Consider the following 57,671-nt stretch of genomic DNA (forward strand, 5'->3'; position numbering starts at 1 on the left):
GTGATTTTCGTAAAATAAGTACTAACAAAAGCTTAAACCCGGACCATTTTTTCGCTGCACCTTTTTTGTTTCGTTTCACTCTAACAAAAAAGGTGCAGCGAAAAAATGCCCGGTTAAGCAGTCGTTATGATACGGATTCAAGACAATGAAGTTGGAATATAGAAAACCCTACTGTGAAGATTTTTTGTGTGAGTATTTCAGGATACATGAGTTATCGAATATTGATGAATTGATATCTGAGGTAAAGAAAAGAACTGAGGAAAGTCCTGATTATAAATATTTAGTCACGCTAGATGATATTGGACAAGCATCATATACGTCTATGCATTCTAAAATGTACAACGCACTTGATGGGGGAGACTGGATAGCGAAAGAGAAAATTGATGGCTCTTGGATGGATGGAGACTACCTTCGAGATGATCTTGGATTTGAGCAAAAATTTTTGATCCGGAGGTTTGGTTTCAAGCACGGGTTAGAGGGGGTTGGTTTTGATGACATATACGAAAAACTTCTATATTTGGATGGAGAGTCAAGGGAAGAGCTAATTGAGGCGAATCAAAACCTGGTTACCTTAATGGATAAAGAAGCATATCTACTTAAGGTACCAGTAAGATATAGCTACGAATCTATCTATGCATTCCCAAATGGGTATTTTTCATGTGACCTTTCTCCTTTCGAGAACTATCATCTAGCCAAGCACTTAGAGGTAAACTATGACTACCATTTGTTTGGTATCGGAGCTAGTTATATAGCGTTCCGGAAAGGCGTGGGTTTTAAAAAGGAAGATTTAAGTGGTTTGATAGACCTCCTATCCAAGATCTATGTGAAAGATAAGGATGAAGAGTTAATAGAGTTTCTACAAGAAACTATTATGAATAAACAAATACTTACCTTGAGATACTCTGAGTAAATGAAACATAACAAGGACATTTTTACTTTTGGTTCTTTTATGTTTCCATTGCATTACAACATAAAAGAGCCAACACCAAAAATGCCTGTTATGTAGTGCGTTAGCCAGTAAGGATTATGAAATGAGTCAATTAGCAACATTTTACACATTACCTAAAAATCAGTCAGATGCTCTTGTGTCTCATCAGCAGTTCCAGGAACTAAGTTAGTCGAACGGAAAGGGCTGATTTTCAAGAAAAAGCAAGTAGAAAAAATCGATCACTTCTGGAATTTTCTTAATGAACATGCCACTGAACAACAAAAATATCAGTACTCTGGATCTGGATTCTGTGATCTTGATTTGATACTCGAAGAGAAAGGATTCATGCTATTTGATTCTGGCATTATCGATCTAACCCAAAAAATATCTGAGGCCAGGGCAACATCCATTGCAGTATTCGACTATAGCACGGCCACTACGGCGTTAGAAAAATTGAAAGAAGTAAAACTTACTGAATCCGAAACTAGAAGATATATTCGTGATAATTATTCACCGGAAGATGAAGGATTAGGAATAAATGCGATATTTGCTGCCCTTGAAGTACTAAATAATTGGCTGAAGACAGTCAGTAGTAGCGAAGTTGGTTTATTTATCGTCGGCTAACAACACAATCGTGTGTGACTGCCAACCCGCCGCTTCGCTCTGGGTTGTCAGCCACACAGTGCAGCGTTAGCCACAGAAATTGAGTGACCAGTGACCAAAGTGAATAAAAGCGATTTGGGATTTCTGCCGGAAAAACACACAGACTTTGTATTTGCTGTTATTGAATATGACTTCATTAATACAGTATTACTAATTATTTTAGTTTTTATTTTGATCTGGTATTTAATTAAAAAGCGATAGTAGATAGCACTGTCAATAAGCAAGATGGAAAAACCCAAACTAAACTATATACCCATAGCAAAGTCACTAATTTATATTGTCGGCTTTTTGCTAAGCCTTTATGCTTGGTACACACGTTATTATTTGTGGATTGATTGTTTCAACGAATTAGGTCGCTGCTATAACCCTGATGGTTCTAATCAAGTATATACAGATAGTGGTATAATATGGATATTTCCTGCAACCGTTTTCTTGCTATTGACTATAAAAAATATACGCAAAGCACTCAAACATAATCGCTAACCATCAATTCAACCTGACCACCATGAGCTACGGCCTAAAAAGCAGGCCTCCGCTCACGGTGCCAGGCTATTAAATCGTTGGGATAATACACATATGGAATCATTCTTCCATGCACTGAAAACCGAGATGATCTATTTCCAGCATTTTGCTACTCTTGAAGAAGCAATGGCGTATATTATTGACTATATTTATTTTTACAATAACCAACGAATCCACTCCGCACTGGGTTACCTGACACCAGTGGAGTGCGAACTAATGAAGGCGTAAAATGGGTGTCAATTATATCGGGGTAAGGTCAGACGGCTTGCTTCCCTGCGCCACCCCACCGCTTTAACGTTAAATTTGTTCGAAGATATGAAAACACTTTCAAATGCCGAAATAGATAATGTTGAATCTAAGCAGCGTGTTACGCTTCCGAGGTTTTATCGAAAACTTCTCCTTGAAGAAGGATACGGTCAAACCGAAGATCAAAAAGAGATTTATCATCCGTCTGAAATAAATGAATTGTATGAATTGAAATTTGATGATGAATCACTTTTATATAATAAATACTTCCCAATCGGGTGTAACAATAGAACTCAAGAGTTATGGATTATTGATGTTACAAACGACAAGATTGCCTCAATATGGCATGAAACTCATGAAGATGATTGGCCAAACGAAAATTGGTCAGAGTATGAAGTGTGGATAGAAAATAATTTTGAATAAAAAACGAAATATAACCAAGCATTTCGCTCAGACTCGTCGCCGCAATGCGGCTCCTCGCTGGCGAGTGCAACGTTTTGGGGAATAGTAATGAAGTATTGGAGGATATAAATGCATACACCTATAGATTTTTTACATTGCTACCGTGTTCCCAGGCGCGATGAGGAGTAGCAAAGTAAAACCTGGCCGAGGTTTGTTTTTCTATATGCGGGCACTGATGAAGCTCAGTATCATTATCGGCCGTAATAGTTTTAAGAGTTTCGGGGAACCGGTTTATGAGAGAAATAGTTCGTTTATTGTTTATTGAGAGAGGCCGCGGTTCGATCTTTAAGCCTACCGATGATGACAAAACCAGTCTTTATCTCGTTCAGGGAAACGATGCAGTCATTCGTACCACGCCCCATGACTGTGTCTATTTCCCAATGACCGATTGTTCGGCGAGACTCTACGGCTTTTTTGGGCCGTTCTGAAATATGGCGCTTATCGGCCAGGCGGCCTCGACTATCATAGGCCCGATAACGCTTGCGGCGCTGCCTAGGGGATTGGCAATGATGCTGCCACAAGTTGCCCCCGTTGGCTTTATCACGCCAAATGTACTGGCAGATAGTGTCATGGCTCGTTCGTCGTTGCATGAGCCCAAAACTTCGGATATGGTCAACGATCTGCTCGGGTGACCACTTTTTTCGCAAGTAGTGGCGTACGATGTAAAAGTCAGCATCGCAAGAGTGGCGATTTCGACGAGACCGACTGCGTCGAGCCCGTGTTCTGCGTTCGGCCTTGCTGGGACGATAGGCACCGTCTATATGGTGGCAGCCGATTCGTTGCAGATCCCGATATATGGTACTGCGATGAAACCCAAATGATCGGTTATCATCTGAACAGAAAGGCCTTGTTTTTTGAGAGCACTCAAACTATACCTGTCATGTGAGGTGAGGTGAACTGTTGATACTTCATATTGTAAATTCACTTCTTGGCGGGAGAGAAGATACCTTGGTATCATAGTTCACCTCATTTTTAAAATGAAATGTCGCACTTAGTATATGAATTCGCCTGCGCTAACAAGCCATTTCTGACACCAAAAATCGGCGCTGCTTAAGGGTGGCGGTAGGCTAAAAAATGGAAATCTTCTATGTTTGAATGGCTAACAAGTCCAGAGGCATGGATTGCTTTGGGTACGCTAATAGCCCTCGAAGTTGTACTGGGTATAGATAACATTATTTTTATATCGATCTTGGTTGGCAGGCTACCAGAACACCAGAGGAATATGGCGCGGCAATTGGGTTTAAGCTTAGCAATGCTTACCCGCCTCGGACTGCTATTTAGTCTTGTCTGGGTAATGGGGTTAGTAGAGCCATGGTTCTCTGTATTTGAAATCGAAATATCTGGAAGAGACATAATATTGATAGTGGGCGGTCTATTTCTACTGGCTAAATCTACTCATGAAATACATAGCAGCCTAGAAATAGTGCAAGAGACAGAATCGGAAGTCAGATCTGTGGGGTTCTATTCAGTTCTAGTACAAATTACCATTCTGGATATTGTGTTCTCTCTTGATTCTGTTATTACCGCAGTTGGTCTAGTTGAGCATCTGTCGATTATGGTCATTGCCATAATCACTGCCGTAGTCGTTATGCTTTTTTCTGCAAAACCGATTGGAGAATTTGTTGATAGAAATCCAACAATAAAGATGCTTGCCTTATCCTTTTTGATATTAATTGGATTCACATTGATTGCAGAAGGCTTCGACGTCCATATACCTAAAGGATACATCTATTTTGCAATGGCGTTCTCAGTTGCTGTTGAAATTCTAAATATTAAAGTTAGAAAGAAAAGAGAAGCCGCGCCAATCCAGTTGGCAAAAATATTAAAAGATGAAAACCTTGGCTAACAATTCGCTCGTTTGGATGCAAATTACGCTGCACGCCATTTGCTCCGCACAGCTTGGTCGTTATTCCAGTAGGATCACCAATGAAGAAACAGAAGGTTCCGGTGAATAATCGTCGGTTAAGCACTATTAGGATGAGACTATGAGCAAACTTCTGATCGGGTTGCTAATATCAGCCGCTGCGTTGTTAGCCTTTTTCTTGATGCACCAGTCTGGCGTAACAAACTCCTCTGATTCGTCACGGTCTGAGTTAACTGCCAAGCGTACCATCCAAACAGCCGCCCCCCTCTCCGTTCCCAAGGTTCCCGACCAGCCGCCCAAAAACACTGCATATCTGCCGAATAATATATACGAAGTTGTTTGCAAGCTGGGTCATCCGTTCATGGTAAAGAGCTGGGACCTTGATCCAGACACACGTTTTGTATACTTCGTCGGTCCTTTCACCTCCAAACCTGACGAATCGAATCCTACCGTCTACAACTACATGTATATATCCATCCCAGGCATCAATCGTACGCGCTCGCAAACTACGCTGTTCATGGAATCGGTTGATGCAGAGCCTACGGAGGTTCAACACGAAGAACTGTCCCGTTTTCTTATCCCACGCATTCAGGGCATCCCCGACCGCCTGGCCGAAGTTAAAAAAACACTCGGTGAAGCTGCCGCAGAGCGGGAGCTTTCGTCCGGTCGAACCCGAATGGTGTTTGACGGACACATGTGTGTCGGTGAGCAATACCTTGCAGGCATGTACATAGATGTAGAAAACGGACAAATTGTAAAAGCAAAAGGCGTAGAACACCCGGAAAAGCTAAAGTGGGTTTTAAGCGGCGGACGGTCTCCGTTGCCTGATACCGAACCTACTTATTACACGGACATGTATATGCGCACGCCGGATGCTCAAAGTAGGCTACTTATATTTTTAGAGTTAAGAGAGAAAGGTGACAAGGAGGGCGCCTCTGAGCATCTGGCGTTAGGATACTTTCCCTTTCCCAATCTGGTAGATGAAATCACTGTCGATCCACATCCGCAAGGTAAGCTGGAGTTCGATACCGCGACATATCAGACACTACGCTATTCTCTGGAAGAGATGGAAATTAGAACTACCTACCAACTCGATACGGGCGTTCATGTGAAGGCCATCTATAAAATGAGGCTACAGGATGAGAGATGGGGAGTGAGCCAGCTTGTTTCGGAAGAGACCACCATTCCTTAGTCGATTAAAGGCTGAAATAAGTTGAAACCTTGTCAGTAAGTGAACGCCATACAAACGGAATAACAATTCATTCTGTAGACCGCCCATATTTAGTACCAACCCTAATCAGAGACTTCTGGGTGACGAAGAAGCAAATACTCTTTAGGGTTACATAACCATTTATAGTACAATTGGATTAACCTAAGGCTAAAGAAAGCAATGTGGCTCTTTCTAATAAAAACGAGAACGATTAAGGCTACTTCTGTCGAAACAATAGATGGAACATTAGAGCCAAAATAATTGAGGATATAGCCAAGGAACCTCTGATTAACTCCGTGTATGGCATATATGAGGCCTAAATTGTCAATTGCTTCGTTGAAAAACTTGAAATTATTCCCGATATTCCCTGCGTTTTTCGCCTCGCACTTATCAGAAATTAATCAGAGGTACCCTAAATTCATCGGATAAAGGAAGTCTTATGAATAAAGATAAATATTTGTCTGTACAATGGAATAATTTCCTGATGCTTGGATTAGGCATCCCAGCGTTATCATATGCCTCTGTTGTCTTTTTTACATCTTCCATATCAGAAAAATCCGGTTTTTTCGGTATGGTTGCTGCTGGGATCGTATATTGTCTGATTGTTGAACCGCATTCATCGATGTTGCTCAAATGGCGAAATAAGAATAATAGCGAATATGTTCCAGAAAAATATAGTTACTTAGAAAGGTTTGTAGTCGTGATATACAATCTAATATGGTGGACACCTATAGTATTCCCGTTTGCAGGCATAGTTGGCTATAAATCTGGTTCGATAATATTCTTTCTTATAACATTTGTGAGGGCGATGCTCAATCTATACCGCATCAATATTCTTAGACCAGAGGTGGCTTTTCATTTCCCTTTACGGGGACCTAATTAATGGGGTTGAGCTATGTGCTTTTGGGTATCATGTCTAAATTGCTGCGGAATAATGTGCATTTACACCTGTCACTAATCGCTTTCATTCACCAGAACGCTCGCTCTACTTATGGACTTGAGCTTGGCTTTAGTAATACTATAATAAATGAGTATATTGAAATTTTTTAGCGGTGCCGCATTAGCTATGCCAGGTTCCGGCAATACGTTATTTTACTATGTATGAATGAGTTAGAAGACAAATTAAACCCATTTTTTTGAAAAGCACCAGTGCAGTTGCCTTCGCAAGAGCTTGCAGGTTACCCTTGGTATTAAATGTTATCTGAATGTACAAATCTATTCTCAGTAATTCCAGAGTGGGCAGTTTCAACAATTGAATATTGAATTGATAATTGTGGGCAGTGGGTTTTTGGGGATGGGAATATCAATGGGGTTTAAAACCGTTATATTTTTTTCAAAATCCAAAAAGACAACAGGAAAGATCGTCAGGCTTAATTCAAACAGTAGTACTACGTCTAACTATTATACTTTTGCGCCAGTTGTAGAATATTCAGTAAATGGTAAGGACTATTTGCATGAGTCTGCGCAATACTCCCGCCGCTATCGAAACAAACAAAGTTTTGATATTGTGGTTCACTACGATCCCAAGAACCCTTCATATTGCATTGTCGGAACAGTATTCGACTTTATGGTAATTGAACTTATCGCCGTATTCATTGGGTCTATTGCTTTGGTATCCGGCTTACTCGGATTCAAAGCATGAAATAGATAACCCACACCAACTTGAATACACGCTATCCATCAGCCACATTTGAACAGGGGGACGTATTCGGACAAAGAGCTGTGTGAACCAGTTTGCATGTAGCCATAATCTTTTATTTATTCATGTTTGGCTATTGGCGAACCAGACGGCGATGATTTCGGGCCAGCGCTAATTAGGAACAATGCCATGTGGATTAAATACGTATATAAATGCAGGAAGATATTTGTGTTGTCCTTTATCATACTTACACCTATGTCCAGTATAGCCGACCCGGTCAAGGTGAAGCCAGGCTCTACTCTGGTGGGGCTCAGTAAAGGCGATTTTGCTAACCCTAGAATCTCTCCTGATGGTAAATATCTGGTTTATAACGAAGTATACCGAGATGGTATTGGTTTTCATCTAATGGACCTGCAAAGCACACAAAGTCGCCGACTGTTATCCATCAGTGAATCAAAGAGACGGGGCATCTATCACGGTCAAGTGACCACCTTACGTTGGCAGGATGAACGCAAACTTCTTGCTGAAATTCACGACGGCGATGTGGGTGTAACCACTGTGGTGGTTGACGCTTTACAAGGAAAAATCATTACCTCGGAATTCTCGGTCGGAGCCATTCCCCCGCCCACGGTCGAGGATATTGATGCCCGGGAAAAACTGAAAACGCTATACCCCAAGCTGCATCCCGAAATACCTCCCCACGTGTTTGAAGAAGTTATCGACAGTAAACGATATTACCTGGATGATAAGCAGGTTATTTTTCAGAAAAGATATGCCGATGAAGACCGCAACATCTGGCTTTCCACGCTGGACAATCCTGAGCTCACATCCCTGGTGTTCTTACCGGGAAGCCATAATGCCTTCGGCGGTGGCGTCAGTGTAGCCGATAAAGTCATTTTCAGTGTCAAGGATCAGCACAGAGCCCACATATATGAACTGGAAGGTTATATTGCAAAGAAAATTGCCACCATCCCCCAGTCAAGACAAATTCCGATTCTGGCGGTGCGTGAGCAGACAAAAGATATTGTTTGGTTTTTAATTCAGTCGGTACAGACTTACGAAATCGGCAATAATCCCGCCTATATGTACGACGGTAATCAGTTGGTGGCACTTGGCGATTTTGAATACCTAAATGACATGGACGTCTCCATAAAAGCAAACCTCGCGGTTTTTAGCTTCTGGCAAAACAACCAACGCCACCTTCTGGTGCGTAAACTAAACACCTGTAAACACAACGGCTTGCCCCGTTGCTAAGAATCGAGAGGTAACCGCACACGATCCAGTTCAGTCCGTAAGCTCTTACAATCACTTTTCCGGTGAATTTCTTTTTGCAATTGTTGATTACAAATATCTCTAGTTGGTGTGACGAGCAGTAGATAGGATTGTGACTCATCTCTTTCATATTTCCAGGTTCAAGCTATAATCTCTTTGATAATATTGGACACTAAGTGATCTTGCGCGGTAGGCGCTGTGAATAGCAATGTGTACAGGAGAAGTATATGCTCAAAGGTTATTGGATCGTTCATGTAGATGTTACAGAGCAAGATCAATTCAAAAAATACGCAGAAGCCAACGCTGATGCACTCAATAAATATGGCGCAAAATTCCTTGCCAGGGCCGGCCAATATACCGTCCCGGAGGGTAGCACCAGAACACGAAACACCATTGTAGAGTTTCCTTCTTATCAGGCTGCTGTAGACTGCTGGAATTCTCCTGAATATCAGGCTGCGCTTAAACATCGATTGTCGGCTTCAGAGATCGATCTTGTTATTGTTGAGGGCTATGATGGCCCACAACCCTCCCAACCTTGACCTCAAGCTTCAGCTTATGCAAGCGCCCGGTACAACGTTCGCAAAATACCGCCCGTTGCCAGTGCCCGCCCCCACTGAGCCACTTGCTCGCAAGAAATAGTTATGAAAGATATAGTCGCAATATTTTTATTACTGTTGTCTGAAGACTTTAAAGTGCGATCTACCCCTGGTTCGCCAACTTCGCAGAGGGACTTCGACTGCGGAAAAATATTCCCCCTGTCCGAGGCCGCGCGCCGGAACTACACAAGGCACTCCGGGATGATCGAAAGCATGTTACCTGAGTACAATCAGAATTAAAGGTTAGATTATGGGATTCTCAGTGGAAGCTATCTGCAGGTTTAATAGCTGTGAAAATCGGGACAATTTTTTTAGTACATTCAATGGAGTGTCATGCGAAGAAAGTGGCAGTAAAGATTGGATCAGAATGCATTTCAAAGAGCCTCCGGCTCAAATCGATACGATAGATGCTTTCTACTATGGCTATGATGATTTTTATGAGTTTTCCCAGCTGGATAGACTGGAAAATAATTCCTTGTTCATAGAAATGCATGGCAGAACCCCTTGCGGATATTATGAGTTTTTTGGAGAGATTTTAAGTAATTTCGGTGCTACTGAATACTTTTCAGTTACCAATGACGACACCGCCGGATATACAGAGATAAACGTCCTTAAAAAGGGTAAAATCACGACTCTGCTTGAATTGGATGACTGTAATATCGATAAACAACGTATATTTGAACTGTTTAACTATTATGAATCCGGGAAGGACTTAAACGAGATTCTTCTAGAGGAACTCGATCAGGATGAAGATATCTCCCTGGAAAATACCCATGACAAGATCAATGAGCTATCATCACTTTTAAAAACCACTAAACATGAAGACGTAAAAGAAGCCATTATAAAAATAATGTCCGACATAGGAACGGAGCAATCTGCAATAGCACTAGTGAACGCACTTACCGACGAAAAAATTCAGAGAAAGGCGCATGAAGCTTTGTGTGGGACTTATTCACCCCGGATCGTAGAGCCGTTATTGAATATTGCAAAAACAAGTGATCATAAATGGACTCGGCATTATGCTATAGCGTGCCTTCAAAACTATCCACTGGACAGAGTGATTACTGAATTATGGAATCTTTTTGATGATGAAAATGCTTTAGACATATCCGATGACATTATCGATGCACTGGTAAAAATTGGTGCAAGTGGTTTATCTGAAAAATTACTGGAAAAGCTCGACATCCCCGGACTACGGGAGTCTACCATTCAGTCGATCTGCTTGGGACTGGAAAAATCACCTAATTCAAATGCTGACAGCACCCTTAAAAAGATTGCTGAAAGCGAACATTATAGCATGTGGACACGTCGAAGTGCTCTAATTGCACTTGCAACAAGCAATGGCGAAGAGTATTTTGACTACATACTCAAATACATTGCTCATGAAAACATGGCTTCCGCCTCCTGTGAAGCGCTGCTACGAACAGGAGACCAAAGGGCGATAGAACACGTCATCAAGCTATATAGCACTGAATCAGACCTTTGGCGCATTTATGACTGCGTAGCAAAATATGGTGAAACTGTAATTCCACAACTTGTCAACAGCATATCGACTGAATCTGCGTTGTTACCCATAAATATACTTCGGACTCTAAACAGAATAGGTACAAGCTCTGCTTATAGAGCGATACATGAATTATACCCAGCATTCAAAGATATGGGCATGCTACGTGAAATTGCAAATACCGTTGTTGAGGCGGAGAACACAGAGTGCTTCCACATGCTGATGGAACTTATGCATGAACAAGAGTATGTCGATTGTCACAGATTTACTCATGCATTGAAGAAATATGGTGAAATCGCAGTCAAATCGTTACTTGAGTTTATTGACGATAGAAATCACCCGAATTATCCCTGCGCACTTGAAATCCTTGGTCAATTTGGCGACAAAAGAGTCTTACCGATTATCCTGCAGTACTGGGAGTCAGCTGATTCCAGAGAGCGCCAAAAGCTCGTGGAGGCCTGCGAAACGACCGCGGACGAACGTGTCTTTGATCTCATGGTAGAATGCTTGGACAGCCCATACTATTACCATAGTGCTGTACATGCACTTCAAATTATCGGCACAGCTGATGCCCTTGATGTTTTGCTCAAGAGACTGGAAAAGTCGCCTGATCACACAATTATCCATTCGATCGCACGCATTGCCGATCCGCGATCGGTACCTATCTTGAGCAATGTTTTGAGAAAGAAATCGGTTGATAACAATATACGTTGTGCAGTATTGAGTGCTTTACGCTACTTCTCCAGAGACGATGTATTTGAGATTGTTAGTGAAATGGCAAAAAAGGATAAAAACTCGAAAGTAAAGAAGGAAGCCAAAACTATACTCCGCGAATGGGAAATACAAGATATGCTATCGAAATGGATGTGATCAAAATAAATAGTCCGGCCACGCGTTTACGCAGTCACTATAGAATAGAGAAAATCGAATTAAAACGCTCCGTTTTTGGCGTGAGCGGATTTCCCAGGAAAAGTAGATGCGTATTTTTTGATTGGAAAATTGTGCACTTCTTAAACCAATAGCGGCTAAAGTGCAGCATGCAGAATCGATAGTGCACACACCCAACCAGGAGCAAACCATGACTAAACTGACCTTTGTTTTGTTAACCGTTGCCATCACAATGCTAAGCGGTGTGTCGTATGCTGATTCAGCATAGTCAGAAGCCGAACGTACGGCTTTCGTGTCCGGCTGCGCACTTGGCATCATCACCCCCGCAAAGCGTGATTATGCCACGGCCGCAGAAAGAGCAGGCAACGCGAAGCCAAAACCATTCCCGGAGGATCAATTGCGCGCATCTGTAGAACCAATGTGTCGCCGCTTAGCGGATCGAATGGCAGAAGAAGGAGTGTATTATCTTGACGCCATTAATAACTCAAATGCAGTCACGCCAATGATTAAAGAAGCAATGAGTGGAGGCCGGTGCAAGCCGGGAGGACTGCTGGGGCAAATACTAAACGAAAAACGCCTCAGGTCCGGAACCAAATAAGCGCATAACCAACACAAGCGCCGGCGGACCCTAAGGGGTATTGTTAAGTACAATTGGGAGCACAGGGATATAGAGATGTCTGTAGAAGATTATAAAGCGTATAAAAAGATAATTGTTGATTCCTACGACGAGCGAAGCAAGCAATACGCGCAAAGTAACTGGCATAGATTACTAGCTGAACAATTAGTAGACTATGCCCCTCCTAAGGAGGGTAATTCAGTTTTGGATATAGGAACAGGAACCGGAGCGGCTGCGCTTTATTGTACCGGCTTGGTAGGGGCGACAGGCCGAGTCTTAGGAATCGATATTTCCAAAGGCATGATTGCAGAAGCAGAAAAAACTAGAACCGAACGGAAGTGTGGTAATTTGGTTTTTAAGGTGGAGGACGGCGAACGCCTGGAGTACCCGGACCGTAGTTTTGATCGGATATATTGCGCATCGGCGTTTTTTTGGATAGCAGATAAACCCAAGACACTCTCTAATTGGCAGCGACTATTGAAGCCCGGCGGCGTTCTTGGGTTTCACGCCTGGCCGGAGACCTCATACGTGTATGGCCACATCGCAAGGCTGGTACTTAAAAAGTATGGAGTGACGTACTTGGGGCACTCTCCTACCGGCTCACAGCAAATATGTCGGTCGCTGCTCGAAAAGGCGGGCTATTCCAACATCGAAATCATAGAAACCAACGAAGGCCATTTTATTAGCCTGGAGGACGCCAAGGCAGCCTGGATATCAGAAGACCATTATCCTATAGGCCAGTACCCCCATCCCGCCACATCAGCGCCGCCGGAAATACTGGAAAAGGCTAAATTGGAATATGACATGGAAATGGAAAGGCTGGCTACCGATGAGGGTGTTTGGAATGATACGTCTATGTACTACGTCTACGCAGTTAAATAGTAAATGGACCGACAATTTGACGGAAAGGACTGCAAGATCAATTTAATTGCGCACCGAAAATAGTTCGATAAGCCTCTGTTACAAATTTCTGTGATTGACGACAGCGCATACAGGTTGGTTCATCCACATTGTCACAATACTCCCTACCGCAACAATCGCATACTCTACAGCGATGTTGACTGAGCCGTTTACCAGCCTGTGACACAACACCGATACCGGCGGCAAAGAATTTGAAGGCCCGCTCAGGACAAATATGTTCGCATTGGCCACAGGCAATGCATGCAACAGGATCTAAATCTACACCTACCACGCCTTCTAATTCATAGGTTCGCAATGCTTTAGTCGGACACAGCGCAACGCAATGTCTATGGTTTCGGCAACTCTGAGCGTCAATCTCGGCGTGTGGAAAAAATCGCGCCGGTATGCTCTGTCCACGCTGCGTAGCAATAGTGTTCAACAGGTTGTACAAGCGCTCCCGTTCCGTGGCGCGTAGCGAATGGCGGCGACTATCTGCTTTGGAAACTTCCTGGAATTCTTGCGTACTCAATTGTTCAACAGCAAACTGCACAGCCATTATCGCTTCCCCGGCAAGTTGATCGAAAAACGCTCGCCGGCTCATACCCGCTTCATTGCGGGCTTTGGGTATGTGGTTGCGGCGCCGGTGACGGGGTAACGGTTTGAGTACGAGTAACGGCTGCTCATCTTGCGGAACGAAAAGATCAGAAAGCCAAGCTTTGGCCTCAAGCAAAACCGAATGCACCGGATTGTTTCCGTCTTTACTGGCAGGACAATCTGAACACCAGTTTCGGTCCAATATTAAAAGCGGTCGTCCCTCCGCCTGAATGCTGAGATAGAGCAAATCACTCAGAGAAATCGAGCCCAAACAAGGTACGCGCAAGCTACCCGGTGGTGACAATTCGGGCGGTACCTTGCAACAATCAATACAGACGTATTGATTATCACTACGAATCTGTAGGTTGTTTAGAGATGGCCCATCCATAGTAAGTGCTCCAGTAGGACAAACCGAGGCGCAACGGCCGCACCCCAAACATCCCTCATTTAGCTCCAACATTTCGGTGTTCAGCATCAAAACATGAGCAGGGCAGTTTGCCATACAACTATCGCAGATCTCGCAAGACGATTGTAGGGCCAGGCAGCTTTTTACGTCGAATCGAAGCGGAACTGACGTGCCCAACCTCGGCCGATCATCCTTAGATGGTATGTTCATCGGCTAAAACCTCGGAGAATCCAATATCTGCTGCACGACAGCGCGGACAAATGTCGAGATAGTCTGTGGCTAACCCTTGCGCGTTGAGTTGACGCCGCATCTTATACACATCATGCCACACCGCAAAGGATTCAGCGCATACCGCACAACAGACTGTATGCGGCACTGTACCCCGACGTTCGTTATCCGGTAGGTGTGACGACTTTTTCAAATCGACACGTCGAACGGATTCCGTTGTCAATCCTAGTCTGTGTATATCGTGGCGAGCAACAATTTGCAAAAAATCGACCAATTCAGCATATAAACTGTTCGGCCCTATTTCCTTAACGTACGCCAAGTCATTTATAAGACCGGGCAACCAGCTCGCCACGTAGTACCGTAGAAACGTTCCGGCTTGGAGCTGGTAATCACGCGACGCATCGGTATCACCTTTTGCCTCCTTATTGTGAGCAACCGCAAAGAGATACGCGACGAACTCCAGTAGTGAAGTGATATGGTCGGGGGTATCACAGAAATTGGGCGATTTTTCCAAGCCATGCTGGTGATAGGCGAGGTCAATTTCAGAAACACTCGCACCCATCAAGACCCCGTCAATATATATACCCGCGTTCAGGTGCGCCGGAATTGGAGGGACAAGAAACAGGCGACTATACAATTGCAAACAAGCGTCGTGACCTTCCATCCCTTGTAATTGGTCCCGTAAGGCATGCACATTCGCTTCGAGCGAGTAGCCCAATTCCGTACTCAGATCTGCAAGATCATCGGCCAAATACTCGCGCATGGCGCGGTACTGATTTACCTCCATCGGCGGTAGAAAAGCACGAGCGACGCATAGATAGAGTTCTGCGCGCTCAGTTAACTTTTGAGCCGGCACTAGTGTTAACCTCTTATCGATTTGGCAAATCGTCAAGACGAAACAATTTGTCACCTAGCGAATAGATGGCAAACACCAAAGCAAAGCCCACACCCGTAATTAGCCACTCTGTGACTGAGGGCACATAGTTAATCAGCCCTGAAATCCAACTGCCCTTAAACAGCGGTACGAGCTGCCCCGAAATGACATACTCGTAACGACCAATGAACAATGCCAAAATAACCAGAACCGCCGAAACAATTTGCCACTTGGCTTGGATACGTAGAGCAGGCGAAATCATCAATACGAAGGGGAGCACCAGTCCTACCCATAGCTCAAAGTGAAACCAAGGAGAACGCACCAACTCTTGATAGACTTGCATGCCATCTAAGTTAGTCCACAACCCGGTGATCACGCGGGATACTAAAATAAGGATTGTGATACCAATGGTAGCCGCAAATACCTTTGGTAGAGTGCTGCTCGATGTTAGGGCTCGCGCCCTGTCGGGCATTGTATCTTGGCGAAATCCGTAAGCCAGATAGGTAAAGAACACTGCAAAAGCGACTCCGGAAAGCGCCGCCGAAACCAAGAAATATATTGGCATGATGCTACCATACCACATTGGACGCATTGCCATCATACCAAACACGAGCCCCAGCGTGCTGTGAGCAATGACCACCGAGACAAACGACGCGATGCCAAGCGTGCGGCTTAGAGCACTGCTCCAGTCACCTTTATTGATACACCAAAACTTAGCAAGCAGAAATATCAGGTAAATACTGTAGAATACACCCATCCAAAACATAGGCGACCGGAATTGCAGACCCGTAGGAATTGTCCATAGCATACGGAACGGGTGCCCGAGCTCCATTGCAAGCGCGGTAAAACCGGCTATCAGTGTCGCTATAGCCAGCCACACACAGCGCTTTGCCACCGGGTAGAATGCCTCAACACCAAAGACCGTTGCAAGTGATGCTAGAAACGTAAGCCCCGTTGAGGTTAGCACGAGAAAAACATAGGTGATGATCGGCAGGCCCCATGCAACGCCGGAACTGCTTGTGTTAAACGCGGCGTGACCTTGCGAATAGAGTATGTAGAACGTGACTCCAAGCAACAAGAGCAGAACACCAGCTGAAACAACCATAACGCGGCCGGCGATAGGTCTGTCACCTTGATCGTAGAATTCGGTATGTGCTGTTTTCATCATGGTACTACCCCTTCATAGAATTAAGTGGCACGCGAACTCGAAATGGCGACCGCCTCTCCTGCAAGATAGTAGACCTGCGGTTTGTTACCGAGATGGTCGAGCAAACGCACACCGCGTTTTTGGGCGATAAGTCGACTTACCTTGCTGTGCGGGTTGTCGAGGTCACCGAAATAACGCGCCCCAGGCGAACAGGTGACGACACAGGCAGGCGTGAACTCACGTAATTTTGGATCATTTGGATCCAAGTCCGGTGTTCCGGGCGGCGCTTTTGATACCCGGTGATAACAGAATGTACACTTAGATACCACTCCTGGAGGCTGGATACCGACTCCGTGACGCCGATCTTCCTGTGAGTCCGGCATCTTCCACGGCGGATTCCATGTTCGATTTCCGTCACCCGGAAATATGGAACGGATATTGGGCTCTAACAACGGTTTCTCGTCGGAGTAAAAACGCACGCCGTATGGACAAGCTATAATACAGAATTTGCACCCAATGCAACGGTCCCAATCAATCAAAACCAAACCGTCATCAGTCTTGTAAGTTGCACGCACCGGACACACATGCACGCAGGACGGATTCTCGCAATGCATGCATGGACGTGGAAACCATTTTAGCTGAGCGCTGGGATAGGTGCCTTCGGTGTAATATATCACATCCTACCAATGCTCATCCGGCAGTCGGTTATTCTCCATCGCACAAGCGACCGAGCAAGCCTGACAACCGGTACATTTCTCAAGGTCAATGACCATTCCCCACTTTGCCATGATGCACCTCTTTATATTCTCTGTACGGTTACCTTACCGGTGTAATACCCGGCCAAACCGGAGATCGGGTCAGATACATTTTCGGTTACTTCACCGGAATGTCCGGGCATCCTATTTTTGGCCCACCGACCCATTGCCCAGTGGCCATGCTCCATCGGCAATACCACGGTATCGGGGCGTGTACCCTCAAAATATCGAGCGTAGGCGTCGATCGTGCCCACAGATGATTTGATTCGAACTTTGTCATGGTTACGGATACCACGACTGCGGGCCGTTTTGGGGTGAATCTCAAGGAACACGGTTTTATTACCACCGAGAGATGGCTGCAACAGGTTAATCGCGTGTGGTAAATTGGAGCCACGACCCTCCGCATGCATAGCAACCTTGGGTGTAATCAGATGTAAATCGCCCCCGCCGGTGTGGCGTGGCTCTATCCATTGAGGGAAACCCACCCGATCTTCCTGGATACCTAGTTTGCGATTGATGAATTCAGCGTGTTTCTCAAGATAGGCAGACTTAAACTCGAACTTACCCGATGGGGTTTTAATCAATTTTTGCTTAACCTGCTCGGCGGTCATGAGTCGATTGTAACCGCCTCCGTCCCATTCATAGAATTTGCCACGCTGCTGCCGCCACAGATAGGGTTTTTTGTACCACACCCCTTTCTCCTTCCAAGACTCGAAACCATTAACACCATTGTCACCTGGATCCTGCTCAAAGCCTTTGGCGATGTGGCGTAACACGTTTTCTGTATTCTTAGTCTTCTCGTAGTATTCTGCGATACCGCCCTTTAAGCGCTTGCCGACTTCCATCAGGACGTCACTGTACAACATCGTGTTATACAAAGGCTTTACCGCCGGCACTCGCAGATTGGCGAGTGGATACCCCTGATAGGGGTAAGTTGGTGTATCTTGGAGTCTCTCGAGGTAAGTGTGATCCGGCAAAATGAGATCCGCCATCATGGCTGTCTCGCTTGGAAATGGGGAAGTATCGATGACAAAAATTTCTTTTAGCGCCTCCTCCCAGACTCTCGGATCGGGTGACGTAAAAGTTGGATTTGTTAGATAGAAAATCGCAGTATCCAGTTTGTATGGATTACCTGCCAGGTGGTTTTTGGCGACTTCCTGCATCATGTTCTTGGCCATAGGCCACTCGTCCGTACCAACCTTGTCAATACGAGGATGCTGCTTGCGATCCTCCGAGGCTGCATAGTCATCCTGATAGTCCTTGTAGTCCGCAGGCGGCTTGCCGTAGGATGGCCCAATCTGGTAGAACAATCCGCCTTTGGCAAAAAGCGAACCCGTTAGCGCATTTAAAGCATGGATCGCCATACCATTGTAGGTACCGTTACTATGTGATGTAGGTCCACGTTCGAACAGTGCCATAGCCGGACGCGTAGTGCCAAATTCCCGGGCTACGGTTGTAATATCATTTTCGGGGACCGAGGTTATTTTTTCGGCCCAGGCAGGCGTGCGATCTTTGACCTCTTGGTTCCACCACTCAACCAGCCCCTTAACCCAGACTGACTCAAAAGTCGAGGGATCTACTGGAACCCCGCCCGGACGAAAACGATTTACCTTGTCTTTAAAGTCTCCAACAAATTCTTTATCCCATAACCCTTCAGCTAAAATCACATGGGCAATGGCGAGCGCGAGGGCCCCATCAGTTCCGGGTTTGACAAGCAACAACTGGTCGGCAGCGGCTCCGGTGGCATTCAAATGCACCTCAACTACTGTGACGCGAGTTTTCGGGCTTTTGCTGCGCATCTTACCCCAGGCCTGCATGTTACCGTTGTACGGTCGAAAAGCATCCAGAAACCCTGCGCCAAAATTGAGCAGGTAGTTCGTGTTTGCATAATCGTAGGCGCTGTAGGAGTAGTTACCATCCGTTGCCAATTTCACCTTCTTACCCGCATCTGCACACATAGAGGAATGCCCGATAATATTGGGCGTCCCATAGAGCTTAGCGAAAGGCTTCTGCATACCGGCATCCGACTCACCCCAGCCGCGACCGTAGAAAATAGAGAAACGATGTGATTCACCCCTATCCCGCAAAGCTTGTAACCGAGCGGCGAATATATCCAGAGCTTCGTCCCAACTAATGGGCACAAAACGGGGATCCTCATTGCGCCCTTTCTTTGGATTTGAACGTTTCATCGGACCCTTGAAGCGATCGGGATCGTATAGGATGTAGGCACCCAAGTGCCCCTTGGGACAAAGCTTACCGTTAGAGATCGGGTGATCAAGCGCACCGTATATAGCATGCACACGCCCATTGGTTGTATAAACATCGATGCCACATCGAGCGGGGCATTGATGACAAACGTTTTTGGTAACAACGGTGTCACCTTGCCGATTCGACTTTGGTGCTGCAACCTCAGCATGACTTAACGCAGAGAAACCGGGTAGGGTCCCAAGCCCCATGGCGCTTGCACCTGTTAACCCAACCGTACCGCTTACCTGGAGAAACCGCCGCCGTGTCAACCGGAACTGTTCGAGCGTGTTCATAACCGTCTCCCGATTTCAATAACTTCTATTCCACCACCAAATTGTCTTATCTGAAATGATATTTGAATGGCTCAGCTTCGTTCGAAACCACTCGCCGTTAAGTCGGGGAAAGTTACTGCCAGTTGAATGAAGCTTGCGACCGCAATGGTTAACGTCAGCAAAACCTTTCAAAGGAATCCACTAAGAAACATTTCCCTTTCTAGTAAAATAATAATAGAGGATCTGTTCTACAGTGATGATCTGCGTCAAACATATCGAGCGCACCTGTTCGCCACAGCAGCTACAAGTGAGAAAAACCAATAAAAATAAAGCCTAGTCACTCAAGAGTGGCTAGGCTTTGGTACCGCTAATTCTATCTATTATCTACATTCACCAAGGTATACCCCATCACGCCATTATTACCGCTGTGAGATAAGGCCCCCAGATGCCATTGCCCCGCAGCGGCGTTGGTCCAACTAAATACCAACGCCGCATCCTCACCAAGCATGGCGGCATTGGGTGCGGAATTGATAACCAAATTACCGCCGGGAGTGGCGGGAATTAGCCAACTGTACATTTGGTAGTCGGAGGAACCGCCAATGGTTTGCCAACCGTGGACATAAACGGTCCAGGTACCGTTTATGGGCTGTTTTATGTCGATAAGCTCGTCGGTACCGGCTTTGAAGCTCGCGGCTACAAAATTACCGTTCGGGTCAAAGACAAAAATATCCAAATCCGTATCGGGTGAAGCGACGGAATCCGGTGGCATGGCTATTCTCAGCAAGGCGGCATTGGAGACGTCAAACTGATGTTCATTACTAAAACCGTCAGTCGGGTCAAAATCTTGATCCGGATCTTGTAGAACATTATCAGAGGTAACTACTGCCGGTTCTAAGCCATGGGCTGCAGCAAGATAATTGCCGGTATAACCAAAGCGAACCGTAAAATCTCCAGAGCCGTCGACACCACTTAGGTCAACCTGGCTCGGCGAGCTGAATAAAGTGGCCCGCACCGCAATGGGACTGCGAACTTCATAGTGACGGTAGCTTTCACGCCGGTTTCTATTGCCGGCCACCGCGGGATTACATTGAGGGGCATTTGCATCATCTTCGTCCAATTCATGATCTTCCCAGGTTAATGACCCAAAACGCCATTCGCCAATGGGTGCGTTCTTGTTGGAAATGATGACCTGATAAGTGACAGCCTCGCCTTGTTGTAACGTGAATTTTTTCGGGGTGACGGTAATATCAAATCCCGGCGGCTCATCCACATCCACTTCATAGGTTCTACAACCTGACTCATTGGCCACACTGGTCACCGTGCGCATGACAACCTGCTTTCCGGCCAATTCGGCAACACCGATGGAAGGCAAGTTAAGGTTATACGCTTCGGTCTGAATACCTAAAGCCGCAAACAAACCACAAGTCCCCGCCGGGTCCGAGAAGACAGAGGGACTGGCATCGCACATAAATCCCAGATAGTCGTACAAACCGGCGTCGTAGGCCAAGCCCGGCTCAAACATAGAATCCTTATTGGCTTTAGCGCTGGTATTCACATGTCCGGCACCAAAATCGAAGGGATCCGCCGCAGTGGTGTAGTCACGCTTAACCACCTTTTGATGCGCGGTCGTCATCAGGGCTGACTTGGCTACGGCAGGACTCCAGTCCGGACGCGCCTGCTTGATCAATGCAAAAAGTCCCGCCACGTAGGGGCTGGACATGGACGTTCCCATAATCGCCTGGAACGACTCCCCCTGCGCTGCCGAGCCATTGTGCACCGGGCTGGCGCCAGCCAATATATTGATACCCGGCGCAGTCACATCGGGCTTAATAATATCCAAAGCGACAGAGTCCGGGCCTTGAGAGCTGAACGAGGCCATATAGGTTTTTACCCGTGAATCTTCGCGAGCGTTGCGCGTTTCACCTTGCGTAAAACTGATTTGCACTTGGCCTGTATGAGACATCAAGTAATCTTTTAGGGGCTGCCCCACGTCTTTAAGCATATGCACTGTGGGTAAGGGATGGTTATCCGTAGGCGTCATATTGGGGTGGGCGGCCGACACGTTGTGCAACAACACAGCACCTGCGCCACCTTCGGCCACGTTGCTTGCACGGCGGGTTCGGGCCACACCAAAATCATACCGGTTACATAAAACGGCGTCATTCGCCTTGAACGTTCCGGGAGGAAAAGGCAACAAACATTCACCGTTGCTACCGTCCCCTACGGTGTCAGCATCTACCAGGTTGTAGTTTTCAATACCATTGGTTACAGAGCCACCCCACAGTTTTTCAGGCGCTTTTCCCGGGCCGCTAAGGGATATCTCACTGATAAATGCCTGATCACCGGAGCTGGCTCCTACGCTGGTCAACCAGGGTACGGATGCCGGGCCGCCAATGGTACCCGGGTCTGGACCGTCGTTACCGGCAGAGGTGGCCACAAAAACACCCGCGTCTGCGGCAAACAGAAAGGCGATGTCATCCGGACCTTCCAAGCTGGGCCCACCTCCCACAGAGTAGTTAATAACGTCGACGCCATCTGCCACCGCTTGATCGATGGCTGCCGCCAGATCCGAACCAAAACCACCAAATAAACCCAAACCTTTATAAGCAATAATACGAGCCCGTGGAGCAACTCCGGAAACCGTACCTCTGGGGATACCAAAAATACTGGCTGCAACTCCGGCATTACCGGCGGCGGTTGAACCGGTATGGGTACCGTGACCGTCATCGTCACGGGCAGAATCAAATTCAGAGGCTTCGATACCGACAAATTCTCGGTAGGTATCTAACATTTGGCGGGCACCTAACAGCTTATTGTTGCACTGAAACACCGCGTCTTTTTCATTGTGTGCAGCGTTACCAAAATGACAACTGGGACGTGTTTCATCCAGCACTCCAACCGGAGACGGACCGTAACTGCCGTCGTCGGCAAAGCTGGGGTGTTCGGGCCATATCCCGGTATCGATTATACCCACTACCACGTCTTCACCCGTCGCCCCTCTTATCCAGGAACCCGCGGCATCGCTGAATCCCAGAGACACGGATCTGTTTTCGGAAGTTTTGTAACGAATAATATCTGGGCGCACTTTAACCACACCCGGCTGCTTAGCCAACTTGGTTGCCTGATCTTTGCTCAGTTTTGCAGTGAATCCATTGAGGGCGACACTAAAGTCGTGAATTTTTTTATCAGCCCTAACACCGGCCCCCTGGAGTGCACCATCGTGCTTGGATTTGAGATGTTTGCGATATTTCTTAACATCTTCATTTTTCGAATCAAAGCGCTTACCCTGCTTGGGTTTTGTGGCTTTAAACCCGGAGAGATGACCTTCGTACAAAACAGCTGGATCCAAGTCCATTTGAACGAAATAAACCCATGATTCGCTTTTGTTCTCCAGCGCTTTTTTCAGCTTTGGATGTAATTTGTTTTCGTCGGGATGTTTTGCGTGAGTGAATGTAGACACCGATAGAAAAAGACTACATGTGACCAGAGTGGCGATAGCGACGCCGTTGATTTTGGTTCTTGCCAATTTACACCTCCTTGTTTACTTCTTATTAGTAGTGGATTGCAATTCATAACTCTGTGACCGCCTTTCAGTCATAAGGGACATACTCAAAAACCGAGGAGTATCATTTTTAATCAGTTGCTGATGAAGCCTGAAGGACGAATATACTGCAGGAACTACTGCCTTAGCAACAATGCATTATTTCGCCGGTTTGGCATGAAATTGAGTTTATTAATCGTACAACATTCGTCGTATTCGATTATAAACTGTAGGAGATATACCACACACAGATAGTATTATTGTGCATCGTAATGTTTGCAGCACCCTACTGCCGAATTGTCAGTACCGAATTCATACAAGAGATTCATGCAAGACGGACAAAGAACTCCAGGGGCTTGAATAATGAGCAACGCGTATAAGCAGCGACAGTTACGCAAACAATAACCATATCGCAGGTACTACAAACGCAGCATAGGTCATAAACATACCTATGGCCTTTGGCGCGGGATTGCTGGTATACAAAACACTCAATGCATGAATACACCGACCTGCTATCAACAAACTACCCACCGCCCACGTAAGAGAAATCGAAGCATTGTGATATTCCATTAATGCCAGCATAACAACGCACATGGGCACATATTCAACAAAATTTCCAAAGGCCACTCTGCGGCGCTTTAAAATCTCATCATTCCCATCGCCAAAAGCCACACCACCAATGTCACCCATAGCCTTACCCAGTTCGATTCGTCGCAAGGTAACCTGCATGGTTAAGGGCAGCATAATAATTGCCAGAAAGGACGCCACTGTCGATGTCACCGTTAAGCTATTCAATTTGGTTCTCCTTTGTATTCAGTCATTTCCAAATATTTTTCCAGTCTGTGTAATGTTCCCAGCCATCCTTCAGCGTGACGGGAGCGCATACCGGAATCTTTTAATTTAATCTGAGAAACAATAATTTCCGTGGTTTCGCCATTGCTTACAAAATCTATGCTCACTACCGTTTCAATATCAGCGTGCGGGTCCGGTTTTTCCCAACAGAACGAAAAAACCAGATGTGTCGGCTCTGTTATTGTTTGGAAAGAGCCAAGCAATGAGGTGACAATCCCCTCAGACAGGGTGAATTCCATGCGATAAGCACCACCCTCACAAAAATCGTATTGGGTCACGTGAGTGCGGATACTATCATCCGGAGCGAACCATTGTTTAACGGCGTCGGCCGTTGAAAACGCGTTAAACACCCGGTGTATATTGTGGTGATAGACTCGACGTATTACTAAGGGCCCCGCGTCAGTATTCATCATGCACCTGTTTCATTGTCCAAATATTTCTCCAGTTTCTGTAAACTACTTTCCCAAAAAGCGAGGTGGCGTTGCAACCACGCGTCAGCCTCTTTAAGAGGGGCAGCGTTTATACTGAAAAAGTGCTGCCTGCCATGTACTTCCCTTACCAGCAGCCCGGCGTTTTCCATGACCTTTAAATGTTTTGAGACGGTGGGTTGCGACGAACTGAACAAGTCCACTAACTCACCCGCAGAACATTGGCCTCGATGACTGATTGTTGCCAAAACCTTACGCCGTGACTCATCACCTAAAGCGTGAAATATACGATCCAGACTTTTTGAAGCATGTATAGCCATATGGCTATACTTTATCAGCGCCGGCCGTTTCAGTCAAACTCTCTGATTTGCGAAATAACAACAAGAAAACGCAGCAAGTGAAAATCCATAATCCAAACAAAGGCCGGTGCAGGACCGGCCCGGTTTCCACAACCCCGCGGCACATCAAGCCGTCTTTTGCGCCTCGACCAGCACCCGTTCCGGCTGACCTTGTGCATGCACTCGAAATACCAGTAAGGTGGCACTTTCATTCTGAGTTTCTATGGTATGAACCTTTTTAAACGGAACTACACCAACGTCACCTTTGGTGAAACTCACATCATCCTCGCCTTCTTGATGTAAGATTAAGGAACCATCCAGTACGTATGCAAACTCTTCACCCGGGTGCCAATGCATAGGCAAACGGGTGTAAGGCGGAATACTCACATGGCTTACCACGACTTCTGTATTTTGGACTCCAACAAGTGGAGCAATAAGCAAGTTATCGAATTTCATTTTCTGTCTCCAATACGTTTCAGATTTGCTGGTTTTGCTTTAGCCTCTATTTAGTGACTCTCTGATTAATGCTTATCCACAAAGTGAATTTCCCAGGGACCAATGCCGGTTATTTGCATCACCGCCCCTTTAACCATCCATACTTTATGAACACTGCCGCGTTTGTTGATGTAATAGTCACCGGGACCAAACTCTTTGGCATCTTGCCGGGTAGCCTTTTCTCCAAACGCCACAGCCGCTTCGCCCTCCAGCAAGGTGACACGCTCGTCTTTCGGGTGAGTGTGTGGCGGCATATAGAAATCCCCCGTAGCACGAAAACGTACGGTGAACATATCGGGTTTTTGCGGATGCCCCGACAGCACGATCATTTCGCAGTTTTTGGGGACATTGGGCGGACACGGTTTCCACTGAATTTGTTTCGCGTAGACAGTATGCTGCACTTGTCCTTCGGCGAAACGGGCAACGCCAATTTCCTGGGAATAGGCAACCGTGGTGCTTGCAACCAATAAACATGTGATTCCGAAGACATTTTTCATTTTGATACCCTCTATATGTTTGTATTTACAGTTACTACCTGACCATGGAAAATAGAATAGCGATATCGAGGGATAAGAAATTGACCATAGGGGCCACGCTTTTGACCGCGAGAGACAAAATGCGAAAACGTAGAGAAATTGGATGGTAGAACACCGAAATACTACTGCCACCGTACGCATGGTACTCAAAGCCTGCGAGTCGGCCGGCGTGGATACAGACGAGCTGTTGCAACTGGCGGCAATCGAACGACAAACCGCACTACACCCTGACGGTGAAGTGACGTTTGTGCAAATGCGCGATTTTTGGCAAAACGCATTCCGCCTATCCGGGGACCCGTTCTTGGGCATGCGTGCCGCACAACATGTGGAAATGGGCGACTTTAAATGCCTGGATTATCTCAGCGCCAATGCGGCCACACTGGGTCAGTGCCTTGAGAGTTTTTGCCGCTACATGCCATTGCTAAACACGTGGATCGCCTGGGAAATTGCAAAAGACGACCATCAGGTTACCTATCGAATGCTGTCTCATGCAGGCGTTATTCCACCTCACTCCTACGAATTTGTATTTAGCGTCTACGTTAAAAGAGCCCGTGAAGTTAGCCACACAGATTGGGCACCTGCACTGATTCGATTTCCCTTCCCAAAACCTGCAGACCAGCAGCAACATCTAAGCTTTTTCCGCTCACCCATAGAATACGATTGCCCTGCCGGCGAACTTGTTCTTTCCAAGGAGCATTGGAAGCTACCCTTACCCTACAGCGACGAACATCTCATGCGCGTACTGGACGAACACGCGCGTCTACTACTGGCACAACGGCCGATACCGGAAGACTTTGTAGGGCGGGTGCGCCGGGAAATCGTGCGTGAACTTCACGGTGGCGAGGCGCTGCGTGACACCATCGCTAAAAAATTGCATATGAGCCCGCGCACCCTGCAACGACGCCTGGACGAAAACGGTATTGCTTATGCGGATCTTTTAGATGAAGTCCGCGCAGATCTGGCCAAGAATAAACTCCAAGCTTGTGAGCTTTCGCTCACAGAAATCGGTTTTCTGCTGGGGTTCTCTGAACAAAGTGCTTTTACTCGCGCTTTTAAACGCTGGACAGGAAAAACTCCGCTGGAGTACCGGCGCTTGAACAGCACAATATAACTCAACACCCTGCCAGCCGGGGAATTCTTTTCGCCGCACCATGAGCTCAAACCACCGAGGTTTATTTGTGTGAATATTACCATTTACTCGAAAAGGAGAGCGAAAGTGCGCCTATAAGCAGTTCGGTATTTTTGTTAACATAATGAAATCATTAAATAAATCAAAGATTATTTCTGGGTGCGCACGCCAGTTCAGGGTTTGCCCCAGAATTGCTCCCTTTAATTTACGTTGGTAGAGTAGAAAAACTATGGGCATGATTCTCGTATTTACATTCATTCTTGCTGTTGGCGGCCTTTTTGGCGTAGCAATCAGTGTCTCACATATATTCCCCTTTTCTACGGGATCAATAGGATGGGCTCTGCTTACTGTGATATCGATTGTGCCTATTGTCATTTTTATAAACGTATATATGGGGACCTTCCACTCAGAAAAATTAGCCCATATGAAAAAAGAAAATAAAACCGAACCAATGACGATTCATCCGGACGTTGGATCCATGTTGGAACCGGCTTCCCAGTTTCCCGGGAAAAACGATCTTCGTAACACGGCAGATTTCCAAACTGCCGTGTTGCGCTTGGAAAACACAGATTACGAGTCCGAAAAGTGGACCAGCGCGTATGCGGTTCGGCCCAAAGGAAAAGAGCCTTTTTTGCTGGTTAACTACTCGAAGGAACGCATCGTAAAACAATGGTCCGCGACGGAATCACAGTTACAATCCACATCGCAGAAAGAATACACCATTAACGATTATACGCCCGAGAAAATTGAACCTCTTTCAGGTCTACGCTCCGAGCACTGGCGGCGGTTTCGAATAGTGGACGCCATGGTTTTAACCGAAACCCAAATTTTGTTTGTTTTCGAAATCTGGAAAACCAACCCGTCTTATGTTAGCTATTTATACAATTCCACATCCCGTGAATTTCATCCTATTTCCCCTGAAGACATTGCACCAATATCCGTGATCGATGGCGTTTATGTACGAACCCATCACCTGTCTGCTGATACCGTGTTGGTACAACACGAATCAAACCGAGTCCGATTAGCGGCAGAGTCCTACAGAAATTATTCCAGTCACCTCGTCCTGGTGTCTCCCTATTATCCACAAGGCATAGAATTTTTACAGCTAGGCATAGACCTGGGAACCATTCAACGCTTAAGTCTGTCCGGCAATGAACTTTACCTGGAACTCCTTGGAAAGACACCGCCGTCCAGCATAAGCCATCTGAACATTACGAAGCTACTAAAAAAATAGGCAAAACCACTAAATCAGCGAGAGAATTATCATGCCAAAAGGAAATACGCTTACACCACTTGAAGCGGCACAGATTGCGACCAACGTCTACTTTACTCTGGACAGCTGGATTCACTTTACGCCTCGGGCAAATACCGAATCCATGAAGAACATACAAAACCGGGTTTTAGGTAATGCCAGTGTCGGCAGCCCTCAACCGGGGTCCGGGCGAACTCACGTTAACAGCTCCCTAAAGGGTGGTGGCCTGGGTTCAGCACAAATTGCCAATGTTCATTCCGCAACCACCGGGGTTTTGTTAACCCAAACCTCGGGGTTTGGATATACGCTGAGTTTCCAGGGCGACGGAAGCAAGCATGTAGTCATAGCCACCCGTGGAACCCGGCCGGAAATGAACGCCATGCCGGACTTAGTGACTGATTTGCGAGCAACCATGCGCAATTACGGCGACTACGGCCCGGTACACACCGGCTTCTTAAAAACCTATGAAAGCATTGCGGCGAATTTAGACCGGGACAAAGCCTTAATCGAAAGTGCCGATGTGATTCACTGTGTGGGTCATAGTTTAGGGGGAGCCATTGCGACCTTAATCGCCGGCCGCTACGCGGGGAGTGGTAAGAAAGTAAAACTGTATACCTTTGGCTGCCCACGGGTAGGTGCAGGCAATACTTATCTGAATTTTGAACGTAGAATAGGCGTGGAAAACATACATCGAGTCAGCCACGACCTCGACCCGGTCACATTGATTGGCCCTTATCCCTTCATCCACATACAGCCCAGGTTTGACGATCGAAGCAACCTGATTCTGCCATCACGCAGCGGGAGCTTCTTAACCGCTGCCAATCACGATATGGATTTGTACATACAGTCCGCCGCCGGCAAGCAATGGTCGGATTTACGACTGGAGAAAGCCGAAATTAAACACAAAGACGATATCCTGGCCAGCTGGCTGTTGCGTGACGACAATACCGGATGGGTCCGCTATGCATGTGTTAAAACACTATCCTATCTGTTCAGGCTGTTTCGTAGCGCCTTACGCGTGTTGAGTACCGCAGTCGTGCTGGGATTGTCCATGATTGATGTCGTAGCCGAAATATTGATACGAGGACTTCATCTGGTTGGCCAGTTCAGCAAACAACTATTGCAACTACTGGAACACACAGCCTATTGGGCCACCGGAATCCGTATCAAAGGAAAAGAAAACTTTACCTCCGAGTTAATTCGCGAGTTATTGGAGAAAATGTTTCAAGTTGTTAAAACCACCAGCATTGAAGCCATTGGAAAAGTGCAAAGAAACATTAAACCTGTCGCACTATCGGTCGGCACCACCTGGGCGTTGTCCAGCTTCAATGTCATATAGCTTTGTATGGATATGAATTTAACAAAATACTGCTATTTGTTGGTCAACACCAACAACCTGAGTGATTTCCTGTTTCAACAGGAACTGTTGAGCTTTGCTGCCAACCTCCCTGTAGAGCAGGAGCCCGTTGACGCAGCCGAACAAGAAGCAATACTGGAGGCCAGTCTGGCGGATCTGGACTTTAGCCATCTTAGCGAAATTGACTATGGACAACCCTCGCTTCCATACCCAGGTTCGGCGAATATGGAAAATCCGGTTATGGACACCGAAGTCACAGGAGACACGCACACCAACAGCCCTGTCAGTGTAAATGGCGAAAGCTACGAAAAAACACTATTGGAATCCTACGCCACCATGGAATCCATGCAGGCAGTTTTCAGCGCTCTTTATGCAAAATCCGATCTCGACTATCTTAATTCATTACAAGCTGCACTACCCCGGCACTTAACATCCCTTGAGCAAGCGTTAACTGCACAAGACATTGAAGCCTGGCTGCCCATGTTAAAAGATAATGATGCTTTTATCGCCTTGGCCAATTGTGTACGCCAACTAATGCCTAACGAGGACGATTTTAATCAAGCAATTTTGCTTGGTGACCTTGAAACGGTAAAAAACAACTTGGATCTCTTTGCGATCGGAGAGCCGCAATTGGAAGCCACGGCAAGAGCGAAAAACGTTGAGATGTTTCAGCTATTGCTCAGCAAATGTAAGCCCACGCCCTATGGCATCAAATCCATTATGCAGGAAGTCATAGACGACCCGATTTATTTTGATATTTTTGTAAACATTTTAAAACCGGATGAGCCGTTGTTGGCAGATTTACTGGTTCCGGCATTGTATAACGGTTGCGAGGAAGTGGTACGGTTTCTTGTAGCCAAAACGGATTTAAACAACTCCCATCTTTTCCCGGACAATCTGCCTTTGGTCTATGCTATTCGGGGCCAAAACCTTGAACTGGCGCAATTGATGCTGGACAACGGCGCTGATCCGTTGGCACAAAGCAAGGAAGGAACACCGATGGAAATCGCCCAATCCTGGTTACCCCAGGGGCACGAGTTAATTGATTTGCTCAAAACTGCGCAGTAGCATTCTCTTCCCGGCAGATTGTCCCATCTGCCGATTCGCGATTACCGCAATCCTGCTGTTAACAAAATAGTGACCGCACACCAAGTTCAAGGCATAATCTACGGACGATCCGGATTATAAGTCTATTCGCATGTATAATTTGAAAAACAAACTGGAACACTTTGGCAATTTACTGGTAGACAGTTTCCATCTAATTGCTTTATTTGTCATTGGTTTTACGGTCATCTGGTCCGCAGCCCACGAATATATTTCCATTATGAGCAAGGGCGCTGCCGACCTCAAGGATATCCTGTTGTTGTTTATATACCTGGAAATTGGCGCTATGCTGGGCATTTATTTCAAAACCAAGAAACTGCCTGTCGTTTTCTTAATTTACATCGCCATTACAGCACTGACCCGAGTGCTGGCTGTGGACATAAAGAACATGGATGGCTTGAAAACCCTCAGTGTAACCGGCGCTATCCTGATTCTAGCGGTGTCCGGCTATGTTTTATCTCAATCCAAACATAACCGACTGGATCAAAAACCCGGCGACACGGATTAGCACCAATTCACGCGATTTATTTCATACTGTCCATCAAATCCGGTAACCAGGATGTGACTTGAGGGTAAAACATGACCACAAGTAATGCCAACACTTGAATAATGATAAATGGAATGACGCCGCGATAGATTTGTTGGATTCTTACAGAGTCCGGGGCAGCCGCTTTCAAATAAAACAGAGAAAATCCAAAAGGCGGAGTGAGAAACGAAGTCTGCAGATTCAAAGCGATTAATACGGCAAACCACATAAGGTCCAACCCAAAAAAAGCCGCAATGGGCGCCAAAATGGGCACCACGATAAAACAAATCTCGATAAAGTCCAGAAAGAACCCCAGCACAAATATAATTACCATGCTGACCAGGAGAAAACCCCAGGCACCGCCGGGAAGGTTGGTCATAATTTCTTTGACCAAGTCATCCCCACCCATACCGCGGAACACCAAACCAAAGGCTGTCGCTCCCAATAAAATAATAAACACCATGCTGGTCATTTGTGTGGTGCTAAGCATGGACTCGCGCAGCTTATTCCAATCCAATTTGCGGTGAGACAGAGCCAACAACAGAGCACCCATCGCACCCACCGCTGCCGATTCCGTCGGCGAAGCCACACCAAAGAAAATGGACCCTAGAACAGCAAACACCAGGAACAGTGGCGGCAAAAGGCTTTTCACGACTCGCCGCCCCAACCCTGCGGCTAGTGATTCCCCCCGGGAAACAAGGGGCGGTGCCAAGTGCGGTTTCATCCGTGCCAACACCAGGATATATACAATAAATAAAACCACCAACAATAATCCGGGAACGACAGCCCCCATGAATAAATGCCCCACGGGCACCCCGATCACATCCCCCAGCAAAACAAGAATAATACTCGGCGGAATGATTTGTCCTAAAGTACCGGAAGCGGAGATCGTGCCGGTGGCCAATTCTTTTTGATAACCGTGCTTTAACATGACAGGCAGGGCAATCACTGTCATGGTAACAACTGTTGCGCCGACCACTCCTGTAGTGGCCGCCAGCAGGGTCCCCACCAGCACTATGGACACCCCCATACCGCCCGGTATTTTACCGAACAGCTGCCCCATGGTTTCCAAAAGCTCTTCTGCCAAACCGGACTTCTCCAGGATGACGCCCATAAAGACAAACAGGGGTACGGCCAACAGGGTGAAGTTAACCATCACGCCCCAAATACGCAGTGGCAACAACTCAAAAAAATCAAAGCCCAGGAATATGGTACCAAACAACACCGATACTGCACCCAGGGTAAAGGCTACCGGATAGCCCAGCATGAGCAAGGCCACCGCCACCAACAACATGATCAAGGCCCATACTTCCACTATTTCACCTCACCGGAACCGTCGGATTCAACGTTGGTTTCCGGAAAAAACAGCTGCAACACACGGCGTAAAAAATGCGCAAATCCTTGCAAGAGTAGCAAGCTGAACCCCAAGGGAATGGCCGATTTGAGTATGAACCGCATGGGCAGGCCACCCGGGTCCGGTGAGCCCTCCATGATATAGAATGCCGCACTGACAAACGGCATGGAACTAATGATGACCACGACACAGAAGGGTAGCAGGAAGAATAGAAACCCCAATAAGTCCACCCAGGCCTGATGACGCGGCGAAAATCGGCCACGGTAGAATATATCCACCCGTACATGCCCTTCGTGCTTAAAGGTATAGGCAGCACCAATCAAGAAAAGCAAAGCAAATAAGTGCCACTCCAGCTCCTGCAAGGTCACAGAGCCTATTTTAAAGAAAAATCTCATAAAAACGTCATATACGACGATGAGCACCAACAACAACACTGTCCAGGACATGAGACGGCCGCTGATTTCGCTGATGTTCTCGATGGCTTCTATGAATTTTGAAATGCGCGCTTTCATGCAGTTATTATGATTTTTTGGAGGCTGCAAACCCCGCTGGTTTACTTACCCGACCGGCGCTATTCTACCCTATTTGCGCTGCCAAAAATACGCCACCCGGTAGAGCCTGAGCGCTTAAAAGCCGGCAGATCGTCGGGTTTTAAGCCGCTCGCTGCGCCAGCTGTAAAGCTAAGTGTGCTTGCGCTACCAACTGCACAAAACTTTGATGTTCCTCCAGCGAAATCGGTTTGCTGCTTTTAGCCTTATCGGCATAGAAAACACCAATGGGCTTGCCGTTAACCACCAAACCGGCCAAGCTGAAACCCGTCACACCGGAATCCAACAGAAACTTAGGCAACCGGCCTGCCTGTGCCTCCGCATCAATCACCAATACATCCCTACCATCATGAATTCGCTGAGAAAACAAATCATCCCCCACACTCACACGGTTAAACGCATTCTTGAGCTTATCCACACCCTTGCCCTCTACCATACGTCCCGTGTATGAACGGTGATCGGTGCTCAACAAGCATAACATTACGCGGTCGTAGCCCAACGCTGTGTGTACTGCATCCAGAACCGCCTTAAATACAGTATTTACGGGTGTTTTGGCCGCGATCAGTGTCGTTAGCTTTTGAATAGCATCCAATAGCAACGACGGATTGACTTGTGAGGCAGCGGCACCGGATACAGAAACCTCGCGGGGTGCCGCGTTGTAGCCATCATCTTCAGTGTCATCCTGCGTCACTTGCATCGCCTTAGAGCCTGTAAAATCACTCAGTTGCTGATATATTTCCTGAAAACTTTCATCCTGCCCCGGCTGCGTTCCGGGCATGAGCAATGATTTGCTCAACCCAAACTCCACCGCCATATCACAGGAGTTTTTGAAGGAACTCTTTAAACTGCTCAGCGCAGCGTCCTCCTTTATACCGGCTGCTTTAGCAATGGATTTGAGTACTTTACTAAAATCGCGCTTCGGAACAGATGTTTTCGAATACATCATCGCCATCAACTCGTGGGTCAACCCCGCAATGGTACGGTTAAACAACACTTCGTCTTTTTTCACACAACCGCTGGTGCTGACCGGTGCTAAGGTTTTCACCACATTCTCCGGAAATTCCCAACGCTCCACCACGGCGCGCCCCACATCCAGCAAAGACATACCAAGAACCTTTTTTTGCGATTGTAACGCCGACAGCTGCTCACTGTGTTCCTGCATTTCCAAATAAGCTTCCGGCAAACAATATGCAACGATGATTTCGCCAAGGTTGTAAAGCAAACCACAGATATAGCTGCGCTCCACCTGCTTTTGGCCGCACTCTGTCGCCAGATCCCGAACGAAACCTGCAGCCATGTATGAACTCACTAACATCGCGCTTAAATCAACCTCCGGGTTTTGTTCCTGAAAACTGTCAATGATTTTGAGCGTTAGCACACAACTTTTAATTGCATCAAAACCCAACAACACTATGGCTCGGGATAAAGTGGAGAATCGGTTGCCGCCGCGATTATAGAAAGGAGAGTTAGCCAGCTTGAGCACTTTTGCTGACAAATCCACATCCTTGAGCATTTCCATCGCCAAGGCCACCGCATCCGAATCGGGGTCGGAACTGATCATCTGGACCTTATTGACACTGGCACTAAAAATGGGTAAATCGCCCCGCTGATCCATGCGGCGTAAGATGGTGTCTATTAAGCTTTGCTGCTCCATAGCGACGTGTCCTCTCCCTGTCGGAATTCCGTGGAATAAAAACACTAGCGGATTAGAGGGAGAAACCTTGAGCGTCTATAATGAGACAGAATTGCTAAAGAAGACCCGGCAGCACGCCGATGATTGATAAGATACGCTAGGTGAATTTTGTGCATTTAACAATAGTTTTACAAACGTTTCGCCGATTTACCCCACAATTGAGGGTTAACGACAGGATTTTATTAAGGCTCTGGCCTAAACCACGGAGACCAATATGAAAGTTTTTAAAAAAACACTGATCACGACAGCAATTCTGGCACTGGGTAGCGGATCCGGCTGGGCGGGGCCTATTAATCACCCCAGTGGCTCCAATTTGACATACGGTTATAGTAGCAATGGCCAGTCTATTATGTCGGATATTAACAACCCTGCTGCCGGTGCCGCCATTCTGGAAAAGGACGGTGAAGGTCAGTTTCGATTTGGGCTCATCAGCTCTATTGGTTTTGGTGCAGAAATTGGTGACGTAGCCGAACTCTACAATGAAGTTGACGCTGTTTCTCAGTCGTTTCAGGGAGATTTTGCCAATTTGCTGGGCCCGGTACCGGATGTGGGCACTGCATTAAGTACCATGAGCACCGAATTCAACCGCGTGAATAATTTTCTGGGTCTGGTAGAAGAACAAGGTTATGCCAAAGCCTTTGTATCCGGACACGTACCTCTAATGCCATTAGTGATCACCTCCAAAGGCCTGGGCGGCAGCTTGGTTTTGGATGCCAATTTTACCGCAGGGGCGCAAATGAACTTTTTGGGGCAGGACATTGCTTTCGACCCTACTGAGGCAACGGCTAACCAGCTTTTCGCGGACTTCATTGCTGCTATCAGCGGTTCGCCGACTACCGACAATCAGTACATCAACGGCGACTTTTTGGTAAATTATACCGGCGCAACTGGTCAGTATAGCTATGCCATGGCAGCCAATGACAGCAGCATTGTGATCAAAGCCGGTGGCATCGCTGAAGTCGCTCTGGGATACAGCACACTTATGATGGGTGGCGGCGACAACAGCCTGTTTTTTGGGCTGCGCGGCAAGTACTACCAAACGGAGCTGTACCGCTATGTGCAGGCTTTTGATCTGAATACCGCCGGCTCCCAAACCACTTTTGACAACGCCGACACCACCAATGCAACCAGCACCACCGGGTTTGGCGTGGATGTGGGCTTGTTGTGGGCCATGCGTAATATGCGTCTGGGCGCCACTCTAACCAATATTAACGAACCCAGCTTTGACTACAACACAACTGACACGGGCGGATACACCTATACCGACCCCCGCATCAGCGCCGAGATAGCCAAAGGTGCCACCTATACCATGGAATCCCAATTAAAATTTGAGGCGGCCATTTACAGTGACAGCCGCAATTGGGTGTTGGGCGCCACTTTTGATGCCAACCCGATAGAGGATGCTTTTGGCGCGGAATATCAGTGGGCCACCGCCAGTGTCGCCTATGCCAGTGATACTTTTATCATTCCCGGACTACGCGCCGGAGTACGTAAAAACTTGGCCGGCAGCGAATTGACCTACGCCAATGTGGGTATGACCTGGCTATTTATCAATTTGGACGCAGGCATGGCCATGGACAAAATTGTCATTGATGATCAAGAAACCAGCCGTGCGGCGATGGTTAATCTTGGGGTGCAATTTACATTCTAATAATATTTGGTCCGCCGATACGGGTGGATGACCACCCGTATCGGCTCCATCACATCACTAGAGGCTTTGAATACCTACAAATACCGATCATCATAGCTGCAGACTGAACTGGGCAAACAAGCTTTCCTCGTCCTCGTTCACCATACCGGCCACATCGACAATATAACCAAAAACTTCCATGCCAATACCATAAGAAATGGTGGGTAAAACTTCTCCGACCAAACTTTGCCGATATCCGGCACGTACAGACAGGCCTTTAACCAGCTTATGCTCCAAACCCGCGGAAAGATACTGTGTCTCCCCATCGTGACCCACATGCGCTGAGCGCCTTAAATCCAAATCCACTTCGTAAATAGTACGTCGACTGCGATAAGCGAAGCCGGCCCGAATCTGCGGCTCAACCTTGATACTATCCCCCAGCCCCAAATCGTGCGCGCGAGAAAACAGGTTTTTAATCACCAAAGCGGTTTTCCACACCCCCACCTCGCGGGCAATGCCAAAATCCAGGTTCAAACCGGAGCTCTGCACCGATTCGTTGCTGCGAACATGGTCAACGGTAGCGGTAGAGGCCGCTTGATCATCGGCGTAGCCCTCCACCAGTAACAATTTCAGACCGGCACCCACTTTGATCTTACCGATCCCCCTAAACTCAATGTCCAGGGGAACACCCAAGTTAAACCCCAACTCGCGCATGTCTGCTGAGCGGTGTTTTACAACAGGCACGCTCACATCAGTGGAAATGGTGTGATAGCTTAGAGAATTGTAAAAGACGGAACCGGACACAATGACGCTGGGTACACCGAAAGCAAAGGCCGTATTATCACGTTCTCGCAAGGTTAAACCGGACATGGCCTGTAGATTTGCGGGAGTGGTGTTGGCTGTATAGGCCTTAATTTTCGAATCCAGCCCCCCCGGCGCAGCATAAGATTCACTGTAAGCGGGCGCAATGGCGTACCAATCGTAGGATTCATCATTGGTGGCCAATAAAGCCGGATTGTAAAAGGAAGCATTGCGGGTTTCAGTCGCAACCCCCACCCCTCCCATTGCCGCCGACCGAGCTTCGAAGGTCAAAAAGGAAAATGCCTGGGTATTGCCTGCAAAAACCAGCCAGCCCATTAACACCGCCCCCACCACTGTCATTTTTTTTGTTTGCATAACAACTCTCATGTCGTTCTCGTTTGAGCCCCTATGACTTCGAGGCCTGAATCAAATGCAGAATGGCGTCTAAGCCGTGATAATTTAACACAACATTCGCCTGTTGCTGCACTGTTGGCTTGGCATGATAAGCAACGCCCAATGCGGCTTCCTGCATCATTTTCAAATCATTGGCACCGTCTCCCACGGCAATGGCTTGTTGGGTGGATATCCGCTCCTCAATGCAAATTTGCTTTAAGAACCGCGCTTTTACCTCGGCGTTGACAATTTCCCCGCTGACCTGACCGCTGAGCTTACCGTCGGAAATATCCAATTCATTGGCCAAAACATAATCCAGATCCAATTCTTCGCGAATGCGAGCAGTAAAAAACGTAAATCCTCCGGAAACCAGCGCCACTTTCGCCCGGTTGGCTTTCATTCCCGCCACCAACTCTCGCGCCCCGGGATTCAAGCGCAACCGCCGCTCATACACTTGCTGCAGCACGTCCACCGATAAGTCTTTTAAGGCAGCCACCCGCTGTTGTAAGGAAGCATTAAAGTCCAGCTCTCCCCGCATGGCGGCCTCGGTCACGGCCGCCACTTGGGCTTTTTTCCCGGCAAAATCGGCAATCTCATCAACACATTCTATGCTGATCAGGGTGGAATCCATATCGCTGATGAGCAAACGTATATCCAGTGTTTCAGGGATATCGTTGATATCCACCCCGAGCTCGGAGCGGAATTTCTGCAATACAGTTTGGTCCAGGGATTGTGGAATCTGAGCCCGGTAATACAGACCGCGATCTTCCAGGGCGACACCCAGAACGGATTCAATAGATTGCAAAGCCGAAGGGTTGGGACTATGCGCCGGATCCAGCGCTTGGTTATGTACAACAACTATGGACATAAATAACTCTGACGGTTGGTTTTATTGTTACTGTGCGGTTAAGCTAACTCGCTCAACAATTGCTCAATCATTCTTTGCGCCTGCCCTAAATAGGCACCGCCAAATAGATTTAAATGATTCAGTATGTGATACAGATTGTACAATGTTTTCCGAGTTTTATAACCACTATCCAAAGGCAGAATTTCGTTGTAAACGCGGTAGAAATCTGCTGAAAATCCGCCAAACAACTCGGTCATGGCCAAATCGGTTTCCCGGTCACCATAATAGACGGCGGGGTCAAAAATCAGGGCATTACCTTGGGAATCGTATGCATAATTACCTGACCACAAATCGCCGTGCAACAAAGAAGCCTGAGGTGTATAAGTACTGAAAAACCCCGCCAACTGATCCAGCAGCCGCTCGCCCTTGGACTGCAAAGCGCCGCTGTAACCCTTTTTAGCCGCCAGCTGCAATTGAAACGCCAAACGCTTGTCCCGCCAAAAATCCACCCAGCGATTTTCGTATGCGTTAATTTGGGGTGTGGCACCAATAGTATTGTCTCGAAACCACCCAAATTGGGACTGATGAATCTGGTGCATTGCCGCCAGATCGGTTGCCAACTGTTCACTATTAGTGGAACCCTTGGTCAGAGGCACATATTCCATCACTAAATAAGCCTGCCCATCACCCACACCGCAACACAGAGGCTCAGGAACGCGAATGGTGCCACTTTGAGCGATTTCGTTCAGCCCATCCATCTCTGCTTCAAACATGGACAGGGTACCCGGCCCATTGGTTTTCACAAACAACTGAGTCTCAGCATCAGCCAACATCAATGCATTATTGATACATCCGCCACTGACTCCCTGCTGTCGCGACGGGGTGAACTCCCGCCCTAATACTTCACTGATGTGTTTTAGTAAAAGATCCATATTCAATCCCAGCTTATCCACATGAATCTGTGGATAAGTCTGTTAATAAAGTCAATGTACGTAGTGATTTAGTTGTACTGTTATCCTTAGCAACTTGGAACATAATGCTGCAAACAAACATTTATTTATAAAAAACAGTGAGATACAGACTTTCCTTTGCGCCAACAGTAAACCTTGGCGGCTTATCCCCTGATATCACATCATGTGCATAAATAAATAACAGGGCATAAAAAAAGCCAGCATTAAGCTGGCTTTTTTGATCAGACGGATCGACTACAAAGCAAGTACGAAATCAACCAGTTTTTCAATGTTGGCATCAGAAACTCGTGGAGAGTAAGGAGGCATTGGTGCGCCCTTGGTAATTTCAGTCCAGTTACCTTTACCACCTTTTTTCACTTTATCGACCAGCGTAGCTTTAGCGTCAGCGTTGCCTTTGTATTTGGCAGAAACGTCTTTCCATGCAGGACCCACTACTTTCTTTTCAACGCTGTGACAAGCCAGGCAACCGCTTTTCTTAGCCAGATCCAGGTCTGCACTTGCTTGTCCAGAAATCATAATAGCCGCCATTGCAGCGGGAATTGCTAACCATTTTGCTTTCATTTATATCCCCTCGTATAGTGATAAATTTTCCATGCGACGTGTCGCATCCTCCCCACAGATATTGCTTTGTACCAGAGCCATTTCTGATTCTAACTACATAAAATGGAGAATACCCTGTCGGAGCCAAATACAGGCTCCTGATCCTCGACAGATCTGGGGGGTTTTTATGCCATTCCCTCCAGTGTGTGTCAAGCACAATATCATCAGGGTTGATGCACACATCCCGTACATTCATCACTATAACGTGGCCCAAGGCCAAGATCCGTCACTAAAAAAATCGATAATTCAAATTCATATGTTTACTTTGTTAACATTTTGTACGAGCAGCAACCAATTGAATCATTAATTGACTATATAATAATGTTCTTTATGGTCTGTTTACAGATCCAACATAATTTGTTGCTCTTCGGCCGATGGCTCGAAACCGCAGTGTTCATAATGACTGAATATAGCCTGCACTACCTGATCCGGCTCATCCAACAATTTGAACAAGTCCAGATCTTCGGCATCGATCATCCCTTCAGCAAGAAGGCTGCTCTTAAACCACTCAATCAATCCCTGCCAATAGCCGCTACCCACCAGAATAATTGGAATACGCCGAGTCTTGCCCGTTTGCACCAGAGTTAAAATTTCCGCCAACTCGTCCAAGGTGCCAAATCCACCGGGCATCACCACGTAGGCCGCAGCATACTTTACGAACATCACTTTTCGCGAAAAGAAGTGACGAAAACTGATGGAAATATCCTGATACCCGTTACCGGACTGTTCATTAGGCAGCTGTATGTTCACCCCAATGCTGGGCGATTTACCGGCAAAAGCGCCTTTATTTGCCGCCTCCATAATGCCCGGACCACCGCCACTTACCACACTGAATCCTGCGTCGGACAATCGCCTGGCGATGGTTTCGGCTAAAGCGTAATATTCATGATCCCTGTCGGTGCGAGCAGACCCGAAAATACTAACCGATGGCCGCACGCGTGCCATACGCTCAAAACCTTCCACAAACTCCGCCATTATCTGAAAAATTTTCCACGATTCCCGCGTTAACATGGTATCGTTAACAGGCGTCATGCCGGGGTGCGCGGATTTGTTATTGTGCGACATAGGTGACCTCTGGTTCCTTTGTATTAGTAGTTACAATCATAAACAAACATTGACTACGACATTAGCGTTTGTGTGCTTAAGCGGTTAACAGTTAAACATGAACAACAAATGTTAAGACCTTATTGGACAGCATAGACTCCTAAATGTTATTCCTAAATCAACTTTTTTAAAAACTGAACAGAAGTAAAGCAATGCAAAAATCCAGCCCAATAATTTTAGTTGACGGTTCCTCTTACCTGTATCGCGCCTTTCACGCCATGCCATCACTGAACAACTCCAAAGGACAACACACCGGCGCTGTGTATGGTGTTATCAACATGTTGCGGCGTCTGCTCCAGGACTACCAACCCCAATATATGGCGGTGGTATTCGACGCCAAAGGCAAAACCTTTCGGAATGATATTTACCCTGAATATAAAGCCAACCGCCCACCCATGCCGGACGAATTGCGGGCACAAATCGAACCCTTAAACCGGGTCATACAAGCCATGGGCTTACCGTTGATCTCCATCTCAGGTGTCGAGGCCGATGATGTCATCGGCACCCTGGCCACTGAGGCTGAAAAGTGGAAGAAAAACACCCTGATTTCTACCGGCGACAAAGACATGGCGCAGCTGGTAAACCCCCATGTCATGCTCATCAACACCATGAGCAACACTCTGATGGACCGTAAAGGCGTGAAAGAAAAATTCGGTATTGGCCCCGATTTAATTGTGGATTATCTGGCTCTCATGGGCGACACATCGGACAATATTCCCGGTGTACCTAAGGTTGGTCCAAAAACGGCGGTAAAATGGTTATTGGAGTATGGTTCTCTCGTTAACATTATGACCCATGCGGACCAAGTGAAAGGCAAAGTGGGTGAAAATTTGCGCGCCAGTTTGGAGCAACTGCCCATGTCCAAAGAGCTGGCGACTATCAAATGTGATTTGGAGCTGGATCTCAATCTGGATGATCTTGCCATTCAAAAACCCGATACGGAAACACTCAAATCCATGTTTGCCGAGCTGGAATTTAAGACCTGGCTCTCGGGCCTGTTACATCCCGGTGACCGCAACAGCCCCACCAGAACCAGCAACACTCCCAAGCAATCAGACGCCCCTAAAGTCAGTAAAATTGATTACCAAACTCTGTTTACGCAACAACAACTGGATACCTGGATCGAAAAACTACAACAGGCAAAACTTTTTGCTGTGGACACTGAAACCACAGACTTGGATTATATGCTGGCGCAAATTGTAGGCATCTCCTTTAGCATCACACCGGGAGAAGCCGCCTATATCCCTATGGGCCACGACTACCCCGATGCACCGGCACAATTGAGCCGGGAAAGTGTGTTAGCGCAACTCAAACCGCTGCTGGAAGATGCCCGGCAGGCCAAAGTGGGACAAAACCTCAAATACGATTTAAGCGTGCTGGCCAACTATGGCATTCAACTTAAAGGGATTGCACACGACACCATGCTGCAATCCTACGTATTGGACAGCACCGCCACTCGCCACGACATGGACTCGTTGGCACTGAAATTCCTCGGCCACAAAACCATTCATTTTGAGGATATTGCCGGTAAAGGCAAAAACCAGCTGACATTTGACCAGATCCCTGTAGACAAAGCGGCTCCCTATGCGGCTGAGGACGCCGATATTACCTTACGACTGCACCAAACCCTGTGGCCACGTCTGCAACAACAAAAAGCCATGGCGAACCTGTACCGGGACGTGGAAATTCCTTTGATTGAAGTCTTATCCCAAGTGGAACGCAACGGCGTGCTCATAAATTCTGAAATGCTGGCCAAACAAAGTGCCGAATTGGAAAATCGCATGGCCGAACTGGAGCAGGAAGCTTTCGAAATTGCCGGCGAAGAGTTTAACCTGGGGTCAACTAAACAAATTCAAACCATTTTGTATGACAAAATGAAACTACCGGTCTTAAAAAAGACGCCAAAGAAACAACCCTCCACCGCCGAACCGGTATTACAGGAGTTGGCACTGGACTTCCCCTTGCCCAAATTGATTTTGGACTACCGCAGTGTCAGCAAACTCAAATCCACATATACGGACAAATTGCCCTTACAAATCAACCCGAACACCGGACGGGTGCACACTTCTTATCACCAGGCAGTGGCCAGCACCGGCCGCCTCTCTTCCGCCGATCCCAATTTACAAAACATACCCATACGCACCCAGGAAGGGCGCCGCATACGCCAGGCTTTCGTAGCAGCCAAAGGCAACAAAATTGTGGCGGCAGATTATTCTCAAATCGAGCTACGCATTATGGCGCACTTATCCGGTGACGAAACCCTGTTACAAGCCTTTGCCGACAACCAGGATGTGCACACAGCCACAGCCGCCGAAGTCTTTGGCGTATCCATTGCGGCCGTAAGCCAGGAAGAACGCCGCCGAGCCAAAGCCATTAACTTTGGGCTGATTTACGGCATGTCCGCCGAAGGTTTACGCAAACAACTGGGGATAAGCCGCAGCGAAGCCCAGCACTACATTAATACCTATTTTGCTCGATACCCCGGCGTGAAAAGCTTCATGGACACCACCCGAATGGAAGCTCACGATAAAGCCTACGTGGAGACCCTGTTTGGTAGGCGCCTGTATTTACCCGACATCAAATCCAGTAACGGCATGCGCCGCCAAGCCGCTGAACGAACCGCCATCAACGCACCTATGCAAGGAACCGCTGCGGACATCATCAAAATGGCCATGATAAAAACTCACGATTGGCTCCGCAGCAGTGATTCCAACATCAAAATGATTATGCAAGTGCATGACGAGCTGGTGTTTGAAATCCCGGAAACCGAGGTGAGTACAGCCGTGGAGAAAATCAACCACACCATGTCTTCGGTAACCCAATTGCGCATTCCGCTACAGGTCGACGTGGGTATTGGAAATAATTGGGATGAAGCGCACTAGGCTAAAATGAAGCGGCTAAATAATATACAAATTGGTCAGTCGAGCACCAAAAATTAAGAATATAAAGATTTTTTAATTTAGGGTGAAACTTTTTTTCAATCCCTGCATCTTAATTATCGAGCCGTTTGAGAAAACAGCTCACCCGCTTCTCCTCCCTATAGCGGGTAAACCTAAACTCAGTCTCCCCAGACTGAGACTGCTACGCCCCGGCGCTCTCGCTTACCCCTATTTGCCGCCGGGGCTTTCTTTTGCTTATTCTAATCTCGTTACGTAGCCATGCTATTTTAACCCATTTTGTTGGAAATGGAACCACTAAGCCAATTGCAACCAGCCATTTAAAACAGCTTCCAACTGCTCCAGACCACTGCGTTTTAAGGAAGAAAAAACCTGAACGCTACAGCGATCCCGATGCTCTTTAAGGTGACCTTGCACCAGACTCAATTGCTTACTGGCAGCATTGTTTTTGAGTTTATCCACCTTGGTCAACAACACGTGAACCGGCATGGTATTGTCGATACACCATTGCAACAACATCTGGTCTACATCTTTTAGAGGGTGGCGAATGTCCATCAATATGACCACACCGCGTAAACATTGCCGGGTGGACAAATATTCCTGCATAGTACGCTGCCACTGATTTTTGGTTGATTCCGCCACTTTGGCATAGCCATAGCCCGGTAGATCCACCAAGCGGCGCTCAGCATCCAATTGAAAAAAATTAATCATCTGAGTCCGCCCTGGCGTCTTACTGGTTCTCGCTAGGGCTTTTTGACGCGTCAATACGTTGATTGCACTGGATTTCCCTGCGTTGGACCGGCCTGCAAAGGCCACTTCAAAACCGCTATCTTCGGGAACTTGGGATATTTTCGCGGCACTGGTTAAAAAACCAGCATTTTGATATAAACTATTCATGTATTAATATATATGTAGGGCTATAAAGTTTCATTTTTGTATCTTTTTTTATAATTCGCCAAGATAATAATAGCAATTTTGTGCCGAGTGAAATAACCTAATAGCTTACTAAGGGATATCAACGGCCCTCCATTACCGACTCATAATTGCAATTATCAGTGCCAAAATGGGGAAACCCGATGCACATAACAATAAAGAATACTATATTTCTGGGCATCCTGGTTATTTCGCTTATGCCGCTCACCAGTTTGGCGCAGGGCGATTCTGAAGCCGGCAGGAGCAAAGCACGCGCTTGCCAAGTATGTCATGGAAAAGGTGGGAAAAGTAACAACCCCACTTATCCCAGGCTCGCCGGGCAACACGCAAAATATATCGTAAAACAATTGAAAGCGTTCAAAGCCGGAATCCGCAAAGATCCGATTATGAACGGTATGGCGTCAACATTAAACGAGCAAGACATGGAAGATGTAGCTGCGTTTTTTGAAAGCAACAGTTAAAATATCCTCCTTCTTGTTCTATCGTCTGGAGAAACCATGGTGAAACGATCCAAATACCCATTACTTCACTTCTCTATATTAGTAATTACTTATACCCTAATAAACACAACTTTTGCCGGTAACCCCGCCATGGGACAACAAAAATCCGGCCTATGCCAGGGTTGCCATGGCCCGGACGGCAACAGCCTGGGGCCCGATTGGCCCAATTTGGCAGCCCAACATAGCAGCTATCTGGAAAAACAGATTAAAGACTTCAAACAAGGTAAACGGGTCGACCCCACCATGAGCAACATGGTCCTGGACTTGTCTGACGAAGATATTGCCGATATTGCCGCGTATTTTTCCAGCCAAAAACTCAATCCCAGTGCCAATAGCAATGCGGACGCAAGCGCATTATCCACCGGCAGAAAAATCTACAAAGGCGGCAATACCTACAACCAAGTTCCCGCTTGCGCCGGCTGTCACGGTCCCAATGGGGTCGGCAATAGTCCGGCTAACTTCCCACGAATTGCCGGCCAGCAAAAAAGCTATCTCATAAAAGCACTTAAGGATTTCCAGTCCGGCAACCGAACCAACGACCCCAATAATATGATGCAAGACATAGCGGCTAAACTCACAGCAAAGGAAATAGAGGCTGTCGCAACTTATGTATCCACCTTGGGTAGTGGCGAGTAATCCACTGCCCAATCGGCTACCCAGGGACGGCCTGAAAAATAACTCCCTGAATTTTCCCCGGTATTTGCCGCTAATTTATGGAGCCTCGAATTATTTCACCGAGCCTCTGATTGATTCCTGAATGGGCAGAGATGCTGCAGGCATCAGAGGCCCTGGATGAGGTGCCTAATTCAGTTCATGGACGAAATTGCAAATGCCGGCTTTGGATCAACAAAATGCCCTGCTTTTATTTCGGGTAGCCTCCGTGTATTGCTGCGTGGGTACCGGCAGCGTGTCTTATTTAGTGCAAAACAGCCACAGCGTCCATGCCAAAACTGTCCGCATTAACAACAAGTTCACTAAAATCATCGATCTAAATCATTGCTTTGGGTTTCCGGCAAAAACCACGGGGCAAATGGAACCCATTATCGTCACAGCCTTGAAAAACGGCTATTTTGGATTTTGGGTTGATCAAATACTGGAAGTGGTACAAATACCTGCCAAAGGCTGGGAAAATTTGTCTTCTCATTTCAATAACACGCCGTTTCGTCGCTCTCTAATGCTGCATAACCTAATCTATCTGGATGTGGACCTGGAGACTTTGAGTACCGGAATCCGCTTAGCGACCCCTATTATTAAGTTACTGAGCCAGGCACCCGGCAACACCGCAAATCTAAAACGGTTGCCTTCCATTAGCAATATAGCTCGCCCAGACCCACAACCCGCTCTGCCGCAAACCACAGCAACAAGCACGGCCACAATCACTAGCACTGGTACTGGCACAACGGCCACCAACACATCTATGAGTTCCACCGTGACGGATAAAACCCAGGCCATAGCATCGGACTCAATGCCAAAAAAAACCACCGCGCCCACCTCACCCTCGCCTTTACCGCAGCCGAGTCGTTGCCGTACGCAATATAGAAAACCGGCCGCAACGAGACAAAATGCTTGGATACCCGGAAACCTGAGCATTCCTTCCAAAACCAATAAATCGGTATTACCGGATTGGAGCGGTCCGGGGCAATCCAGTCCCGTGGATGGCGCTGACGGTACCGCGCGACACAGACGCACGGAAGTACTGAGCACAATATGGCACAACCGCGAAATGCCCACCGGCTTGAATCCAATCCAAAGCAACGCCTGCGCCCGCTCCAGCAACAGCAACAGCAATGCGGCATCAACCCCGTCGTTTTGGTTTCCCCTGCTGTTGCTGGGAAGTGTATTGTGTTTCAGCGCTATCTTCGCCGTTATCTGGTTTAAGTCCCGCGAAAAACCGACGACAGAGGCCTCGGTTAGAACCCTATCCGCGCGGGTCCTGCCCGTTCAGATTCCGGAAAATGAAAAGGAACACGGTGAAGTGAGCAAGGATGAAAAAGGTTATACCATCACCATCCACACTCATGAATCTTTGGAGCAATTTAGCCCCCCGACAAAGACATTAACCGCGGCACCGGAGCTGCTTGCCGACTCTAAGGGCTCAACAGCAACCGAAACCAACGGCACCCACACGACAGCGGACCTGGCAAACAATAAACATCCACCACACCAATATCCACTGATGCAGAAAAATCGCACTTTTAGTACATTGGAAATAGAAGTTACCCACCCATTGGCCGTTTCGACTGAACCCAAGGTCTCATCACAAAAAACAAAAATCCGTATGGGGACCAACCGGCGGGAATTTATTCATATCGTGGTAAAAGGCGATACCCTTTGGGATATTGCCCGCCGGTATGTGCGTAATCCTTGGTTATATCCGGAGCTGGCAAAACTCAGCCGGATCAAGAACCCCCATTTAATCTACCCGGGAGATCAGGTGCGTATTGTTGTCATCAAGCAGGATCGGCGCATGAAACACCGCTGAATGGCTTGAGCGTTTCCAGGAAGCGATGAATCTATTGCTTCATACACCGAATGCGTTGATCCAGTTCCTGCATATCACGCTGCATTTCGTCACTAAAAATTTCGTAACGGTTACCACCGCCGTGTTTAGCTTTATACATGGCCAAGTCCGCTTCCAGCATAAATTCCTCGCTGGTTTGCACTCTACCGGGGTAATAGCTGATCCCGATGCTACAACCGATGTGCACATCGCGACTGTAAATTTGGTAAGTTTGCTGTAGCGCGTACAGTATTTTCTTTGCGGGTAGCTCTGCTGCACACCCGTCACTGATATCGTCCAGAATAACAGCGAATTCGTCGTCTCCCAAACGCGCTACCGAATCGCTCTGACGCACACACTGTTTAATACGCTCCGCAGCCAACATCAACAGTTTATCTCCCACCCGTCGACCCAGGCCCTCATTAACCCGCCGAAAACCATCTATGTCTATAAAAATCAACACCGCCGTACAGTCATTGCGTTCCGCCCGCTGCATAGAATGCGCTAGTCGATCCAGGAAAATCGAACGGGTGAGCAACCCTGTCAGGGGATCGTATTGTAAAGGTTCGACATTTTGGTACAGTCGCGCGCCCAAAAACAGGGACCACAGGGTTTCCCCTTTGGACGTAGCGCTGCTTACTGTTGCGGCCACGGTTAAGGTATCCCCACTACGGGTGCAAACGGACAAATCGTAAGTGGCACCCTGCTCACCGAACAACTTTAAGACCGTGGATTCCGGCGCCATACCGACGGGCTCAGCCAACACGTCAAATATATTCAACCCGATCAAAGTACCGGACGGATACCGTAGCAGTGTGTGCACGGATCTCCCGGCGTTACGTATTTCACCCACCTCGTCAAACACCAGTGTATTGTCGGCTTTATCGCTTTCATTAGCCGTTAAATCCAAATGTTTTTGCTCCCCACGCTCCCAAAGGAAGGATAAAGCAAACAAAAACACAGCAATAACGCTAATGTATACCAGCAGTAATATATTGGCCAACCGGGTAATCCCACGGATGTCCTCTAACAATACACGGCGGTCAAAGGTTATGTGCAACACGGAGCGATCCCGGTTTTGTATAAGCACATTGACTTCAAAGGTATTGGTAGTATTCACTCCAGGTTTAAGAAAATGAAAACTATCTTCCCCAGCTTCCACTAAACGCACGGAAACCACATCATCTTGCAACAAAACTCTTCTCATTAAAGACTGAAGTTGTTGCGGACGATCGGATGGGATGTTCTCAACCAGCAGGCCGATCGTACCGGCGCGAGTCTGAGCGTGTTGCGAAAATTGGTAGTCTTGGGCCTGTTTAACCATACCCAACAATACGGAATACAGAAATAACCCCAAAACCAGGTGCAAACCGAAAAGGCCCAGTACCACCCGTGTTCTAAGCTTGTTTGGAATGAACTCGCCGGTTTTGCGCCAAATCACTATAAAAAAACCTGTTCCGCTCAAGAAACACCCGCCTTTTTGTTAAAAGCAGGTCCTGTTTATAGTTCGGCAGATGCGGCGCAATGTTGATAGCAAAGACAGAAAATTGTGGACTGTACCAGACAAGTTAACGGTTTTTTGACATAAGCCCCCAGCAGCACCCCCACCCTGGAGGCGCATACCGGCACCCAGCGGATTACTTCCGTCCGGGTGAGTAAAAATAGTTGGCGAATGTTGTGATATCCTTGCTCACCCGACGAAACAGGTGATCCAGGCTGACAATAGCATGCTCTGCCAGATTAACAGCAATATAAGGATGCTCGACCCGCAAGCGCTTATACATGGCGCGGGATAACCGCAACATGCGCGTGTCATTTTTTGCCGCCCTTAGACGCACCGTACGTGGGCGTCGATCAAAAAAGGACATTTCCCCCAACAGCTCTCCTTCCTTGACTCTGGCAACTTCGTTTTCCTTGCCTTCATCATCGCGATACAAACCGATCTCACCGCTAATGACAAAAAACAAGGCTTCTCCCACCTCTCCGATCTCCGCGACCACATCCCCTTTATTAAACGTCACCGTTTCCGTATAGTCGATCAAAGTCTGCACTTCATTGATAGTGAGTGACTCGCAAAGATACTGCTGATTCAAAAACTGAGTCAGTTCAACTCTCTCTTCAGCCATGCAAAAATACTCCTTGATTTGTTCGTTTTTTCTAAAACTGATCGTACCATAAAGCAGCAATACACCTAGCGAATTTTACTGAGCACGATAAATAATTTCAGATATTTGCCTTTAAAAGACGATTTGGATAGGCTTTGGAGTTGGTTTATGCGAAACTTCGCCGGATGTGGGCCGTCAGAACGTTATACGGGAACTCACTTGGGAAAAACCCCCACGGAGTCATTCTAAGGAATCCAAAGATAAAGACCTAGAGGTTTGAATAAATGACCAGCACTACAAAATCTATTTTGATGCTATTGTCGCTATGCCTGCTGATCCCAGGTGTTGTAATGGCAGCCAATTACAAAGAAAGCATTCATTATCAACGCATCGTACCCCCCCAACCCACGACAACCGCGGACAAAGTCGAGGTGGTGGAAATGTTCTGGTACGGCTGCCCCCATTGCAACAGCCTGGAGCCCTATGTGGAGCGTTGGTTGAAACGTATTCCGAAAAACGCGGAATTTGTACGTATCCCAGCCATTTTCCGGCCCGAATGGGAATTGCATGCTCGCGCTTTTTACACCGCAGAAATTCTGGGTGTGTTGGAAAAAACCCATTCTGCCATGTTTGAAGCTTTACATAGCCAAAAACGCCGCCTGCGAACCGACGAGGAAATTATGGAATTCTTCGCCGAACAAGGTGTTAAGCAAGGTGATTTTAAGCGTGTATTCCGTTCCTTTGCCGTGGAAGCCAAAATTCGCCGCGCCAAAGATCTGAGTCAACGCTACGGTATCGAGGGAGTTCCGGCTTTGATCGTCAACGGCAAATACCGCACCGGTGCCCGAATGGCCGGCGGTAACGCAAATATTTTCAAAGTCGTTAACCATTTGGTTGAAAAAGAATCAAAATAGAGCAGTCACCATGAAGGCCTCCGAGCTGTTTATCAAGTGCCTTGAGCAGGAAGGCACAAAGTACATATTCGGCATACCGGGGGAGGAAAACCTGGATGTGATGGATTCATTGTTGGATTCATCCATTCAATTTGTCACCACCCGGCACGAACAGGGCGCTGCTTTTATGGCAGATGTCTATGGCCGCATCACCGGCAAAGCCGGCGTCTGTATGGCTACATTGGGCCCCGGAGCCACCAATCTGATCACCGGCGTGGCTGACGCCAATATGGATCATGCCCCTTTGGTCGCCATTGCCGGCCAGGCGGACACCCACCGATTACACAAAGAATCCCACCAAGTTTTGGATTTGGAAGAGATTTTTCGACCTATCACCAAGTACTCGTCGCGTATTTTGGCTCCGGAAATTATTCCGGAGGTGGTTCGCAAAGCCTTTAAACTGGCACAAACCGAGAAAATGGGAGCCTGTTTTGTCGAGTTTCCTGAAAATATCGCCAAAATGACACTGGACAGCGAACCCCTGCCCATCAAGCAACCCAGTTTGTCAGAGCCGCCGTTGGAACGCGTGCAAAAGGCAGCTCAAATTCTCTCGGAAGCGAAGCAACCCATTATATTGGCAGGCAATGGGGTAATTCGTACCGGTGCCTGGGAACAGTTAGCGGATTTTGCCGGTAAGCTCAATATTCCTGTGTGCAATACCTTTATGGCAAAGGGTGTGGTTCCTTTTAAACACCCCATGGCTTTGGGCAGTGCCGGTTTGCAATCACAGGATTACATCAATTTCGGCTTTGCCAAAGCGGATGTGATCGTATGCGTGGGTTACGACCTGGTCGAATATCACCCTCATTTATGGCACCCCAGTCGGGATCGGCAAATCATTCATATTGATACGGTTTCTGCAGAAGTGGACGCCAGCTATCCGGTTGCCGTGGGCGTGGTTGGGGATATTCGTCATTCTTTAAATCGGATTGCGGAACTTACCAAGCCCCAGCAAAGTCATACCTTAAGACCGCTTCGAGAAGCTCTCATCGACGAGATGCGATCCCACCGTAATGATTCGAGCTTTCCACTGAAACCTCAAAAAATCATTTGGGATTTACGAACCGCCATGGACATGGATGACATCGTCATTTGCGATGTTGGCGCTCACAAAATGTGGATGGCGCGGATGTTCCGTTGTGAACACCCCAATACCTGTATAATTTCCAATGGATTTGCCAGCATGGGAATCGCCGTACCTGGCGCTATTTCTGCAAAACTGGCCAAACCGGAGAGAGCAGTTGTCGCGGTTACGGGTGATGCAGGTTTTCTGATGAACTCACAGGAAATTGAAACCGCGTTGCGTTTAGAAGTGGCTATAGTTATTTTAATATGGAATGATTCCGGATACGGATTGATAGAGTGGAAACAAATGAACCAGTTTGGGCGACCGGCTTATGTTTCCTTTAACAATCCGGATTTTGTCACTTATGCCCAATCTTTTGGCGCAAAAGGGTACAGAATCACACATTCCGACGAATTAATGCCTGTTTTAAAGCAAGCCTTGTCCGATAACACTGTAAGTATCATTGATTGCCCAGTTGATTACAGTGAAAATCTGAGGCTTACGGAGAAATTGGGGGAAATGATTTCTCCTTTTTAGTAAGGGGTGGTATATATGACGCAAGTAACTGATTTGAGACAACGGGTTCGCCTGCTCAGTTACAATATACAAGTGGGTATGGCATCCGTAGCGCCTTCCCATTATCTCACTGGGTGTTGGAAACACTTGTTACCACACGCACAACTCTATGAAAACCTTCATCGTATTGCAGATGCCATCAACAACTTTGATATTGTGGCATTACAAGAGGTCGATGCCGGCAGTTTACGCAGTAGTTTTATTAACCAGATCCAGTTCTTAGCCAATAGAGGGGGCTTTCCCTACTGGTACCACCAAATCAACCGGGAAATCGGCATCCTCACCAAACACAGCAACGGTGTGCTGAGTAAATACCAGCCCCTTGAGGTGGATGACTATAAACTGCCTGGTCGCATCCCCGGACGCGGCGCCATGGTGGTCCGTTATGGCAATCCCCATGACCCCTTGGTGCTGATCACCCTACATCTGGCCTTGGGCAAACGCACCCGAAAACGTCAGCTGGAGTTTGTCAGTGAAATCGTCAATTGCTACGATCATGTAGTGGTTATGGGTGACATGAACTGCCAACCGGGAAGCGCTGAAATGAACTACCTGTTGGAAACCACCAACCTGGTAGATCCGGAACACGGCTTAAAAACTTTCCCCAGCTGGAAACCCTCGCGACGGCTTGACCATATCCTGGCCTCTCCTTCCCTGGAAATACACGATGTACATGTATTGGATCACGTGCTTTCTGACCATTTGCCCATTGCCATGGAGCTCAGCTTACCGGCAGACATGATGTTGGCAGCCTAAACGCGGCCAACATCACAGCTTTACATTTCTGTTTCATTTAACCACTTAATCCTGCTGAACCATTGGCCGCTAGTGCTCGAGTACGGGTGCGAACTGCGCAGAAAATCAGGGATCGGTTTACATGGAATCAGACTGGAAACAAAAGTATCTGGACAGCCTTGACCAGTTGGAACAAAAGGAAAAACACTGGGAAAGCATCGAAACCCTGTTGTGCCTGGGTATCAACCGCGTCGCCCTGGCAGCGGAAGGTGTTGACAGCGCTCTGGATAAACAACTGGAGCATTTACGCAAAACGATACGTTCCGGAAAAAACTATTCCGGGTTAGAGGACATCGTCGAGTCTATCTCCAAAACCCTGAAACGCCTGGACACCCAAAAAGACGAACACAGCAACCATCCCATGGCCGCCTGGGAACGATTGCTGGATAAGCTGCAAATTCCAAAATCCCAAAGCAAAGCACTGAAACAACTGCGCAAGAACCTTAACAAAGCCAACCCGGAAGACACAGACAGTATCGTTCAAAACGTTGCGACGCTCATCAACACCCTGCTACCGGCAACGCCCGAAACCGAAACCAGCGCAGGTTTTTTTGACCGGTTCCGCAACAAAGACGCCGCAGATAAAGAGCCCTCAGCGCAGAGAGAGCCTTCAGCGAATAAAGAGCCCTCAGCCCAGAGAGAGCCTTCAGCGAATAAAGAGCCTTCAGCCCAGAGAGAGCCTTCAGCGAATAAAGAGCCTTCAGCGAGCACGGACCCCCTCCCCTCGGCCAGCGCCACACCCAACGGAACTTTCGCCCAACCACGCAACGAAACGGCAGTGATCAGCCAGTTCGGTTTAAAATTGATCGAGTATCTGGACTTTCCTGAGGAGATCAACGAAAAGGTGTTACAGCTTCGCGATCGCCTCAGCAACAATGCTATTGGTGGAAAACACGAAGTTTTGAGTGCCTTAGCCAATTTGCTCACCGTAGCTCGCTTGCACCTGGAACGGGAAAAATCCGACTTGCAGAGTTTTCTACACAGCCTGAATGAAAACCTACAGGATATTTACGCTAATATTTCCGGCGCAGAAACGGCACAACAAACCAGTGCCGGAAACAACAAAAAATTCGGTGTTTCTATGCAAAACCATATGCAGGCCATGGAACACTCGGTACAAACCGCGTCGGAACTGGAGTCACTGAAATCCGGAATACAAACCCAACTGCACGCCATCCGCAAAAATCTGCATGTCCACATGGAAGAGGAATCACGCACTCAACAAGCGCTGGCCCGCGCATTAAAACAAACCACGGCTCAGCTGCGCAACATGGAGCAGGAAACCCAGTTACTCAAGGAACGCTTATACCAAGAACACCAGCAAGCCATACAAGACCCGCTGACCGGGCTGCACAACCGCTTGGCCTATGAAGAACACATAGATCAAGAGTATCACCGCTGGAATCGTTACCGGCAACCCTTGGTAATCATGGTAGTGGATATCGATTTTTTTAAAAAAATCAATGATACCTACGGCCACCGCGCCGGCGACAAGGCACTACGGCTCATAGCCGGGAATTTGCAGTCCAAACTACGCCAGACCGATTTCCTGGCTCGCTACGGCGGTGAGGAATTTGTGGTATTGATGCCACAAACTCATCTGGAAGCGGCCTTAATCGCTGCTAACAAACTGCGCACCGCGGTACAAAGCTGCGAATTCCATTACCAATCCCAACGGGTACAAATCACGATTTCCTGCGGATTGACCGAGTTTGAGGGTGATGACACTATTGAAACGGCATTCCAACGTGCCGATAAAGCCTTGTATCAAGCCAAGCAAAACGGCCGTAATCGCTGCGAAGCCATTGCACGTTAAGCCGCATTTCGTACAATACATACTCCAGTTCAAAGGCGTACAGCCTTGGGTATATCATGCCGAAACATAATGCCAACAAGACCGGTAAAGCCCCCACCGCACTGACACGGTTACGTATCGACAAATGGCTCTGGGCGGCCCGGTTTTACAAAACCCGATCTTTGGCCAGCGAAGCCATTAAAGGTGGAAAAATCCACCACCAGGGCGACCGCGCCAAACCCAGCAAGGAGCTGGTGGTGGGCGACGAACTGACAATAAAACAAGGCTATACTGAGAAAACGGTGATCGTGCTTGCCTTATCGGATAAACGCGGTCCGGCACCACAAGCCGCGTTGTTGTACCGGGAAACGCCCGAAAGCATCCAGAAAAGGGAGAACTTCAAGACGGTTGTCAAAACCCAACCGGCATACCGTGATACGGGCAGCGGCCGTCCCACCAAACGCGAACGTCGTAAGATTATTCAGTTCACCCGCTCCTGATCCCGTCTCTTCGACAAAACAGGAAATCTGCGACGAATTGGAAAAATAGTGCGCACATCGCAAGCAATTCCTTTTTCACTGCATTATGATGAGGTTATAGAATTCATGCCTGGACAAGGCGCACTGGAAAATTAAGCTTAGCAAAAGTAATATTTAAACATGTCCAAATTGAAAGACCGCAGTTTGCAATATGCGCTGCTTATGCGCTTTGATCGCCCCATTGGCATCTACCTTCTGTTGTGGCCAACTCTATGGGCGTTATGGATTGCCGGCAAGGGCTTCCCCAGCGTGGCCGTCACCTTTATTTTTCTCATGGGTGTCATCCTCATGCGTGCCGGCGGCTGTATTATCAATGACTATGCGGACCGGGGTATTGATATGCATGTATCGCGAACCCAGAATCGCCCCTTGGCCATGGGGCGAGTCACATCCAAAGAGGCGCTCAGCCTGTTTGTCGTCACCTGCTTGGCAGCCTTTGTGCTGGTATTGTTTACCAATACACTGACCATCCTCATGTCGGTCGTTGGATTATTTCTTGCGGTTCTGTATCCCTTTACCAAACGCTATACCTACATGCCCCAAGCTTTTCTGGGGTTGGCTTTTGGCTGGTCCGTTCCCATGGCCTTTGCAGCGCAAACCGGCACAGTCCCCAACGAAGCCTGGCTGATTCTGACCGCTACGGTGTTGTGGGCCACATCCTATGACACCATGTATGCCATGGCTGACCGGGAGGACGATATTCGAATTGGTGTTAAATCAACAGCGGTGTTGTTTGGCGAAGCTGATCGACTCATCATCGCCATGATCCAGTGCTTATTCTTATTTACCATGATTGTTGTGGGAGAAAAATTGGAACTCAAATTCTACTACTACATAGGATTGGGCGTCTCCACTATTTTTTTGGCCTATCAACATTACTTGCTCAAGGACCGGGACCCACAACGCTGCATCAAAGCATTTGCCAATAACAGCTGGCTGGGCGCCTGTATTTTTGCTGGAATTGTCATGGAATACGCCAGTAAAACCGGCACCCCGACCAATGTATAGACATGCCGGCCGCGAAGCCAAGCGACCGCACTGGATGGCGGAAGTTACGTAGCCACGGACGGATACGGTAGACAATGTCTGGAACTTATTGTCGAGAGCAACGCACGGAGCAGTTGCCGAGATGTGCGAGAGCGGCCATTGTATAGGGACATACCGGTGCCGCGAAGCACAAGGATGTGCGAGAGCGGCCCCCTGATCCTTTTGAAGCGCCTCCGCTTCAGGTATCATGGTTCGTTTTGATGACGGACTGATTATCCCACTCATGTTGCTGTATGTTATCGCTATTATTGCCGGATTCGCTGTCCTGGTTTGGAGTGCCGACCGGTTTGTCCTGGGCGCTTCTGCCTTGGCGCGCAACCTGGGAGTCTCCAGCCTCATTGTGGGTATGATTATTATTGGATTCGGCACTTCGGCGCCGGAAATGTTTGTCGCCGCAGTGGCTTCACTGAACCAAAATCCCGGCCTGGCACTGGGAAACGCCATTGGCTCCAATATCGCCAATATAGGCCTGGTTTTAGGAATCGGCGCCTTGATCACCCCATTAACCGTTCAATCTCAAACCCTGAAACGGGAATACCCGGTCCTTTTACTCATTACCATCATTTTACTGACATTGCTCTGGGATCAGGAGCTTAGCCGCCTGGATGGCCTGCTGTTATTGGTCGGTACAGT

General features: G+C 47.4%; 51 protein-coding genes and 1 pseudogene (1 of these 52 running past the window's edge). 29 read left to right on the forward strand and 23 right to left on the reverse strand.

Annotated elements, in window-relative coordinates:
* Window positions 1–145 precede the first annotated feature (145 nt).
* From OEY58_08440 to OEY58_08455, 4 genes are all read left to right on the forward strand, one after another.
* On the forward strand, window positions 146–910 hold the full coding sequence (locus tag OEY58_08440) for a hypothetical protein (GenBank protein ID MDH5325474.1): 765 nt from the start codon (window positions 146–148) through the stop codon (window positions 908–910).
* 363 nt (window positions 911–1,273) lie between these two features.
* Complete coding sequence (locus OEY58_08445) at window positions 1,274–1,552, forward strand: hypothetical protein (protein MDH5325475.1); 279 nt, start codon at window positions 1,274–1,276, stop codon at window positions 1,550–1,552.
* Window positions 1,553–2,080: 528 nt separating this feature from the next.
* The gene (locus OEY58_08450; protein MDH5325476.1) at window positions 2,081–2,341 is read left to right on the forward strand and encodes an IS3 family transposase; all 261 of its coding nucleotides are present in this window, start codon (window positions 2,081–2,083) and stop codon (window positions 2,339–2,341) included.
* A gap of 87 nt (window positions 2,342–2,428) precedes the next feature.
* Entirely contained in the window at window positions 2,429–2,782 is a 354-nt protein-coding gene (locus OEY58_08455; protein MDH5325477.1) for an SMI1/KNR4 family protein, read from the forward strand.
* A 290-nt stretch (window positions 2,783–3,072) separates the two neighbouring features.
* On the opposite strand, the gene OEY58_08460 is transcribed toward OEY58_08455, so the two are convergent.
* Entirely contained in the window at window positions 3,073–3,582 is a 510-nt protein-coding gene (locus OEY58_08460; GenBank protein ID MDH5325478.1) for an IS30 family transposase, read from the reverse strand.
* Window positions 3,583–3,908: 326 nt separating this feature from the next.
* On the opposite strand from OEY58_08460, the gene OEY58_08465 reads away from it, so the two are divergent.
* From OEY58_08465 to OEY58_08500, 8 genes are all read left to right on the forward strand, one after another.
* Window positions 3,909–4,667, forward strand: coding sequence for a TerC family protein (locus OEY58_08465; GenBank protein ID MDH5325479.1), 759 nt, complete (start codon window positions 3,909–3,911; stop codon window positions 4,665–4,667).
* 139 nt (window positions 4,668–4,806) lie between these two features.
* Window positions 4,807–5,877 (forward strand): hypothetical protein, encoded by a 1,071-nt coding sequence (locus tag OEY58_08470; GenBank protein ID MDH5325480.1) that lies wholly within the window; start codon window positions 4,807–4,809, stop codon window positions 5,875–5,877.
* Between the two features lie 457 nt (window positions 5,878–6,334).
* On the forward strand, window positions 6,335–6,778 hold the full coding sequence (locus OEY58_08475) for a hypothetical protein (protein MDH5325481.1): 444 nt from the start codon (window positions 6,335–6,337) through the stop codon (window positions 6,776–6,778).
* Window positions 6,779–7,147: 369 nt separating this feature from the next.
* Window positions 7,148–7,537, forward strand: coding sequence for a DUF3592 domain-containing protein (locus OEY58_08480; GenBank protein MDH5325482.1), 390 nt, complete (start codon window positions 7,148–7,150; stop codon window positions 7,535–7,537).
* Window positions 7,538–7,762: 225 nt separating this feature from the next.
* Window positions 7,763–8,788, forward strand: a complete 1,026-nt coding sequence (locus OEY58_08485) for a hypothetical protein (protein MDH5325483.1) — start codon at window positions 7,763–7,765, stop codon at window positions 8,786–8,788.
* A 245-nt stretch (window positions 8,789–9,033) separates the two neighbouring features.
* Window positions 9,034–9,345 carry a DUF1330 domain-containing protein gene (locus tag OEY58_08490; protein ID MDH5325484.1) on the forward strand — a complete coding sequence of 104 codons (312 nt, stop codon included), beginning with the start codon at window positions 9,034–9,036 and terminating at the stop codon, window positions 9,343–9,345.
* 307 nt (window positions 9,346–9,652) lie between these two features.
* Window positions 9,653–11,776 (forward strand): HEAT repeat domain-containing protein, encoded by a 2,124-nt coding sequence (locus OEY58_08495; protein MDH5325485.1) that lies wholly within the window; start codon window positions 9,653–9,655, stop codon window positions 11,774–11,776.
* Between the two features lie 691 nt (window positions 11,777–12,467).
* On the forward strand, window positions 12,468–13,292 hold the full coding sequence (locus OEY58_08500; protein ID MDH5325486.1) for a methyltransferase domain-containing protein: 825 nt from the start codon (window positions 12,468–12,470) through the stop codon (window positions 13,290–13,292).
* Window positions 13,293–13,329: 37 nt separating this feature from the next.
* Here OEY58_08500 and OEY58_08505 read toward each other — a convergent pair whose 3' ends face one another.
* The 11 genes and pseudogenes from OEY58_08505 to OEY58_08555 form a co-directional block, all read right to left on the reverse strand.
* Window positions 13,330–14,292: a 4Fe-4S dicluster domain-containing protein gene (locus OEY58_08505; protein MDH5325487.1), complete on the reverse strand. Its 963-nt coding sequence runs from the start codon at window positions 14,290–14,292 to the stop codon at window positions 13,330–13,332.
* Window positions 14,293–14,503: 211 nt separating this feature from the next.
* On the reverse strand, window positions 14,504–15,394 hold the full coding sequence (locus tag OEY58_08510) for a molecular chaperone TorD family protein (protein MDH5325488.1): 891 nt from the start codon (window positions 15,392–15,394) through the stop codon (window positions 14,504–14,506).
* 13 nt (window positions 15,395–15,407) lie between these two features.
* Complete coding sequence (gene nrfD, locus OEY58_08515) at window positions 15,408–16,580, reverse strand: polysulfide reductase NrfD (protein ID MDH5325489.1); 1,173 nt, start codon at window positions 16,578–16,580, stop codon at window positions 15,408–15,410.
* Between the two features lie 20 nt (window positions 16,581–16,600).
* Window positions 16,601–17,332 (reverse strand): annotated as a pseudogene (locus OEY58_08520) (4Fe-4S dicluster domain-containing protein).
* 26 nt (window positions 17,333–17,358) lie between these two features.
* A complete protein-coding gene (locus tag OEY58_08525; GenBank protein ID MDH5325490.1) occupies window positions 17,359–19,854 on the reverse strand; it encodes a molybdopterin-dependent oxidoreductase in 2,496 nt (831 codons plus the stop codon).
* A 352-nt stretch (window positions 19,855–20,206) separates the two neighbouring features.
* Window positions 20,207–23,359 carry a S8 family serine peptidase gene (locus OEY58_08530; GenBank protein ID MDH5325491.1) on the reverse strand — a complete coding sequence of 1,051 codons (3,153 nt, stop codon included), beginning with the start codon at window positions 23,357–23,359 and terminating at the stop codon, window positions 20,207–20,209.
* 405 nt (window positions 23,360–23,764) lie between these two features.
* Window positions 23,765–24,169, reverse strand: coding sequence for an MAPEG family protein (locus tag OEY58_08535; protein MDH5325492.1), 405 nt, complete (start codon window positions 24,167–24,169; stop codon window positions 23,765–23,767).
* On the reverse strand, window positions 24,166–24,639 hold the full coding sequence (locus tag OEY58_08540; GenBank protein ID MDH5325493.1) for an SRPBCC domain-containing protein: 474 nt from the start codon (window positions 24,637–24,639) through the stop codon (window positions 24,166–24,168). The genes OEY58_08535 and OEY58_08540 overlap by 4 nt, the downstream gene beginning before the upstream one ends.
* Window positions 24,636–24,974 (reverse strand): metalloregulator ArsR/SmtB family transcription factor, encoded by a 339-nt coding sequence (locus OEY58_08545; GenBank protein MDH5325494.1) that lies wholly within the window; start codon window positions 24,972–24,974, stop codon window positions 24,636–24,638. The genes OEY58_08540 and OEY58_08545 overlap by 4 nt, the downstream gene beginning before the upstream one ends.
* A 144-nt stretch (window positions 24,975–25,118) precedes the next feature.
* A complete protein-coding gene (locus OEY58_08550) occupies window positions 25,119–25,448 on the reverse strand; it encodes a cupin domain-containing protein (protein ID MDH5325495.1) in 330 nt (109 codons plus the stop codon).
* A 65-nt stretch (window positions 25,449–25,513) separates the two neighbouring features.
* A complete protein-coding gene (locus OEY58_08555) occupies window positions 25,514–25,984 on the reverse strand; it encodes a cupin domain-containing protein (protein ID MDH5325496.1) in 471 nt (156 codons plus the stop codon).
* A 142-nt stretch (window positions 25,985–26,126) separates the two neighbouring features.
* On the opposite strand from OEY58_08555, the gene OEY58_08560 reads away from it, so the two are divergent.
* The 5 genes from OEY58_08560 (at window position 26,127) to OEY58_08580 (ending at window position 31,373) form a co-directional block, all read left to right on the forward strand.
* On the forward strand, window positions 26,127–27,134 hold the full coding sequence (locus OEY58_08560; GenBank protein MDH5325497.1) for an AraC family transcriptional regulator: 1,008 nt from the start codon (window positions 26,127–26,129) through the stop codon (window positions 27,132–27,134).
* A gap of 442 nt (window positions 27,135–27,576) precedes the next feature.
* Window positions 27,577–28,386, forward strand: a complete 810-nt coding sequence (locus OEY58_08565) for a hypothetical protein (GenBank protein MDH5325498.1) — start codon at window positions 27,577–27,579, stop codon at window positions 28,384–28,386.
* A 31-nt stretch (window positions 28,387–28,417) separates the two neighbouring features.
* Entirely contained in the window at window positions 28,418–29,743 is a 1,326-nt protein-coding gene (locus tag OEY58_08570) for a lipase family protein (protein MDH5325499.1), read from the forward strand.
* Between the two features lie 12 nt (window positions 29,744–29,755).
* Entirely contained in the window at window positions 29,756–30,829 is a 1,074-nt protein-coding gene (locus tag OEY58_08575) for an ankyrin repeat domain-containing protein (protein ID MDH5325500.1), read from the forward strand.
* A gap of 130 nt (window positions 30,830–30,959) precedes the next feature.
* Window positions 30,960–31,373, forward strand: coding sequence for a phosphate-starvation-inducible PsiE family protein (locus OEY58_08580; protein ID MDH5325501.1), 414 nt, complete (start codon window positions 30,960–30,962; stop codon window positions 31,371–31,373).
* A 16-nt stretch (window positions 31,374–31,389) separates the two neighbouring features.
* Here OEY58_08580 and OEY58_08585 read toward each other — a convergent pair whose 3' ends face one another.
* The 3 genes from OEY58_08585 to OEY58_08595 all read right to left on the reverse strand — a co-directional run bounded on the left by OEY58_08585 (window position 31,390) and on the right by OEY58_08595 (window position 34,947).
* Window positions 31,390–32,706 (reverse strand): TRAP transporter large permease subunit, encoded by a 1,317-nt coding sequence (locus OEY58_08585; GenBank protein ID MDH5325502.1) that lies wholly within the window; start codon window positions 32,704–32,706, stop codon window positions 31,390–31,392.
* Complete coding sequence (locus OEY58_08590; GenBank protein MDH5325503.1) at window positions 32,706–33,257, reverse strand: TRAP transporter small permease subunit; 552 nt, start codon at window positions 33,255–33,257, stop codon at window positions 32,706–32,708. Before OEY58_08590 ends, OEY58_08585 begins: the two co-directional genes overlap by 1 nt.
* A 139-nt stretch (window positions 33,258–33,396) precedes the next feature.
* A complete protein-coding gene (locus OEY58_08595) occupies window positions 33,397–34,947 on the reverse strand; it encodes an HDOD domain-containing protein (GenBank protein MDH5325504.1) in 1,551 nt (516 codons plus the stop codon).
* A 253-nt stretch (window positions 34,948–35,200) separates the two neighbouring features.
* Here OEY58_08595 and OEY58_08600 point away from each other — a divergent pair, with 253 nt between their 5' ends.
* Window positions 35,201–36,637, forward strand: a complete 1,437-nt coding sequence (locus OEY58_08600; protein ID MDH5325505.1) for a conjugal transfer protein TraF — start codon at window positions 35,201–35,203, stop codon at window positions 36,635–36,637.
* Between the two features lie 90 nt (window positions 36,638–36,727).
* Here OEY58_08600 and traF read toward each other — a convergent pair whose 3' ends face one another.
* From traF to OEY58_08625, 5 genes are all read right to left on the reverse strand, one after another.
* Complete coding sequence (traF, locus tag OEY58_08605; GenBank protein MDH5325506.1) at window positions 36,728–37,792, reverse strand: conjugal transfer protein TraF; 1,065 nt, start codon at window positions 37,790–37,792, stop codon at window positions 36,728–36,730.
* Between the two features lie 31 nt (window positions 37,793–37,823).
* On the reverse strand, window positions 37,824–38,678 hold the full coding sequence (gene serB, locus OEY58_08610) for a phosphoserine phosphatase SerB (GenBank protein MDH5325507.1): 855 nt from the start codon (window positions 38,676–38,678) through the stop codon (window positions 37,824–37,826).
* A 38-nt stretch (window positions 38,679–38,716) separates the two neighbouring features.
* Window positions 38,717–39,589 (reverse strand): fructosamine kinase family protein, encoded by an 873-nt coding sequence (locus OEY58_08615; protein MDH5325508.1) that lies wholly within the window; start codon window positions 39,587–39,589, stop codon window positions 38,717–38,719.
* A 273-nt stretch (window positions 39,590–39,862) separates the two neighbouring features.
* On the reverse strand, window positions 39,863–40,189 hold the full coding sequence (locus OEY58_08620) for a c-type cytochrome (protein MDH5325509.1): 327 nt from the start codon (window positions 40,187–40,189) through the stop codon (window positions 39,863–39,865).
* A 378-nt stretch (window positions 40,190–40,567) separates the two neighbouring features.
* Window positions 40,568–41,293 (reverse strand): TIGR00730 family Rossman fold protein, encoded by a 726-nt coding sequence (locus OEY58_08625; GenBank protein MDH5325510.1) that lies wholly within the window; start codon window positions 41,291–41,293, stop codon window positions 40,568–40,570.
* 191 nt (window positions 41,294–41,484) lie between these two features.
* On the opposite strand from OEY58_08625, the gene polA reads away from it, so the two are divergent.
* Window positions 41,485–44,214 carry a DNA polymerase I gene (polA, locus tag OEY58_08630; GenBank protein MDH5325511.1) on the forward strand — a complete coding sequence of 910 codons (2,730 nt, stop codon included), beginning with the start codon at window positions 41,485–41,487 and terminating at the stop codon, window positions 44,212–44,214.
* A 312-nt stretch (window positions 44,215–44,526) separates the two neighbouring features.
* Here polA and yihA read toward each other — a convergent pair whose 3' ends face one another.
* Window positions 44,527–45,126 carry a ribosome biogenesis GTP-binding protein YihA/YsxC gene (yihA, locus tag OEY58_08635; protein ID MDH5325512.1) on the reverse strand — a complete coding sequence of 200 codons (600 nt, stop codon included), beginning with the start codon at window positions 45,124–45,126 and terminating at the stop codon, window positions 44,527–44,529.
* Between the two features lie 179 nt (window positions 45,127–45,305).
* Here yihA and OEY58_08640 point away from each other — a divergent pair, with 179 nt between their 5' ends.
* The 3 genes from OEY58_08640 (at window position 45,306) to OEY58_08650 (ending at window position 48,144) form a co-directional block, all read left to right on the forward strand.
* Window positions 45,306–45,623, forward strand: a complete 318-nt coding sequence (locus OEY58_08640) for a cytochrome c (protein ID MDH5325513.1) — start codon at window positions 45,306–45,308, stop codon at window positions 45,621–45,623.
* Window positions 45,624–45,659: 36 nt separating this feature from the next.
* Complete coding sequence (locus OEY58_08645; protein MDH5325514.1) at window positions 45,660–46,298, forward strand: cytochrome c4; 639 nt, start codon at window positions 45,660–45,662, stop codon at window positions 46,296–46,298.
* A gap of 193 nt (window positions 46,299–46,491) precedes the next feature.
* Window positions 46,492–48,144, forward strand: coding sequence for a LysM peptidoglycan-binding domain-containing protein (locus OEY58_08650; GenBank protein ID MDH5325515.1), 1,653 nt, complete (start codon window positions 46,492–46,494; stop codon window positions 48,142–48,144).
* Between the two features lie 31 nt (window positions 48,145–48,175).
* Here the strand turns inward: OEY58_08650 and OEY58_08655 are convergent, their stop codons facing one another.
* Together OEY58_08655 and OEY58_08660 are read right to left on the reverse strand one after the other, a co-directional pair.
* Window positions 48,176–49,627 (reverse strand): GGDEF domain-containing protein, encoded by a 1,452-nt coding sequence (locus tag OEY58_08655; protein ID MDH5325516.1) that lies wholly within the window; start codon window positions 49,625–49,627, stop codon window positions 48,176–48,178.
* A 172-nt stretch (window positions 49,628–49,799) separates the two neighbouring features.
* On the reverse strand, window positions 49,800–50,288 hold the full coding sequence (locus OEY58_08660) for a cyclic nucleotide-binding domain-containing protein (protein ID MDH5325517.1): 489 nt from the start codon (window positions 50,286–50,288) through the stop codon (window positions 49,800–49,802).
* 329 nt (window positions 50,289–50,617) lie between these two features.
* Between OEY58_08660 and OEY58_08665 the strand changes: the two genes are divergently transcribed.
* The 7 genes from OEY58_08665 to OEY58_08695 all read left to right on the forward strand — a co-directional run.
* Entirely contained in the window at window positions 50,618–51,181 is a 564-nt protein-coding gene (locus OEY58_08665; GenBank protein MDH5325518.1) for a thiol:disulfide interchange protein DsbA/DsbL, read from the forward strand.
* A gap of 10 nt (window positions 51,182–51,191) precedes the next feature.
* Window positions 51,192–52,823: an acetolactate synthase large subunit gene (locus tag OEY58_08670; protein MDH5325519.1), complete on the forward strand. Its 1,632-nt coding sequence runs from the start codon at window positions 51,192–51,194 to the stop codon at window positions 52,821–52,823.
* Between the two features lie 15 nt (window positions 52,824–52,838).
* Entirely contained in the window at window positions 52,839–53,618 is a 780-nt protein-coding gene (locus tag OEY58_08675; protein ID MDH5325520.1) for an endonuclease/exonuclease/phosphatase family protein, read from the forward strand.
* A gap of 121 nt (window positions 53,619–53,739) precedes the next feature.
* The gene (locus OEY58_08680; protein ID MDH5325521.1) at window positions 53,740–55,473 is read left to right on the forward strand and encodes a diguanylate cyclase; all 1,734 of its coding nucleotides are present in this window, start codon (window positions 53,740–53,742) and stop codon (window positions 55,471–55,473) included.
* Window positions 55,474–55,529: 56 nt separating this feature from the next.
* On the forward strand, window positions 55,530–55,952 hold the full coding sequence (locus OEY58_08685) for a S4 domain-containing protein (GenBank protein MDH5325522.1): 423 nt from the start codon (window positions 55,530–55,532) through the stop codon (window positions 55,950–55,952).
* Window positions 55,953–56,120: 168 nt separating this feature from the next.
* Window positions 56,121–56,999 (forward strand): 4-hydroxybenzoate octaprenyltransferase, encoded by an 879-nt coding sequence (ubiA, locus tag OEY58_08690; protein ID MDH5325523.1) that lies wholly within the window; start codon window positions 56,121–56,123, stop codon window positions 56,997–56,999.
* Window positions 57,000–57,261: 262 nt separating this feature from the next.
* Window positions 57,262–57,671 carry the beginning of a calcium/sodium antiporter gene (locus OEY58_08695; GenBank protein MDH5325524.1) on the forward strand. The gene runs 556 nt beyond the window's last position, so the window shows 410 of its 966 coding nt (coding positions 1–410); its start codon is at window positions 57,262–57,264; its stop codon lies beyond the right edge, outside the window.

It is taken from the genome of Gammaproteobacteria bacterium, assembly GCA_029882975.1.
In the GTDB taxonomy this organism is placed as follows: domain Bacteria; phylum Pseudomonadota; class Gammaproteobacteria; order SZUA-152; family SZUA-152; genus JAJDNG01.

Excerpts from the sequence above, each read along its gene's own strand:
- OEY58_08525 (MDH5325490.1), bottom strand. The coding sequence starts at position 19,854 with ATGAACACGCTCGAACAGTTCCGGTTGACACGGCGGCGGTTTCTCCAG.
- OEY58_08670 (MDH5325519.1), top strand. The coding sequence starts at position 51,192 with ATGAAGGCCTCCGAGCTGTTTATCAAGTGCCTTGAGCAGGAAGGCACA.
- OEY58_08550 (MDH5325495.1), bottom strand. The coding sequence starts at position 25,448 with ATGAAATTCGATAACTTGCTTATTGCTCCACTTGTTGGAGTCCAAAAT.
- OEY58_08600 (MDH5325505.1), top strand. The coding sequence starts at position 35,201 with ATGAAAGTTTTTAAAAAAACACTGATCACGACAGCAATTCTGGCACTG.
- OEY58_08440 (MDH5325474.1), top strand. The coding sequence starts at position 146 with ATGAAGTTGGAATATAGAAAACCCTACTGTGAAGATTTTTTGTGTGAG.
- serB (MDH5325507.1), bottom strand. The coding sequence starts at position 38,678 with ATGTCCATAGTTGTTGTACATAACCAAGCGCTGGATCCGGCGCATAGT.
- OEY58_08675 (MDH5325520.1), top strand. The coding sequence starts at position 52,839 with ATGACGCAAGTAACTGATTTGAGACAACGGGTTCGCCTGCTCAGTTAC.
- OEY58_08470 (MDH5325480.1), top strand. The coding sequence starts at position 4,807 with ATGAGCAAACTTCTGATCGGGTTGCTAATATCAGCCGCTGCGTTGTTA.
- OEY58_08500 (MDH5325486.1), top strand. The coding sequence starts at position 12,468 with ATGTCTGTAGAAGATTATAAAGCGTATAAAAAGATAATTGTTGATTCC.
- OEY58_08555 (MDH5325496.1), bottom strand. The coding sequence starts at position 25,984 with ATGAAAAATGTCTTCGGAATCACATGTTTATTGGTTGCAAGCACCACG.
- OEY58_08595 (MDH5325504.1), bottom strand. The coding sequence starts at position 34,947 with ATGGAGCAGCAAAGCTTAATAGACACCATCTTACGCCGCATGGATCAG.
- OEY58_08475 (MDH5325481.1), top strand. The coding sequence starts at position 6,335 with ATGAATAAAGATAAATATTTGTCTGTACAATGGAATAATTTCCTGATG.
- OEY58_08680 (MDH5325521.1), top strand. The coding sequence starts at position 53,740 with ATGGAATCAGACTGGAAACAAAAGTATCTGGACAGCCTTGACCAGTTG.
- OEY58_08580 (MDH5325501.1), top strand. The coding sequence starts at position 30,960 with ATGTATAATTTGAAAAACAAACTGGAACACTTTGGCAATTTACTGGTA.
- OEY58_08465 (MDH5325479.1), top strand. The coding sequence starts at position 3,909 with ATGTTTGAATGGCTAACAAGTCCAGAGGCATGGATTGCTTTGGGTACG.
- OEY58_08640 (MDH5325513.1), top strand. The coding sequence starts at position 45,306 with ATGCACATAACAATAAAGAATACTATATTTCTGGGCATCCTGGTTATT.
- OEY58_08645 (MDH5325514.1), top strand. The coding sequence starts at position 45,660 with ATGGTGAAACGATCCAAATACCCATTACTTCACTTCTCTATATTAGTA.
- OEY58_08615 (MDH5325508.1), bottom strand. The coding sequence starts at position 39,589 with ATGGATCTTTTACTAAAACACATCAGTGAAGTATTAGGGCGGGAGTTC.
- OEY58_08490 (MDH5325484.1), top strand. The coding sequence starts at position 9,034 with ATGCTCAAAGGTTATTGGATCGTTCATGTAGATGTTACAGAGCAAGAT.
- OEY58_08540 (MDH5325493.1), bottom strand. The coding sequence starts at position 24,639 with ATGATGAATACTGACGCGGGGCCCTTAGTAATACGTCGAGTCTATCAC.
- OEY58_08625 (MDH5325510.1), bottom strand. The coding sequence starts at position 41,293 with ATGTCGCACAATAACAAATCCGCGCACCCCGGCATGACGCCTGTTAAC.
- OEY58_08495 (MDH5325485.1), top strand. The coding sequence starts at position 9,653 with ATGGGATTCTCAGTGGAAGCTATCTGCAGGTTTAATAGCTGTGAAAAT.
- OEY58_08575 (MDH5325500.1), top strand. The coding sequence starts at position 29,756 with ATGAATTTAACAAAATACTGCTATTTGTTGGTCAACACCAACAACCTG.
- OEY58_08545 (MDH5325494.1), bottom strand. The coding sequence starts at position 24,974 with ATGGCTATACATGCTTCAAAAAGTCTGGATCGTATATTTCACGCTTTA.
- traF (MDH5325506.1), bottom strand. The coding sequence starts at position 37,792 with ATGCAAACAAAAAAAATGACAGTGGTGGGGGCGGTGTTAATGGGCTGG.
- OEY58_08565 (MDH5325498.1), top strand. The coding sequence starts at position 27,577 with ATGAAAAAAGAAAATAAAACCGAACCAATGACGATTCATCCGGACGTT.
- OEY58_08445 (MDH5325475.1), top strand. The coding sequence starts at position 1,274 with ATGCTATTTGATTCTGGCATTATCGATCTAACCCAAAAAATATCTGAG.
- OEY58_08620 (MDH5325509.1), bottom strand. The coding sequence starts at position 40,189 with ATGAAAGCAAAATGGTTAGCAATTCCCGCTGCAATGGCGGCTATTATG.
- polA (MDH5325511.1), top strand. The coding sequence starts at position 41,485 with ATGCAAAAATCCAGCCCAATAATTTTAGTTGACGGTTCCTCTTACCTG.
- OEY58_08560 (MDH5325497.1), top strand. The coding sequence starts at position 26,127 with ATGGTAGAACACCGAAATACTACTGCCACCGTACGCATGGTACTCAAA.
- nrfD (MDH5325489.1), bottom strand. The coding sequence starts at position 16,580 with ATGATGAAAACAGCACATACCGAATTCTACGATCAAGGTGACAGACCT.
- yihA (MDH5325512.1), bottom strand. The coding sequence starts at position 45,126 with ATGAATAGTTTATATCAAAATGCTGGTTTTTTAACCAGTGCCGCGAAA.
- OEY58_08650 (MDH5325515.1), top strand. The coding sequence starts at position 46,492 with ATGCCGGCTTTGGATCAACAAAATGCCCTGCTTTTATTTCGGGTAGCC.
- OEY58_08590 (MDH5325503.1), bottom strand. The coding sequence starts at position 33,257 with ATGAAAGCGCGCATTTCAAAATTCATAGAAGCCATCGAGAACATCAGC.
- OEY58_08685 (MDH5325522.1), top strand. The coding sequence starts at position 55,530 with ATGCCGAAACATAATGCCAACAAGACCGGTAAAGCCCCCACCGCACTG.
- OEY58_08570 (MDH5325499.1), top strand. The coding sequence starts at position 28,418 with ATGCCAAAAGGAAATACGCTTACACCACTTGAAGCGGCACAGATTGCG.
- OEY58_08665 (MDH5325518.1), top strand. The coding sequence starts at position 50,618 with ATGGCAGCCAATTACAAAGAAAGCATTCATTATCAACGCATCGTACCC.
- OEY58_08455 (MDH5325477.1), top strand. The coding sequence starts at position 2,429 with ATGAAAACACTTTCAAATGCCGAAATAGATAATGTTGAATCTAAGCAG.
- OEY58_08660 (MDH5325517.1), bottom strand. The coding sequence starts at position 50,288 with ATGGCTGAAGAGAGAGTTGAACTGACTCAGTTTTTGAATCAGCAGTAT.
- OEY58_08505 (MDH5325487.1), bottom strand. The coding sequence starts at position 14,292 with ATGGATGGGCCATCTCTAAACAACCTACAGATTCGTAGTGATAATCAA.